Source organism: Chryseobacterium sp. C2(2020), assembly GCF_014218915.1.
GTDB lineage: Bacteria > Bacteroidota > Bacteroidia > Flavobacteriales > Weeksellaceae > Chryseobacterium > Chryseobacterium mucoviscidosis.
The window spans coordinates 1-44,820 of the sequence record NZ_JACLCT010000036.1 but is presented as its reverse complement, the minus strand read 5'-3'; the positions used below and the strand labels follow the sequence as shown (position 1 = coordinate 44,820).

General features: G+C 36.9%; 43 protein-coding genes. 10 read left to right on the top strand and 33 right to left on the bottom strand.

All coding sequences use genetic code 11. The features are described from left to right. Positions 1-107 precede the first annotated feature (107 nt). The 18 genes from H6W52_RS17235 to mraZ all read right to left on the bottom strand — a co-directional run bounded on the left by H6W52_RS17235 (position 108) and on the right by mraZ (position 19,319). Positions 108-518 (bottom strand): BrxA/BrxB family bacilliredoxin, encoded by a 411-nt coding sequence (locus H6W52_RS17235; RefSeq protein WP_076391160.1) that lies wholly within the window; start codon positions 516-518, stop codon positions 108-110. Positions 519-948: 430 nt separating this feature from the next. Further along, positions 949-1,395 carry a GatB/YqeY domain-containing protein gene (locus H6W52_RS17230; protein ID WP_076391162.1) on the bottom strand — a complete coding sequence of 149 codons (447 nt, stop codon included), beginning with the start codon at positions 1,393-1,395 and terminating at the stop codon, positions 949-951. A gap of 111 nt (positions 1,396-1,506) precedes the next feature. After that, a complete protein-coding gene (gene ftsZ, locus H6W52_RS17225) occupies positions 1,507-3,411 on the bottom strand; it encodes a cell division protein FtsZ (protein WP_116099086.1) in 1,905 nt (634 codons plus the stop codon). 107 nt (positions 3,412-3,518) lie between these two features. Then, a complete protein-coding gene (gene ftsA, locus H6W52_RS17220) occupies positions 3,519-4,910 on the bottom strand; it encodes a cell division protein FtsA (protein ID WP_087707063.1) in 1,392 nt (463 codons plus the stop codon). Positions 4,911-5,000: 90 nt separating this feature from the next. Continuing rightward, complete coding sequence (locus H6W52_RS17215) at positions 5,001-5,945, bottom strand: cell division protein FtsQ/DivIB (protein ID WP_116099087.1); 945 nt, start codon at positions 5,943-5,945, stop codon at positions 5,001-5,003. Between the two features lie 116 nt (positions 5,946-6,061). Beyond that, a complete protein-coding gene (locus H6W52_RS17210; RefSeq protein ID WP_116099088.1) occupies positions 6,062-6,439 on the bottom strand; it encodes a GxxExxY protein in 378 nt (125 codons plus the stop codon). A 122-nt stretch (positions 6,440-6,561) separates the two neighbouring features. After that, on the bottom strand, positions 6,562-7,920 hold the full coding sequence (gene murC, locus H6W52_RS17205) for a UDP-N-acetylmuramate--L-alanine ligase (protein ID WP_116099089.1): 1,359 nt from the start codon (positions 7,918-7,920) through the stop codon (positions 6,562-6,564). Between the two features lie 126 nt (positions 7,921-8,046). Then, complete coding sequence (locus H6W52_RS17200; protein WP_116099090.1) at positions 8,047-8,340, bottom strand: GIY-YIG nuclease family protein; 294 nt, start codon at positions 8,338-8,340, stop codon at positions 8,047-8,049. A 101-nt stretch (positions 8,341-8,441) separates the two neighbouring features. Further along, positions 8,442-9,602, bottom strand: a complete 1,161-nt coding sequence (murG, locus tag H6W52_RS17195; RefSeq protein WP_116099091.1) for an undecaprenyldiphospho-muramoylpentapeptide beta-N-acetylglucosaminyltransferase — start codon at positions 9,600-9,602, stop codon at positions 8,442-8,444. Positions 9,603-9,636: 34 nt separating this feature from the next. Next, entirely contained in the window at positions 9,637-10,875 is a 1,239-nt protein-coding gene (locus H6W52_RS17190; RefSeq protein ID WP_076391176.1) for an FtsW/RodA/SpoVE family cell cycle protein, read from the bottom strand. Positions 10,876-10,897: 22 nt separating this feature from the next. Then, the gene (gene murD / locus H6W52_RS17185; RefSeq protein WP_116099092.1) at positions 10,898-12,235 is read right to left on the bottom strand and encodes a UDP-N-acetylmuramoyl-L-alanine--D-glutamate ligase; all 1,338 of its coding nucleotides are present in this window, start codon (positions 12,233-12,235) and stop codon (positions 10,898-10,900) included. Positions 12,236-12,321: 86 nt separating this feature from the next. Beyond that, entirely contained in the window at positions 12,322-13,563 is a 1,242-nt protein-coding gene (gene mraY, locus H6W52_RS17180; protein ID WP_116099093.1) for a phospho-N-acetylmuramoyl-pentapeptide-transferase, read from the bottom strand. 17 nt (positions 13,564-13,580) lie between these two features. Then, entirely contained in the window at positions 13,581-13,946 is a 366-nt protein-coding gene (locus tag H6W52_RS17175) for a hypothetical protein (protein WP_116099094.1), read from the bottom strand. A gap of 20 nt (positions 13,947-13,966) precedes the next feature. Further along, complete coding sequence (locus H6W52_RS17170) at positions 13,967-15,427, bottom strand: UDP-N-acetylmuramoyl-L-alanyl-D-glutamate--2,6-diaminopimelate ligase (RefSeq protein WP_116099095.1); 1,461 nt, start codon at positions 15,425-15,427, stop codon at positions 13,967-13,969. Positions 15,428-15,499: 72 nt separating this feature from the next. Next, positions 15,500-17,491, bottom strand: a complete 1,992-nt coding sequence (locus tag H6W52_RS17165) for a penicillin-binding transpeptidase domain-containing protein (RefSeq protein WP_116099096.1) — start codon at positions 17,489-17,491, stop codon at positions 15,500-15,502. Continuing rightward, the gene (locus H6W52_RS17160) at positions 17,475-17,843 is read right to left on the bottom strand and encodes an FtsL-like putative cell division protein (protein ID WP_116099116.1); all 369 of its coding nucleotides are present in this window, start codon (positions 17,841-17,843) and stop codon (positions 17,475-17,477) included. Before H6W52_RS17160 ends, H6W52_RS17165 begins: the two co-directional genes overlap by 17 nt. Positions 17,844-17,930: 87 nt before the next feature. Beyond that, a complete protein-coding gene (gene rsmH, locus H6W52_RS17155) occupies positions 17,931-18,824 on the bottom strand; it encodes a 16S rRNA (cytosine(1402)-N(4))-methyltransferase RsmH (protein ID WP_116099097.1) in 894 nt (297 codons plus the stop codon). Positions 18,825-18,860: 36 nt separating this feature from the next. After that, the gene (gene mraZ / locus H6W52_RS17150; RefSeq protein ID WP_116099098.1) at positions 18,861-19,319 is read right to left on the bottom strand and encodes a division/cell wall cluster transcriptional repressor MraZ; all 459 of its coding nucleotides are present in this window, start codon (positions 19,317-19,319) and stop codon (positions 18,861-18,863) included. Between the two features lie 272 nt (positions 19,320-19,591). Between mraZ and H6W52_RS17145 the strand changes: the two genes are divergently transcribed. The 3 genes from H6W52_RS17145 (at position 19,592) to H6W52_RS17135 (ending at position 21,486) form a co-directional block, all read left to right on the top strand. Beyond that, on the top strand, positions 19,592-20,353 hold the full coding sequence (locus tag H6W52_RS17145) for an alpha/beta fold hydrolase (protein ID WP_087706973.1): 762 nt from the start codon (positions 19,592-19,594) through the stop codon (positions 20,351-20,353). A gap of 67 nt (positions 20,354-20,420) precedes the next feature. Continuing rightward, positions 20,421-21,044, top strand: coding sequence for a ribosome biogenesis GTP-binding protein YihA/YsxC (gene yihA, locus H6W52_RS17140; protein WP_116099099.1), 624 nt, complete (start codon positions 20,421-20,423; stop codon positions 21,042-21,044). Continuing rightward, complete coding sequence (locus H6W52_RS17135) at positions 21,037-21,486, top strand: GNAT family N-acetyltransferase (protein ID WP_116099100.1); 450 nt, start codon at positions 21,037-21,039, stop codon at positions 21,484-21,486. Before yihA ends, H6W52_RS17135 begins: the two co-directional genes overlap by 8 nt. A gap of 142 nt (positions 21,487-21,628) precedes the next feature. Here the strand turns inward: H6W52_RS17135 and H6W52_RS17130 are convergent, their stop codons facing one another. The 6 genes from H6W52_RS17130 to H6W52_RS17105 all read right to left on the bottom strand — a co-directional run bounded on the left by H6W52_RS17130 (position 21,629) and on the right by H6W52_RS17105 (position 25,561). Next, entirely contained in the window at positions 21,629-22,153 is a 525-nt protein-coding gene (locus tag H6W52_RS17130) for an SH3 domain-containing protein (RefSeq protein ID WP_116099101.1), read from the bottom strand. 4 nt (positions 22,154-22,157) lie between these two features. After that, complete coding sequence (locus H6W52_RS17125) at positions 22,158-22,496, bottom strand: YegP family protein (protein WP_116099102.1); 339 nt, start codon at positions 22,494-22,496, stop codon at positions 22,158-22,160. A gap of 27 nt (positions 22,497-22,523) precedes the next feature. Continuing rightward, complete coding sequence (locus tag H6W52_RS17120) at positions 22,524-22,835, bottom strand: hypothetical protein (RefSeq protein WP_116099103.1); 312 nt, start codon at positions 22,833-22,835, stop codon at positions 22,524-22,526. Between the two features lie 144 nt (positions 22,836-22,979). After that, complete coding sequence (locus H6W52_RS17115) at positions 22,980-23,639, bottom strand: response regulator (protein ID WP_116099104.1); 660 nt, start codon at positions 23,637-23,639, stop codon at positions 22,980-22,982. Further along, complete coding sequence (locus H6W52_RS17110; protein ID WP_185144426.1) at positions 23,632-25,290, bottom strand: tetratricopeptide repeat-containing sensor histidine kinase; 1,659 nt, start codon at positions 25,288-25,290, stop codon at positions 23,632-23,634. Before H6W52_RS17110 ends, H6W52_RS17115 begins: the two co-directional genes overlap by 8 nt. Positions 25,291-25,351: 61 nt before the next feature. Beyond that, complete coding sequence (locus H6W52_RS17105; RefSeq protein ID WP_123891997.1) at positions 25,352-25,561, bottom strand: hypothetical protein; 210 nt, start codon at positions 25,559-25,561, stop codon at positions 25,352-25,354. A gap of 428 nt (positions 25,562-25,989) precedes the next feature. Here H6W52_RS17105 and H6W52_RS17100 point away from each other — a divergent pair, with 428 nt between their 5' ends. Continuing rightward, positions 25,990-26,781 carry a hypothetical protein gene (locus H6W52_RS17100; protein ID WP_123891998.1) on the top strand — a complete coding sequence of 264 codons (792 nt, stop codon included), beginning with the start codon at positions 25,990-25,992 and terminating at the stop codon, positions 26,779-26,781. A 151-nt stretch (positions 26,782-26,932) separates the two neighbouring features. On the opposite strand, the gene msrA is transcribed toward H6W52_RS17100, so the two are convergent. The 7 genes from msrA to H6W52_RS17065 form a co-directional block, all read right to left on the bottom strand. Beyond that, complete coding sequence (gene msrA / locus H6W52_RS17095; protein ID WP_087706943.1) at positions 26,933-27,487, bottom strand: peptide-methionine (S)-S-oxide reductase MsrA; 555 nt, start codon at positions 27,485-27,487, stop codon at positions 26,933-26,935. Positions 27,488-28,137: 650 nt separating this feature from the next. After that, positions 28,138-29,106 carry an ROK family protein gene (locus H6W52_RS17090; protein WP_087706940.1) on the bottom strand — a complete coding sequence of 323 codons (969 nt, stop codon included), beginning with the start codon at positions 29,104-29,106 and terminating at the stop codon, positions 28,138-28,140. Positions 29,107-29,190: 84 nt separating this feature from the next. Continuing rightward, positions 29,191-30,402 carry a PepSY-associated TM helix domain-containing protein gene (locus H6W52_RS17085; RefSeq protein WP_116099108.1) on the bottom strand — a complete coding sequence of 404 codons (1,212 nt, stop codon included), beginning with the start codon at positions 30,400-30,402 and terminating at the stop codon, positions 29,191-29,193. A 64-nt stretch (positions 30,403-30,466) separates the two neighbouring features. Then, positions 30,467-32,602, bottom strand: coding sequence for a TonB-dependent siderophore receptor (locus H6W52_RS17080; protein ID WP_116099109.1), 2,136 nt, complete (start codon positions 32,600-32,602; stop codon positions 30,467-30,469). A 149-nt stretch (positions 32,603-32,751) separates the two neighbouring features. Next, positions 32,752-35,826 (bottom strand): preprotein translocase subunit SecA, encoded by a 3,075-nt coding sequence (secA, locus tag H6W52_RS17075; RefSeq protein WP_116099110.1) that lies wholly within the window; start codon positions 35,824-35,826, stop codon positions 32,752-32,754. A 125-nt stretch (positions 35,827-35,951) separates the two neighbouring features. Then, entirely contained in the window at positions 35,952-36,173 is a 222-nt protein-coding gene (locus H6W52_RS17070; protein WP_027382805.1) for a DUF2795 domain-containing protein, read from the bottom strand. Between the two features lie 141 nt (positions 36,174-36,314). Continuing rightward, entirely contained in the window at positions 36,315-37,337 is a 1,023-nt protein-coding gene (locus tag H6W52_RS17065; RefSeq protein WP_116099111.1) for a GDP-mannose 4,6-dehydratase, read from the bottom strand. Between the two features lie 75 nt (positions 37,338-37,412). Here H6W52_RS17065 and H6W52_RS17060 point away from each other — a divergent pair, with 75 nt between their 5' ends. From H6W52_RS17060 to H6W52_RS17050, 3 genes are read left to right on the top strand one after another with little or no spacing between them, the layout of a single operon-like run. Further along, entirely contained in the window at positions 37,413-38,471 is a 1,059-nt protein-coding gene (locus H6W52_RS17060) for a DUF389 domain-containing protein (RefSeq protein ID WP_116099112.1), read from the top strand. A 37-nt stretch (positions 38,472-38,508) separates the two neighbouring features. Next, a complete protein-coding gene (locus H6W52_RS17055) occupies positions 38,509-39,306 on the top strand; it encodes a DUF2797 domain-containing protein (RefSeq protein WP_087706927.1) in 798 nt (265 codons plus the stop codon). 32 nt (positions 39,307-39,338) lie between these two features. Further along, positions 39,339-42,002 carry a hypothetical protein gene (locus H6W52_RS17050; RefSeq protein ID WP_116099113.1) on the top strand — a complete coding sequence of 888 codons (2,664 nt, stop codon included), beginning with the start codon at positions 39,339-39,341 and terminating at the stop codon, positions 42,000-42,002. A 26-nt stretch (positions 42,003-42,028) separates the two neighbouring features. On the opposite strand, the gene H6W52_RS17045 is transcribed toward H6W52_RS17050, so the two are convergent. Beyond that, positions 42,029-42,379, bottom strand: coding sequence for a hypothetical protein (locus tag H6W52_RS17045; RefSeq protein WP_116099114.1), 351 nt, complete (start codon positions 42,377-42,379; stop codon positions 42,029-42,031). Between the two features lie 171 nt (positions 42,380-42,550). Here H6W52_RS17045 and H6W52_RS17040 point away from each other — a divergent pair, with 171 nt between their 5' ends. Both H6W52_RS17040 and H6W52_RS17035 read left to right on the top strand, forming a co-directional pair. Further along, complete coding sequence (locus H6W52_RS17040) at positions 42,551-42,745, top strand: hypothetical protein (protein WP_076391248.1); 195 nt, start codon at positions 42,551-42,553, stop codon at positions 42,743-42,745. 124 nt (positions 42,746-42,869) lie between these two features. Beyond that, complete coding sequence (locus H6W52_RS17035) at positions 42,870-43,916, top strand: PA0069 family radical SAM protein (RefSeq protein WP_116099115.1); 1,047 nt, start codon at positions 42,870-42,872, stop codon at positions 43,914-43,916. A 59-nt stretch (positions 43,917-43,975) separates the two neighbouring features. Here H6W52_RS17035 and H6W52_RS17030 read toward each other — a convergent pair whose 3' ends face one another. After that, positions 43,976-44,143 (bottom strand): bacteriocin-like protein, encoded by a 168-nt coding sequence (locus H6W52_RS17030; RefSeq protein ID WP_165762945.1) that lies wholly within the window; start codon positions 44,141-44,143, stop codon positions 43,976-43,978. Between the two features lie 223 nt (positions 44,144-44,366). On the opposite strand from H6W52_RS17030, the gene H6W52_RS17025 reads away from it, so the two are divergent. Then, the gene (locus H6W52_RS17025; protein WP_076391252.1) at positions 44,367-44,636 is read left to right on the top strand and encodes a bacteriocin-like protein; all 270 of its coding nucleotides are present in this window, start codon (positions 44,367-44,369) and stop codon (positions 44,634-44,636) included. Positions 44,637-44,820 lie beyond the last annotated feature (184 nt).

Genomic DNA, 44,820 nt, shown 5'->3' with positions numbered 1-44,820 from the left:
AGGAGCGTAAAACTATACGTTTTACACTCCTTTTTTATTGGTTAATAAAAATTTAGTTTTTCAGTGACCTCCAAATTGTAACGGTTTATATCAGAAATGCTCGTTTACTAGCAATACTCGTCGTAAGCAGCCTGAAGGTTTGCAGCAATTGCTCCTGCAGGATTTCCTTCAATGTGGTGTCTTTCCAGCATATGAACCAGTTCTCCGTCTTTAAACAATGCTACGCAAGGCGAGCTCGGAGGGAACGGTGCTAAATGTTTTCTCGCTTCAACAACAGCTTCTGTATCGAAACCTGCGAAAACAGTAGTTAAATGATCAGGCTTTTTGTCTCCTGTTAAAGAATACACAACTCCCGGTCTTGCAGCTCCTGCAGCACATCCGCATACAGAGTTAATCACCAAAAGGGTAGTTCCTGATTGTTTTAATGCTTCTTCTACCTGAGCCGGAGTTGTCAAGTCTTCGAAACCTTTATCTGTAAGTTCAGCCTTCATCGGCATTACTAAATCTTGTGGATACATATTTTTGTTTTTTGTAAAGTACAAATTTAAGCAATTCTTTACGTTTCATCAATATATAAAAACTATCGGTTGTTTTAGAAAACAAAATGAATTAAATGTTAATAGTTTAATAATAATTGTAAAATTTTAAATTAAATATGTTAATTATCAAAAATAATTACTAAATTTGAAATGATTCTGAAAACAGTTGACCATGAAAAAATATTTACACTGATCCCTCTCACTTAAATTTCTTTCAGTTTTTGCTTTTATCTAAGCAGAAATTGATGTCACTCAGAAAAGAATAAATGAAGCCCGGAACTGAAAACTTCCGGGCTTCTTTAATCAAATCGATATGCAAAGGTTGAATATCCTTATAAAATAGCTGATGTTTTGGTTGTTAGTTGATGGATAGAAGTACAAATCAACTAAAATTACTCACGATCAACAATTATGAAAGCAGCTTTTTCGCCATCTCGGAAATGCTTTTTCCGTCCGATTTTCCGGCTAAAGATTTTGAAGCAATTCCCATTACCTTTCCTAAATCTTTCATAGATTCAGCGCCTGTTTCTGCGATAATGTTTTTCATTTCTGCTTCCAGTTCTTCTGCTGAAAGCTGTTTTGGCAAAAACTGCTCAATCACTTTCATCTGAGCTTCCTCCACTTCGGCAAGATCATTTCTTCCCTGCGCAGTAAACTGTTCGGCAGAATCTTTACGCTGTTTTACCATTCTCTGAAGAATAGCAATTTCCTGTTCTGCACTAACTTCTGCTCCTCTTGCTTCCGTTTTAAGCAGTAATATCTGAGATTTTACAGCACGAAGAGAATCCAACGCCACTTTGTCTTTGGCTCTCATTGCTGTTTTTATAGCTTCGTTTATTGTATTTTCTAAACTCATGGTTTTTAATTTGATAATTTGAAAAATGAGACAATTTGAAAATGTAATTATTTTAGAATTGAGAATGTATAATTTTCAAATTATCAAATTGCCACATTTTCAAATTAAATTTTAGTCTACATCTTTATTTAAAAATCTGTTTTCTCTGATCTGCATATTTCCGTTGTTATCAGACAAGTAAGTATTGATGTTCTGGTCGGATGCATTGGTACCTTCAATTGAAATATTCTTTCTTTTGAATGCAGGAACAGATTCAAACTCGCTGGAGCTGTCGAAACTCTGGTAACGGGAGTTAAACTCCTTCAGTTTGTTTCTTCTTTCCATTACTCTTTCCTGATCCACGGTTTTATTCACGAACGTGAATTCTTCTTCTGCCGGTTTCGGGACTTCGGTTTCTGTCTTATTTTCAACAACAGGTTCTTCTTTCAGATGCTGAAAGAAATGTTCCACTTTCTGAAACGGCTCTTCCGTAAGCTGATTCACTTCATTGGAAGTTGCTAATTCTGCTTTTGGCTGTCCGAAATCAGATTTAGGCTCATTCTTTACGGGCTCATTCACGAAGAAGCTGAATTCAACAGGTTTTTCCTCAGAAAATGTGTTATTGAAAGCAGTATTAGACTGTGTTTCTTCTTTTTTATGATCAAAATCAAATTTAAAAGATTCTATTTCCAGATCATTCGGATCTTCTGCTTCTTCGTCTAATGTGAACAAGCTGAAAGATTCTTCCTCATTGTCTTCGTTTCTCCAGTCCTGAGTGTTATTAACCGTATCTTCCTCTTTATCAAAGAATTTTATTTCAGTTTTAGTCTCTTCGTTGCCAATAGTCATTTTTTTTTCAGTAGACGTAACCCCGAACTGTGGATGGTCGTGGTCTTCGTCGTCCAATCTGAAAAGGTTTTTACCTCCGAAATCATAATCCTGCTCCGCATGAGAATGTCTTTCCTCTCTTGTTTTAAAAGGAGATTCTTTTGGGGTATCAAAGCTGTCGTTCAGGCTAATTTTAATTTTCTCTGTTGGTCCTGCAAATTTTTTGTTATCGTTAGAAAAACCTGTCGCAATCACAAGAACGCTTACAGAATCTCCCAGTTCTTCGTCTGCTCCAACCCCGAAAATAATATCCGCCGTGTTTCCTGCTTCTTTCTGGATATGATCCATGATCACTCCGATCTCGTCCATGGTCACTTCTTCCACGCCACTTCGAATCAATAACAGGACGTTTTTCGCACCTGTAATTTTGTTGTCATTCAATAGTGGAGAATCAAGCGCTTTTTTAACCGCTTCTTCGGCTTTATTTTCACCGGAAGCAATTCCTGTAGACATCAATGCCGTTCCTGAATTCTGAAGCACAGATTTAGCATCTCTAAAGTCAATGTTTACATCAAAGTAACCCGTAATAACTTCCGCCATTCCTTTTGCCGCGTTTGTTAAAACTTCATCGGCTTTCGAGAATCCCTGCTTGAATCCAAGGTTTCCGAATTGCTGTCTTAATTTATCATTGTTGATGACAATTAATGAGTCAACGTTATTTCTTAATTTATCCAGACCGTTTTCAGCCTGTTCCAGTCTTCTTTTCCCTTCAAAACTGAAAGGGACGGTAACGATTCCTACCGTTAAGATTCCCATATCTTTGGCTACTTTAGCAATAACGGGAGCAGCTCCGGTTCCTGTACCGCCACCCATTCCGGCAGTGATGAAAACCATTTTGGTATTCTGTCCCATTGCAGCTTTAATATCTTCGATGCTTTCGATCGCAGATTTTTCTCCCACTTCAGGATCGGCTCCTGCGCCAAGACCTTCCGTAATGGTAGTTCCCAACTGTACTTTGTTGGCAACCGGGTTATTATCTAAAGTCTGGGCATCTGTATTGCAAATCACGAAATCCACTCCGTGAATACCTTTTTCGTACATATGTTTCAGCGCATTATTTCCACCGCCTCCAACACCGATTACTTTTATGATTGATGAATTTCCTTTTGGCAAATCAAATGAAAATCCTTGTGTACCTATGTTTTCCATAATTAGTTTCTTTTAATAATTATAATTGATAAGCGATAAATGAATAATGATTTTGTTTTAATTAAAAATAAATCATCAATTATCACTGATCTTTTATCATTTATATTTTATTCTACTTCTTCAAAGAATTTTTTTACTTTTTCCATCAGCGACTGCCCGAAAGTGAGTTTCGCCGCCTTTTTATTCTCATGCTGTTCTTCTCTAGGCTGTTGTTCCTGTATCGGCGCAACTTCCTGCGGAGCGGGTTGTGAAGTTTCAATCGCAGCTTGTGCAGCAGCATTTTCCGGCTGCTCTTTTTCCAAAACAGGAGTGTCTTCCACCGTATTCAGCTTTTTATCCCTGATTTTTAAACTTTCCATTAATAAACCAATGGAAGTCGCAAATTCGGGACCTTTAAGATACTGATTTTTATCATTCGCCACATACTCATTTGCAAATCCGATTCTGCTGTCGAATCCTGTTGTATAATTGGCAAGCTGACGAAGGTGTTTCAGGTTGGATCCACCACCTGTTAATACGATTCCTGCAATCAGTTTTTTCTTTTGTTCAAAAGCTCCGTAAGCCTTTAATTCTGTATTTACCATCTCCAGAATTTCCTCTACTCGAGCATTGATGATCTGTGCTAAAGTTTTCAGGGAAATTTCTTTATCCGGTCTTCCGTGAAGCCCGGGAATGGTAACGTACGTGCTGTCTTTTTCAAGCTCAGGAACCGCAGAACCGAACTTTACTTTCAGTTGTTCTGCATGTTTCTCGATGATGGAACAGCCTTCCTTGATGTCTTCCGTAATAATTCCTCCTCCGTAAGGGATAACACAGGTGTGACGGATGATATTATCTTTAAAGATGGCAATATCTGTAGTGCCGCCTCCGATATCTACAATGGCAACTCCTGCCTCTTTTTCTTCTTTTGTAAGAACCGCTTCAGAGGATGCCAAAGGTTCAAGGGTAAGAGCTTCCATTTCAAGCCCTGCTTCTCTCACGCATCTCGCGATATTGCGAATGCTTCCCATCTGTCCTACAACTACATGGAAGTTAGCCTCTAAACGCTTACCGTGCATCCCGACCGGTTCCTGAATTTCACCTTCGGAATCTACTTTGTATTCCTGCGGCAAAACGTGAATGATTTCTTCTCCAGGAAGCATGACCAGTTTTTTTACCTGATCTTTTAATGCTTCAATGTCGTCGTCTGTGATGAATTTATCCGGATGTTCACGCATAATATAATCGGAGTGCTGCAGAGAACGGATGTGTTTCCCTGCGATTCCTACCGTTACTTTACGGATAGGAACTCCTGCGCTGGACTGTGCTTCAGACACAGCAGCTTTGATTGAATTAATGGTCTGCGAAATATTATTCACAATACCTTTGTGAACACCAAGACTTTTCGCCTTTCCTACACCGAGAACTTCTATTTTCCCGTGTGCATTCCTCCTTCCGACAATCGCAACAATCTTTGTTGTCCCGATGTCCAGACCTACTGAATACTCTTGATTTTCCATTTTTATACCGATTTGATTTTTTCGTTTTTCAGTTCCTGTTTTAATAAGGATCATAGGTTTTCGCCTATGGATATTGATGTTTTTTTATTTTTATTCTATCTTAACTTTTGCTTTAGTTTTCGGTTTTGACGCCGTAGGTTTCTCAGTTTTTTTTGCTTGGGTTACCTTCGGTTTTGAAGGATTCCCCGTTTTCTTAATTTCTTTTTTAACTTCGGCTTTAGGCTTTGGTTCCACACTTTTGGCAACGGCAACCGGAGCTTTTGCCAGTTCTATATTGGCTGCTTTTAAAATACTGTCGTTTTCTTTGTAATTAGGATTTAAGGTGGTTACAATCTGGTTCTGATATTTAATAGAAACCATGCTGTATTTTTCCGGATCCTGATACACAAGATATTTTTCTACAAAGGCTTTAAATCCTTTTACTTTAAAATCGATATTATCTAAATCCCCGATCTCGACTTTGTAATTTCCTTCACTGGTAAGAAGATTATAGTCGCCGTTTCGGTCTTTGGATATTCCGATAAAATATTTTTTGCTGAAATCGTCCTTGTCGATCTTTTCAACTAACTCGGCAAGCTTTTCATATTCTTCTTTTTTTACATTTCCTGTCACCAACATACAAGGATGAGAATAAGTTTTAGAGATCGGAAATTCTATACCTTTTTCATCTACATAAAAATCTCTGCCTTCTTTATTTAATCTGAAAACGGGAACCCTCTGTTTGATATCTAAATTCAGTTTTCCGTTCAGGTTTAAATAAACATTTGCGCTGTCTACCGCCGGAAGATTGTTGATCTTTTTTTCCAGCACGGGAATATTAAGATCCCCGACTTTTCCAGAAGGGTTTTCTTTTTTTACAATTTCCCGAATATCTTTTTCATCAATGAAGTAAACCGGTGTTTTTTCATTCATTTTCACAGAAATTTTATTGTCCGTAATCTTCTGTCCGCTGAATTTCTTCAAAGAGAAACTCAACAGAAATCCAAGGATGATTACTGTGATGGCAATTTTTAATATTCTGTATTTATTTTTCATTTTTGTTTTTTAGCTTTTTTAACACTACGGGCGCAAGGTTTTTCTTTAAATTCTTGCTTTTTATTTTCATGTTCGCAAAGGCGTTTCACTCAGCAAATGATAGCTGAAAATATTTTTTATAATTTGTTTACTGCTCTTTTTACTCCATCTTTAAATAAGGTAGAATGAAAATTTAAAATCATCCCTAATTTCATTTCTGTAATTCTTAAATAATTAAGAATTTGGAAAAAATGATATTTATTAATTTCCGGAACTGCTTTTATTTCTATAATTACTTTATTTTCAATTAATAAGTCAACTCTGAATGCTTTCTCAATAATTAAACCTTCATAATTGACACTAATATCTTTTTGACTTTCAATGTTCAATCCGCTATCTTTTAACTTGTGAATTAAACATTGCTCATAAACATTTTCATAAAGTCCGATTCCCAGTTTTCGGTGCACTTTCATCCCTGCATCAAAAACAATGTTTGAAATTTCATTTTCTGTCATTGTGTGTTTTTATTTACTCTGAAATGATATTTTCAGCTATCATTTGCTGAGTGAAACGCCTTTGCGAACAAATTTCCGTGTTTTCAAAAAATTCTTTGTGTCCGTTGCGTTATATTTAATAATTAAATTTTCTCTATCCACTCACAAACAGGATCATACAGTGTGTCTATATTTCCTGCCCCTACTGTAAGAAGGATGTCAAAATCTTTTTCTTTTATTTTACTGAAAGCTTCGCCTAATGTTATAACTTCTTTTTTATCTAAATTAACTTTTTCCAGCAACCAATCGGAAGTAATTCCTTCAAAATTTTCCTGAAGTTCTCTTGCAGGATAAATATCAAGCAAAATCAGTTCATCAGATTTGCTTAGACTTTCTGCGAATCCGTCTGCAAAATCTCTTGTTCTGCTGAAAAGATGGGGCTGGAAAACCACCAGTAACTTCTTTTCAGGGTAAAACGTGCGGATTGAACCCATTACGGCATTAATTTCTGTCGGATGATGGGCATAATCATCGATGTAGATTTTACCGTTTTCGTAAATATGTTTTGTATATCTTCTTTTAATTCCTTTGAAATTGGCAATTGCTTTCTTTAAAGTTTTGAAATCGACTCCTAAACTGTTTAAAATTGCCAAAGCAACCGTAGCATTTTCTACGTTGTGAATTCCCGGAATTTCCCATACAAAATCTTTTACCGTGTCGTTGGGCGTATGGAAATCAAAATAAATTTTATCATGCTCCATTCTCAGGTTATCTGAGTAATAATCAGCCACTTCGTTTACAGCATAGGTTTGATGAGGTCTTCCGATTTCAATTCCTTTTCTTACAAAAAGCTGTTGGTCTTCGGGAACCAGAGCCGCAAATTGTCTGAACCCTTCTTCAATGGTATTTTTATCTCCATAAATATCCAGATGATCCGCATCGGTGGAAGTAATAACTGCCCAATCCGGAGAAAGGTTTAAGAAGCTTCTGTCGTATTCATCTGCTTCCACAACGGAATATTGCGAGCCGTTGTAGAGGAAATTTGACTTAAAATTCTCAGAAATTCCTCCCAGAAAACATGAAAAAGGCAAATCTGCTTCTTTGCATAAGTGTGAAACCAGAGTGGAAGTGGTTGTCTTTCCGTGAGTTCCGGCAACAGCAATGCAATCTGTGTTTTCTGTGATTAACCCTAAAACTTTTGCACGTTTTAATACTTCAAACTGATTGTTATTAAAATAATCTAAAATGTCCAGTTTCTTAATCGCCGGAGTGTAAATAACTAATGTATGTTCTTTCTGAAGCGAAGAGATTTTTTCATCAATAACATCTTCAAAAACAATATCAATTCCCTCGCTCATTAAAGTCTGAGTAAGTTTGGTGTTGGTTTTATCGTAGCCTGAAACTTTCTTGCCCGAAGCATGGAAATAACGCGCCAAAGCACTCATCCCGATTCCTCCGATTCCAACGAAGTAAAAATTTTGATATGTTTCTAAATTGTTCATTTATTTATTTTAATCTTTAATGGCTCGATATACTCAAAGCTACATCGCTAATCCTATTTTATACTATTAGACTTCAACTATTCGTTAATTTTTTAACGGTGTCAGGCTGAGCCTGTCGAAGCCTATTTAATCTTTCATTCTATTTTTTGATAATTCAGGCAACAATTCCCAATTATCATTTATTATTGCTTCCTTTTTCTTTCTACTACAACCTTTAATTTGTTTTTCAAATCCTATTGCCTGATTAACATCATTAAATTCATAATAGAAAACAAGTTCTACAGGTTTTCTTGTATATGTATAGCTTTCAGAATTTAATCCGTCATTATGTTCATTAATTCTTTTTTCCAAATCATTGGTAAAACCTGTATAATAAGAATTATCCGAACATTTTACAATGTATACATAATATATTTTCATTCATTTGTGTTGGTTTTTTTAGCCCTTCGACAAGCTCAGGGTGACATTTCTAATACTAACTGTCTATGTTTTGTCAGGTTGAGCTTGTCGAAATTTTCTATTTACTTCATCACTTTAAAAATCTCGTCTACAATCTCTTTTGCCGCATTTGGTTTGGCAAAATATTTCAGATTTTCAGACATTTCTTTTCTTACTTTTTCATTTTCGCATATTTCTGAAAGGGTATTCCAGAATTTTTCCTTCATCTCAGAGTCTTTTACCATTCGGGCTGCATTTTTTTCAACCAGATTCATCGCGTTTTTGGTTTGATGGTCTTCCGCCGCAAAAGGGAAGGGAACCAATAACACCGGCTTCTGCGCAACCGCCAACTCTGAAATGGCAATTGCTCCTGCTCTGGAAACAATGACATCTGCTGCAGAATAGGCTGTTTCCATATCTTTGATGAATTCCTTAATTTGTATTTGGTTGTTGGTTGATAGTTGCTGGTCGTTTGTCTTTCCATCAACTGTCAACTGACAACTATCAACAATTTCCTTATAATCCAATTTTCCGGTTTGCCAGATCAACTGGTATCCTTTTTCTTTAAGGTTTTCCAGATTGTCTTTCCATCCGTTATTTAATGTTCTTGAACCTAAAGATCCTCCGACAGATAAAATTGTCAGTTTATCTTTATCCAAGCCCATTTTTTCTTTTGCCTGAGTGGTTTCCTGCATTCCCGAAATGATATTCTCCCGAATCGGGTTCCCCAGAAATTTTATTTTTTCAGCCGGAAATCCTTCCACTTTAGGATAAGCGGTGAACACGGCTTTTGCTTTTTTACTTAAAATTTTATTCGTAACTCCTGCATGAGCATTCTGCTCCTGAATAAAAATAGGAATTCCGAGTTTGCTGGCTTCATACAAAGCCGGTCCGCTTGCAAAACCTCCTGTTCCCACTGCGAAATCCGGTGCAAAACTTTTAATAATCTTCTTCGATTTGGATAAACTTTTTAAAATTTTAAAAGGCAATCCTAGATTCGACAGAAGATTTCCTCTGTTGATTCCGGCAATATCAATTCCTTCGATTTTATAACCCGCCTGCGGAACTTTTTCCATTTCCATTTTTCCGTTGGCTCCTATGAACAAAAATTCAGCATCGGGAAATCTTTTTCTGATTTCATCCGCAATAGCAATAGCAGGAAAGATGTGTCCTCCTGTTCCTCCTCCCGATAATAAAACGCGGATGGATTTTGATTTTTGGCTATCTGCTGATTGACTATTCATTTCTGTTTAAATCTTTTTATATTCTTTTTTTATCTTAAGCAATGTCGTTAATCTCTGCTATGCTTTGTTTTTTGCCCATTCCTTCTTCATCGTAAATCTGAATTCTGGAGCTTATGTTTAAAATAATTCCCAACTGCAAATATGTTACCAACATTGAGGTTCCTCCGTAACTTATTAAAGGCAGCGGTTGCCCTGTAACAGGGATTAAATTGACGGCAACTGCAATATTTACAGATAGTTGTATAAAAATCATTACTCCGAGGCTGAGAACGAGCAAAGAGCCGAAAAAAGCAGGCATCTTGCTGGCTATCATGACGATACGGATAATCATAATTAAGTATAAACTTACCAGAAAAACAGCTCCGATCACTCCGTATTCTTCTACAATCACGGCGAAAATAAAGTCGGAGGCAGACTGCGGAAGCATTTGTTTTAAAGCACTTTTGCCGGGTCCCATTCCTGTAACTCCGCCGTGTACGATGGCTGCTTTTGCCATCATCACCTGATAATTTTTTGCTTTTACACTTTCGTCATCTACGTCTGCAGTTTTTGCTTTGCTGGATGTAAAGGTTTCAATACGGCTCATCCATGTGTGAACACGGTTTCCTCCGATTAAGTTGGTGTTTAAAGCCACCAGTAAAAACAGAACAATTGCAATGAATGATGCAGAGATAAATCCTGCAATGTATTTCCAGTGTAACTGTCCGATGACGAGCACAATCACTGAAACCATTAAAATCATCAACGCCGTTGAACCATTGTCTTTTGCTACCAAAACAAAAACCAGCAGAATCGGACCGAAGATGTACATGATGTTCTCAATCGGAAGCCGTTCCCGCGTTATTTTTTTGGTTAAATATCTGCACAGATAAATAATCAACATTAAAAAAGCAAAGGAAGACGGCTGGAATGAAATTGGTGTTCCGGGAATTTTCAGCCATCGTGAAGCACTGGCTCCGTCAATGGTTTGTCCCGTGAACATGGTGACAATCAGTAAAATAACCATTAAACCAAGCATGATGCTGCTGAGTTTTCCGATGTATTCGTATTTTACCATTCCGACTACTCTCATGATTCCCAAACCTAAGACTACGAAGAACATATGTTTGATAACGTGACCGGTTGTGGTCCCGTTGTTGACGATATATTCCAGATTTGAACTTGCAGAATAAACCGGGAAAATAGAGAAAATGGAGATCACAAGAATGACCATCCAAAGTACTTTATCGCCCTTCAGGAATTCAAATCTGTTTTCTGTGTCTTGTTCGTTCATATATAATGCTGTTGGCTTTTGGCTAATTGCCATTGGCTTTTAATACCTGCTCTTTAAACTGATGACCCCTGTCTTCATAGTTTTTGAATAAATCAAAACTTGCACAGCACGGAGACAGTAAAACCGTATCTCCTTTTTCAGCGAGAGATTTTGAGATCTCCACTGCTTTTTCCATGCTCGACGTGTCGTAAATAAATTCTTTTTTGTCTTTAAAGAAGTTGATAATCTTTTCATTATCAATTCCTAAGCAGACGATTGCTTTTACTTTTCTTTTGACTAATTCTTCAATTTCAGTATAGTCATTACCTTTATCTAAACCTCCAACGATCCAAACGGTAGGAGTTTTCATGCTTTCTAAAGCGTAATAGGTTGCATTAACATTGGTCGCCTTGCTGTCGTTGATGTATTTTACACCCTCAATTTCAGTTACAAGCTCCAGTCTGTGTTCAACCGCCTGAAAAGTCATTAATGAATTTCTTATGCTTTCATTATTGATTTCCAATATTTTACCGGCAATTGAAGCGGCTAAGCTGTTGGCAACATTGTGAGTTCCCAGAAGAGATAATTCATCAAGTTTCATTGAAAAAGTATCCTTCAGTTTTACCTCAATGGTTTCGTCGTTAATGAAACCTCCTTCTTCCAGTTTTTCCTTGGTGGAGAAAGGAATCATTTTCGCCTTAATTTCTAATTTTTCAAGAATATTTTTGCTCATTTCATCATCTTTATTGTAGATGAAAAAGTTGTCATTTTCCTGATTTTCCGTTATTCTGAATTTAGCCAGAGCATATTCTTCATAGTTATAATTGTACTGATCCAGATGATCCTGTGACAAATTCAACAATAAAGAAATATACGGTCTGAAATTCTGAATATCGTCCAACTGGAAAGAGCTTACTTCCAGAACATAATATTCATGGTTTTCATCGGCAACCTGCTTTGCGAAGCTGTACCCGATATTTCCGCCTAAACCTACGTTTAATCCGTCGTTTTTCAGGATGTAGTAGATGAGAGACGTTGTTGTTGTTTTTCCGTTGCTTCCTGTGATGGCGATGATTTTCGCATCTGTAAATTCCGAAGCAAATTCAATTTCAGAAGAAAGCCTTATTCCTTTCTCATTAATTTTCTGAATCATTTCTGCCTTTTTCGGAATTCCCGGACTTTTTACAATCCAGTCGGCGTTTAAAATTCTTTCTTCATCGTGGCTTCCTTCTTCGAATTCAATTCCATTCTCGTTCAGAAACTGTCTGTAGTTATCCTTGATGGCACCTTTATCGGAAAGAAAAACTTCCATTCCTTTCTTTTTTGCCAGATAGGCAGCTCCGCAACCACTTTCTCCTCCTCCTAAAACAACTATTTTCATATTTATTCTTTTGTAAAATGTAAAATGTAAAACGTACAATGTATCTGGTGTCTTTTTACATCAATACTTTTTACTTTTTACAAAATTTATCTCATTTTTAATGTGATCAGACATACAATTGCCAACATTACTCCGATGATGATCATTCTGTTCACTATTTTACTCTCATGAAAGCCTCCCTTCTGATAATGGTGATGTAAAGGGGACATTCTGAATAGTCTATTGTTTTGGGCATATTCGAGCCCGAATTTTCTTTTTCTGTATTTAAAAACGACAACCTGAAGCATCACGGAAATATTTTCGATCAGGAAAATTCCGCAAAGTACAGGAATCATGAGTTCTTTTCTTAAAATAATCGCTAAAACGGCAATAACTCCGCCTAACATCAGACTTCCGGTGTCGCCCATGAAAACCTGAGCCGGATAGGTGTTGTACCAGAAGAATCCGATTACGGCTCCTACCATTGCGACCACGAATATGGTGGTTTCTCCCATGTTGGGAAGGAACATAATATTCAGATAATCAGCAAAAATGATGTTCCCTGAAAGATAGGCAAACAAGCCGAGCGTTAGTAAAATAACGGTACTGGTTCCTGCGGCAAGACCATCAATTCCGTCGGTAATATTGGCTCCGTTTGAAACGGCTGTTACGATGAAAATTACAATTGGGATAAAAACAATCCAAGCCCATTCGTGGGCATCTTTATCGTTCATCCAAAACAGAATTCCACTGTAATCGAACTCGTTGTTTTTAGCAAACGGAACGGTGGAAACGGTTATTTTCTCGGTAGGCATAAAGTTTTGCTCTACATTATTTCTGTTTACCACTTTTGCATCTGCATATTTTCTTTTTACGGTAATATCGGGATGAAAATACATGGTAACTCCAACAATCAAGCCCAATCCGACCTGTCCAACAATTTTGAATTTACCGCTTAAACCGTCTTTATTCTTTTTGATCTTTTTTAAATAATCATCAAGAAAACCTATTGCACCCATCCATATTACGGAAACAATCAGAAGAACAATATAAACGTTTGTAATTCTGGTAAATAGCAATACAGGAATTAACGTTGCCAAGATAATGATAAGACCTCCCATCGTAGGAGTTCCTTCTTTTTGTTTCTGCCCGTCCAGACCAAGATCGCGCACCAGTTCTCCCATCTGTTTTGCTCTCAGATAGTTGATGATTCTTTTTCCATACACCAAAGCAATGGTTAAAGAAAACAGAACCGCCATTCCTGCACGGAAGGAGATGTATTTCAACAGTCCCAATCCGGGAACGTGGATTCCCATGTTGGTTAAATATTCGTATAGATAGTATAGCATTTCTTTTATTTCAGTTCTTAAAGATTATACATTTTTGTAAAAACGTTATTTCTGTGTTTGCATAACGAATCAATATTTTTCTCAGGACTTTCAATTATTAGTCTAATCCCTCCAAAAGGTTCATTATATAACTTTAAAATTTCTTTTTTATATTTTTTATCTTTATTCTCAAGATATTTTTCACAAAGGCAAATTGCTACATCAACTTTTGCATTTGATTCTGATACCTCTAAATAACCAAGCTTTGGCTTGTTGAGTTCATAAGTTTGTTCACAATCTAAAATCTTAATTTTCTTTTTAGAATAATTATTTAAAAGAAAAACTATTAACAATCCTAATCCCAAAACTGCGGAAATTATTAATATGATTTTAGAGGTTTTCATTTATTTAAATTAAATATCTTTTATTTTGACATTAATTTCCACAGCTCATTAATGGTTTCTTTGTCGTCAAAATGATGTTTCACGCCGTTTATCTCCTGATAGGTTTCGTGTCCTTTTCCGGCTACGAGAACGATATCTTTCGGTTCTGCAAATTTTATCGCCATTTTGATGGCTTCTTTTCTGTCCGGAATTGAAGTGTACTTGCTGAAGTTTTGAGGTTCAACACCGGCTTCGATTTCTTTGATGATTGCTGCCGGATCTTCTGTTCTCGGGTTGTCTGAAGTGATGATTGCCAATGTTGATTTTTTCGTAGCAATATTTCCCATTTCAGGTCTTTTTGAATGATCTCTGTCGCCTCCGCATCCGAAAACGGTGATCAGTCGTTCGTTTTTTGTTCTGATATCATTAATGCTGTCCAGAATGTTTTCCAATGCATCCGGAGTGTGTGCATAATCTACGATAAAGAAAATTCCGCCATCGGATTTGAAGGTTTCAAATCTTCCGGACACTCTTTTTAGTTTGCTGATTGCCTGTAAAATTTCGTCTGATTCAAAGCCCAGCTCGGAAGCAATTCCGAAAACCAATAAGAGGTTGTAGACATTGAATTTTCCGGTGAGTGTTGTCCAGAATTCTTTTCCGTTGAAATTCAGCAGCATTCCGTTGAAATCAACTTCCAGTAATTTTCCGTGAAAATCTGCCATTGTCTTCAAAGCATAAGATCTTTTTGTGGCTTTTGTGTTTTGAAGCATCACATTCCCGTTCTTATCATCCACATTGGTGATGGCAACCGCAGAATCTTCCAGTTGATCGAAAAATCTTTTTTTTGTTTTCAGATATTCGTCAAACGTTTTATGATAATCTAAATGATCGTGTGTAAGATTGGTAAATCCGGCAATTTTAAAGTGAAGTCCCTCGATTCTGTTCTGGGCAATTCCGTGGGAGCTTACTTCCATAAAAGCGAATTCACACCCTTCTTCAACCGCCTGAGCTAAAATTTTATTGATGGTAATAACATCAGGAGTGGTATGTGTTGCCGGAATGATCTTTTCCCCGATTCTTATTTCAACGGTAGAAAGAAGGGCAGAATCATATCCTAAATTTTTAAAAATATCAAAAAGCAGAGTGGAAACAGAGGTTTTTCCGTTAGTTCCCGTTACTCCGATTAATTTTAGTTTTTCTGAAGGATTACCGTAGAAATTGGACGCTAAATGACCTAAAATTTTAGATGAATCTTTTACTTTAATATAAGTAGCATTTTCACTAAGGTTTTCAGGAAATTCTTCGCAAACAATTGCTGTTGCTCCTTTTTCCACTGAAGATGCAATAAATGAATGTCCATCCACAACTGTCCCTCTCATTGCAATATACAAGGAGTTTTCCGTAACCTTTCTGCTGTCGAATACCAATTCTGAAACTTCACGGCTGTCGTCACCATGAATTTCTAATACCGGAATTCTTTTTAATAAATCATTTAACTGCATTTCTCTTTATTTGTTCCATAAGTTTCACTTACGGTTATTCATAATTGAACCCTTCGGGTTCTTTTCTTTTTTTTAATTCTGCAGAGACAGATAAATTCTCTGGTTTCTGCTTATGGTTGTGCCTTCTGTCGGGAACTGCTCTTTAATTCTTCCCACGCCCTTAAAATCTACACGGTAGCCTAAGTTTTCAAGCTGTGGAATTACATTTTTACCGATCAATCCAACTACATTTGGCATCTGTTTATTACTTACTGCGACTTTTACGTTAGGTTCCACCATTTTGTTCAGGTTTACCTTTTTGTCGACAAGCATTTCTCTTTCAATATTCTGCGGGGTTTTCAGGAATGTTTTTCCTGCAATTTCTTTAAACACCGGTGCGGCAACGGTAGCTCCATAAAATCCTTTCGATGTATTCGGTTCGCTGATCATTACGTAACAGGTATATTTCGGATTATCAGCAGGATAGAAGCCTGCGAATGACGAGCGGTATTTCATAGGACCTGGAAGCCAGTATTCAAACCTTGCGGTTCCTGTTTTTCCTGCCATTTTTAAATTGGGTGTGAAAATACTTTTTGCTGTTCCTTTTTCAACGGCTTTTGTTAAGGCATTGGTCATCATTTTAATGGCTTTTTCGGATGCCATTTTGTTAACCATTACTTCCGGTTTTGCCGTGTACATTACTTTTCCGTCCTTCATAATTTTATCAATAAATAAAGGCTTCAGCATTTTACCGTTGTTTGCGACTCCGTTATAGAAAGTGGCTAACTGCAACAGGTTTATGTTTGTAGAATATCCGTAGGCAATGGATGCGAGCGTTGCGGCATTCCATCTTTTGCTTTCGGGAGTTAAAATTTTTGGTTTTGTGATTCCCGGAAGTTCAATATCCATTTTATCGAATAATTTCCATCTTCTTAAGTGATCTAAGAAAATCTGAGGCTTTTCAGCATAATATTTCGTAATTAATTTTGCAGAGCCTACGTTGCTGGATTTAGCCAACACATCACTGATATCATACGTTCCGCCGCCGTGACCGTCTGAAATTCTCTGTTTTGCGTACACCCAGATTCCGTTTCCTACATTTACGGTTGTGTTTTCATCGATGAAACCATCATCCATTGCAGCCAAAAGTGAAATGGTTTTAAAGGTAGAACCCGGTTCAATATTGTCTTTCAGGGCATAATTGTAAGAATCTACATAATCGCCATCGTCAGTTCTTCTTAAATTTACCATGGCGCGGACTTTTCCGGTTTCCACTTCCATTACAATCACGGTTCCGTGTTTTGCTTCGAAGTTCACGAGCTGCTTCTGTAAAGCCGAGTGTGCAATATCCTGAATTCTAAGGTCTAATGTGGTATAAACATCTTCTCCGTCAACAGGTTCCTGAACTTTCCAATAATCAATTGGCTTCCATTGGGATGAATTGATTCTCTGCTCCAGTCTTTTTCCGTCTGTTCCTCTTAAATATTTAGAGAAAGCGCCTTCAAGACCTGCTGTGTGAACGCCGTCGTCCATTCCGATGGTTCCGGCTCCGATTTCTGAAGTAGCCAGTTCTCTTTTATAGTTTCGGTCTACGATAAAACCTCCTTTGTTTTTGCCTCTTTTGAATATCGGAAATTTGCGGATTCTGTCGTATTGATCAAAATCAAGCCCTTTAACTAAAGTGTAGTATTGGTTTTTCTTTTTTCTCTGCTCGTCAAATTTCTTTCTGAATTCTGCTCTTGGCTTTCCGAACATTTTGCTTAAAGAATCCGTTAAAGCACCAATGTTGTTGGTGTAAATGGTGTCTTTCATCGTTTTGAAATCCAGATAGATGTCATAACGCATGACGGTTGTTGCCAGAATAGAGCCGTCTGACGCAAAAAGATTTCCTCTTGCTGCTTTCAGGGTGGCTTCACGATAGTTTTTGTTGATGTAATCGTCTTTAATTTCCTGAACGTTCGTATTCTGAAGAATAACGATGCGCGCCAGGAACATTACAAACACGCACAAAGCCAGCACTGCAAAGAGGTAGCCCCATCGTAACGTTTTCTTACGTTTGTTGTCGTATTCATTTTGCTTTTGCATCTGTACTGTCCAGTTTTATTAGCAATTTATGAGGATGGTTTTCGAGGGTCATTAAAGAATCCTTTGCAACCTCTTTCCCCAGTTCCGATTCCATTTTTACTTTTATCAGCTTACTTTGTGCGTAAGCGTTTCGCGATTTATATTCTTCTGTTTCTTCTTTGAGTGCGTTGACAATTTTAATTTTTTTATTGACGAGGTGATTGCTGTAAATCATTGCCATCATCAATACAAACAACAGCAGAAAATACTTGTAATGTATTTTAATCTCATCACGATTCAGGAAATTTCCTTTTATAATGTCTATAAAAGTTAATCTCTTCTGAGGACGATTTGTTGTTGTTCTTTTTGCCATTTGTTTTTTGTTGTCGGTTGTTGGTTGCTGGTTGTTGGTTTTTAAAATTAAAATTAAAACTAACAACTATTAACTATCAACTAAAAACTATACTTTTATTCCTGTTCTCATTTTAGCACTTCTGGCTCTTGAGTTTTCTTCTATTTCCTTATCATCGGGAATGATGGCTTTGCTCTTTACCAGCTCGAATGCTTTTTTATAATTTCCGTAAATGTCTCTTTCGGGTTCTCCCTCGAACATTCCGTTTTTCAAAAATCTTTTTACCAGTCTGTCTTCCAGAGAATGGTAAGAGATGACCACCAGTCTTCCTTCGGGTTTTAAAACATTGTATGCCTGTACGAGCATTTCTTTTAAAACTTCCAGTTCCTGGTTTACTTCAATGCGTATTGCCTGAAACAACTGGGCATAAAATTTATTTACTTTATGCGGCGGAAGATAACTGAAGAGTTTTTTCAGATCTTCTGTTGTATCGATGCTTTTTGTTTTTCTGTGATGAACGATGTCTCTTGCCAGTTTTCTTGCTTCTCTCAGTTCGCCATAATAATAAAAAATGTCGGCAAGCTGCTCTTCATCGTAATCGTTAATCACTCTTTTGGCATCAAGACCCTGCATGACGTTCATTCTCATATCCAGCGGAGCGTTGCTTCGTGTAGAGAATCCTCTTTCGGCTTCATCAAACTGATGCGAAGAAACACCCAGATCCGCCAGAATTCCGTCAACCTGAGAAACTCCGTAAATTAATAAAGAGTTTTCCAGAAACCTGAAGTTCTGATTGATGAGTGTAAATCTCGTATCATCAATTGTATTTTTAAGAGCATCTAAGTCCTGATCGAAACTGAACAGTTTTCCTTTATCCGAAAGTCTGCCCAATATCTCTCTTGAATGGCCGCCGCCACCAAAAGTACAGTCCACATATATTCCGTCTGGATTCGTCACCAAATCATCAACACTCTGCTTCAGCAAAACGGGGTTATGATACATGTTTTAGTTGTGTTTTTTTACGTTTTTATAACGCAGTTATTCTTCTTCGAACGTGCCCATTACATCTTCGGCAAGATTCGCAAAATCGTCTTCACTGATGGAGATTACCTTTTCGTAATCGTCCTTATCCCAGACTTCAAACAGTTCTCCTGCACTGGTAATTACAATCTCTTTCTGAAGATTAGCAAAAACAGTGAGGTCTTTAGAAATCTGTAACCTTCCGGCGTTATCCAGCTCCACAATTTTTACACCTGCCGTAAACATTCTAATGAAATCAGCATTCTTTTTAATGAATCTGTTCAGTTTATTAATTTTGCCCATCACTTTATTCCATGCGTTCATGGGATAAACTTCCAGACAGGGTTGGAACACAGATCTTTTGACTACAAACGCCTTGTCGTCGAAGTTTTCCATCTGTTTGATTAAAGATGAAGGAACTTTTAAGCGGCCTTTGTCGTCAATTTTACACTCATATGTTCCAATGAAACTGTTCATTTGGGACAAATTTATATAATAATTTCTAAAATCTCCCACTTTTTCCCACTTTTTACCTTAATGTTAATAAGTTTTATTAAAGATTTAATTTCGATAGTGTAAAGGGTTGATATGTTGGACGTTGATAAACCTCTTATTTACGCCATAATAAATAGATTTTTAAAAAAAACTTTAAAAAAGAGTTTGATATATTATTTTTATTTTAAATTAGGGTAATCAAAATATTTTTGAGGTTTAATTTGTATTTTTGCAAGGCTTTATTAAGGCATTTTATGATATTTAGTACAAAAAAAGAAAAGAAATATACTTTCGTAGAAGCGGGGGAAGGACATCCATTGGTGCTGTTGCACGGTTTAATGGGTGGTTTGAGTAATTTCGATAAGATGGTAGATTTTTTTTCAGACAGAGGATTCAAAGTATACGTTCCTCAGTTGCCGATCTACGATTTGCCGGTACTCAATACTAATCTTACGACATTAGCAAAATATATTGCTAAATTTATAGAAACCCATATTGAAGGTCCTGTAACGATTGTAGGAAATTCTATGGGAGGTCATGTAGGGCTTATTCTTACACTGGCAAGACCGGATCTTATTAAAAATCTTGTGCTTACAGGAAGTTCAGGATTATATGAGAGAACTTTCGGAGACAGTTTTCCGAGAAAAAATGACCGTTCCTATATAAGAAAGAAGACCGAGGAGGTTTTCTATGATCCTTCCGTAGCGACCGAAGATCTGGTAGACGAGGTTTTTGCCGTGGTAAATGATCGAATGAAGGGTATAAAAACCGTAATGTTGGCAAGAAGTGCCATTAAACACAATATGCTGAACGATCTGCCTAAGATTAAAACACCTACGTGTCTGATCTGGGGTAAACAGGATAATGTAACGCCTCCTGAAGTTGCGGAAGATATGCATAAGTTTATTCCGAATTCAGATCTGTTCTGGATCGATCACTGCGGTCATGCAGCGATGATGGAAAAACCCGATGAATTCAATGAAATTCTTTATAACTGGGTAAAAGATAAAGTTTAAAATAAAATATAAAACGACCATTAAGAGCTTTTCTTAATGGTTTGTTTTTCTAAAAATATTCAATAAAATGGTTATTAAAACAGCAACATTTGTAAAGAGCAGCGGAAAATGGCAGGATTGTCCGGAACCGAATCTTCCTGAGTATGCTTTCATCGGAAGATCGAATGTAGGAAAGTCTTCGCTCATCAATGCAATGATGAATCATAAAGATCTGGCTAAAACGTCCCAGACTCCGGGAAAGACACAGCTTATCAACCATTTCTTAGTGAACGAAAACTGGTATCTTACGGATTTGCCGGGTTACGGATATGCGAAAGTTTCGAAATCGATCAGAAAGGATTTTGAAAAACTGATCACCAATTATATTCTGAACCGAAGAAATCTGGTTAATCTTTTTGTTCTGGTAGATTCCAGACACAAACCGCAGAATATCGATTTGGAATTCATCCAGTGGTGCGGTGAAAGCGGCGTTCCGTTTTCTATCGTGTTTACAAAAGCAGATAAGCTGAAGCCAAATGTTGTGATTAAGAATGTGGAGGATTATAAAGTAGAGCTTCATAAAACATGGGAAGATCTGCCGGAATTATATGTAACCTCAGCAGAAAAGAAGGAGGGTGGTGATGAAATTTTAAGTTTCATCCAGAAAACCAATGAGTTTTTGATCAATAATAATGTAAGCTTTGATGAGTAATATTGTCTGGAAAATAAAAACTTTCGACGAATTTACTGTTCCTGAACTGTATGCGGTTTTAAAAGCCAGAATTGATGTTTTTGTAGTGGAGCAGAACTGTCCTTATCCGGATTTAGACGGTTATGATCAGAAAGCAATTCACATCTGGGCAGAAGAAGACGGAGAAGTTTTGGCGAACTGCAGGATTTTCGACAAAGGAATAAAATATGACGAACCTTCAATAGGACGGGTTTTAACCACGGAAAAGGCAAGAGGAAAAAGCTTAGGCAGGCAATTGATCCAATATGCGGTTGAAACGATCGAAAACCGTTTCCACACTTCTGAAATCAGGATTTCTGCGCAGGATTACCTGCTGAAATTTTATGAAGATTTCGGATTCGAAGATACGGGAAAAAAATATCTGGAAGACGACATTCCGCACACGGAAATGCTCAGGAAATAAAGAAAAGCGAGGAATTGATTCTTCGCTTTTTTTTTGTTGGATTATTCGTCAAGACGCAAAGTTTAATAAAATTCAGCTTTTTTAAGGCGCAAGAAAATCAAACATTTTTATTTTTAATAATTCGATTCATTTAAGATTGATATTACTTCACATCCTTATAAAAAACATACCCTTTCTTGCCGGAAGATTTTACCTTTATTTTGTACCATGAACCTTCTTTGGAAAGTGGAATCAGCTTTTCGTTTTTGTAAACTCTTGCTACAACGGAAGATTTCAGAGATGGCTTTTCGTAAATATTGGTGGTTGCAATTCCGGTAATGTATCGGTTGGAACTAAGGTCTACGTTTACCTCATCAATAATAATTTTTTGAGGCTTATTGGATTTTGTTTTTGAAGAAGTATAATAATCGGAAGCAGTGTGTTTCTTGGTTTTTCTTTTCCTGGTTGAACTTCTGCCGGAAGAATAACTTTCTGAAGATCCGCCGCCGCAAACGCCACAGGTTCCGCCGCTGCTGCAATGTCCGCACCGCGAACAGTTGGAACAGGCGGTACAATTGGCAGAACCTGTACATCTTCCTTCGTGTCCTATACTGTCGTTTGCTTTAAAGCACGAGTTTAAAAGAAAAGAACCAAAGGCGAATATGATGAAGGGTATTAGTTTTTTCATGATTTTATTTCTTTAAAGTTTCATCTGTAATTTCTGCTTTCGGAGCATTCTGTTTTACGGAAGCAATGCCGTTTTCCATTCCGGATTTTGTGCTGTAATACTGGCTTTTCCCAATGATTTCTCCGTTTCTTGCTTTCGGAACGAAGTAATCTTTCTTGTTCACCGCCTCTCTTCTGTCGTATCTGGAATCGTCCTGAGAATTAATTTTTACAGATTCAATTCCTTTTATACAGGATGCTTTCTGAACGTAGCCTTCGCTTGTTAAAATAATTTCACCGTTTCCGGCTTTCAGATTAAACTGATACTCTTTGTTGACTCTTTGTGTGATGACGAATTTTCCCATGGTTTTTGGTTTTTAAGATTTCTACATTTAGTTACAGCCGGAACAGTAAGATCTGTCTACGTATTCTTTGCTGTTTCCGGAGTAATAATAACATCCTCCTCTCGATCCAACGAATAATTGCTTTCCGTTATACGTACATCCTTTGCTTTGAGAATAAGTTCTGGAGCTTCTGGTTTTGCTTCTCTTTGTTTTTCTGCTTTTGTTGGCTTTAGATTTCTTTGTTTTTTTAGAGAAAAATTCGGTAGTTGCTTTTGAGTTGCTATGGTCTGCTGATGCGGATATGGTTGTCGGCAACAATAATCCTAAACCTAATACTCCTGTTAATAGTAGTTTTTTCATGATGATAATTTTAATTGTTTTACATTTCAAAAATATGAGCATTAATTTTCGATCCGTTACGGAAAACCGTAAACGCAGAATATTTAATAAAAAAACCTTCCAGAGTTTCTGAAAGGCTATTAGTTTTTCGATGAAGTGTAGCATCTAGATGATGCCGATGTCTTTGCACATCACAACAAGTTCGATGTTGTTTTTGGCTCCCAGTTCGTAGCGGAGATCATTCAGTCTTTTTTCGATGGCACTTTTGCTGTCGGGCGTAATTTTATTTTCTTTAAAATGTTTTTCAATGTCGCCCTGTTTCCATCCTTTGGCAAGAAGCTCGATAAGCGTAACATCATATTCTGTGAATTCGAAAGACGTATTTCTTATGGAATTTAAAATCTCCTGCGGAATAACGGTTTCTCCGGAAAAAACTTTTTTAATGGTGCTTCTGAGATCTTTTCCGTCATTTCTTCCCTTGCTTACAAAACCATTGATGTTGTGTGTTTTGAAAAGATCATCAATAATCTTCGGTTTCTTCTCAATGGAAAACGCTATTACTTTCAGGTTGGGCTGAATTTTTCTGACTTCTTCAATGAGCTGTTGACCGGAATTGACTTTCTGTTCAATGTGATCTTCATCAAAGGACAGATCTGTAATCAGCAGATCATAGGAATCAGCAGTTGCAGCGGCTTTTATTTTTTGCAGGGCATCATCACAATAATTTACAAAATCAAAATGCGGAATCTGTAATTCGGTAAGGGCATTTACCACTCCTAAATTTCTGACTTCATGGTCTTCGGCTATCAGTACTTTTTTAAACATATTTCGATTGTATTGGTATGGTTATCTCAATAATTAATCCACCTGTTGGATTTTTTTCAAAAGTAATATCTCCTCCAATGCTTTCAATACGGTTTTCCGTATTATGGATTCCTGTGCCTTTTTGTTGCTCCAGATCATCGATTCCTACGCCGTTATCGGTATATCTGATGGTTAAATTTTTATCATTTTTTTCAAATTTAACAGATGCACGCTGAGCTTTGCTGTGTTTTTTCATGTTCACAAGAATTTCCCTTATGATGTAGTACAGCTCGAGCTGTGTGTTGTAAGGAATGTTTTCCCAAATGCTTTCTTTATAACTTACCGGCAGAACTTTTACTTCTTCAGAAGAGTAGGAGGTAATCATGTTAATAAAGCGTTGTGCAAAATCCTTTTCAGCAATATTTTCGTGAGAAATATCTCTGGATTCTTCGTACATCTTTTCGATATTATTAAGAATCTTGGTCTTATCCATTTCAGGGTTGTTCTGAACATCAATCATCATATGGTACAATCCATTCGCAACCACATCATGCACTTTTTTCGACATTTTAATCTGCGTATTTTTGACTTCGAGTTCTTTTTCCTGTTCAAGACCTTTTTTCCTTTTTTTATAATAGAAAAATCCTACAATTAAAAGAATGCTTAGACTACCAATTCCAACATTTCTTATTATCCTTTCAATTCTATTATCAGCAGTAAGTTTTTGGTTGATAGCGTTCTTTTGTTCTACATCATATCTTACCATTGCAAATTGGCTTTTATGCTTATTTCTTGTGGTTTGTAAATTATCATTGATGGAATCAAACTTGTTAAAATTTGAAAGATATTTTTCAGGCTGCAGTGTTATAATTCTTTTCAGTGCTGTTATCTGATCATCTGGACTATTATTTTGTATTGCTTCTTTGAGCATTTTTTGTGCATACTCTAAAGACAACTTTTTGTCTTTATCATAATAGTATGTTGATAAAGTTTCGAAACTTGAATTTAATCCCTCTCCATCATTATTTTTTTGTCTTATTTCTAAAGCTTTATAAAATTCAGGTAAAGGATTGTAATTGTTATCACCAAAATATTTAGCTTTTGCAAAATTGTTTAATGCTCTTGAATAATTATTTGTACTATCTGCATAAATTGCTTTCTTAAGATAAATCTGAGCTAATTTGTATTTTTCCTGATTTATTAGAGCTGCACCAATATTATTGTAGCAGATGTATTTTGCTTCGTTATTATTTGCGTTTATGATAGCTTTTTTATAGTAAACTATTGCACTATCATAATTTTTAAGACTATTAGAAGCATTAGCAATATTGTTGTAGTTGGAAGTAAATATTTTTTTTGAAATAATATCATTTCTTGATTTAAGAAATTTGTTTGTTTCTAATGATGTTTCAATTGATCCGTAAAAATCTCCTTTATTATACTGAATGAGTGCCATGTTTACTAAAGCTCTTGCTGCACCAAGAGAATCATTTTTCTCTAAAAAGTCATTTTTAGATAAGTTAAAATAATAAAAAGCTGAATCAGAGTTGTTTTTTTTGAAGATTAATGCTCTTTCAAAATATTTGTTTGTAGGAGGATTAATATTAACTTGTTTTTCTTTTTTACAAGAAAAAATAAGAAACAATGTGAATATTACTAAAAAATTTTTCATGGTTTTAGTTTTTACAAAGTAAAACAAAAGGACAGATTTATGCAATCTGTCCGATATTAAATTATGGATTTGTAAAAGGAGGAGGTATTTGTCCTGTGTTTCCACCAACTGGTCCACCGCTTCCCGGTCCATCCGGATCGACTCCGTCTCCCGGATCAGTTCCTGTTCCCGGATCTACCAATTGAGTGGTTGGCTGTCCGTTATTATTATTTCCATTGTTATTGCATGATGTATTGGCATTATTATTCCCGAACGCTAATGAGATTAGCATTAATATTAAGTTTAACATTTTTTAAAAATTTTATAAGAGTTTGGATAATTTTTCTTCCTCTCAGGAAATAAATCCCGAGCTGTACACTGTTAAAATTTTCGAAGCGCTTCTTAAATTTTTTTTGGGAAGTGAACCTTCAAAAACGGAAGAGAAACATCTGCTTCCCAACCCGGAGTTTTCTTCCGTTTTATCTGGTAATTTTTGAAATCAGGTTTTTTTTGTTTTTTTTTAATTATTTTTTTGTCCCTGATTTCTTTTACAAATATCTGATAGATTTGCTGAAATCTACGGACAGACGATGGACAGCACATAAATGCATAAATGTTTGATTTTTACGGATTACCGTAAATTTGCTGTCCAATTTTTGTCTAATTTGGACAGCAAATAATTAATACCTGAAAATTATGTATGAGAAGAAAAGATTTTTGTTGAAAACAGTGTTTGATACAGCGAGAAATGAACTTCCGAACAGCAGTAGCATAACTTCAATATCAGATTATTTAAGCTCTCTATTTGAAGAACGATATAATTTTTCTAGAGACGGAAAGTCATACAAAAGATATTATAAAAGTTTGGTTGAAAAAAATGAAGATTACAAGATTGATGATTTAGCATTACTCTATTTAAGTAAATATATTAGTTATGATAATTTTGAAGATTTTTGTAGTAGGGTACAACTAGATAATGATAATACAGAAACTTTTTCCCTGAGTTTTAAAGATTTGTCTGAAAAATTTCAACAAATTTTTATCACAGTAACACCTACAGTTTTTTTTTCAGATGTATTTAAGAAAAACGGCTTAGGCATTTTAGAAATGACATTTGTTTTATTAATGGTTACAGGAGGTGTTGTTTTTTCTAACAGCAAAACTTCCAAATCTTTAGGATTTATGTCGGGATGGGGTTCTCCTGCGACAGACAAACCGTATATGTATTGGGACAAAGACCGTTATATGGCAACGGACAGCAGTTCGCTGTATTCTCATGCTGAGGTTGTACCAATGCATAGCTACTCATTTATTAATATGAAAAAGATTATGCGACCGGATACACTTACTGTTGATAATGCAATGGGAAAAGTCTGGTACGATAAAAGCAATAATCATGTAGAATTTTTTACAAGTCTCGGGAAGCATCCTGAAAATGGAAAAGCCTTAAAAGATGTTACCGAACACATCCTTGAAACATATGCCGGAGAAAATGCGATAATGGAAGAATAGAATATCATTTGCAAATGTTAAAAAAAATCGGGCGGTTTCCTCTGGAAACCGCCCGATTTTTTTCGTTATTGGAGCTATCCGTAATCAGTCATATTAAAAAATCCTTTGAGCTAAAATAAAGCACGATGATTGATAACGGATAAACAATAAATTATTGTTCATTCAGCATTCCCAGTTCGCCGAAATGCTTTTTAAACTTCTGAATTTTCGGTCCTACCACAGCGCTGCAATATGGTTGAGTCGGATTTTCGTTATAATATCCTTGGTGATACTGTTCCGCTGCCCAGAATTTATCGAATTTCGTTACTTCCGTTACATAGGTTCCCTGCCATCTTCCGGATTCTTTGGATTTTTCAATTGCCGCTTCAGCTTTTGCCTTTTCCGCATCGTCTTTGTAATAAATAACAGAACGGTATTGTGTTCCGATATCATTTCCCTGTCTGTTAAGCTGCGTAGGGTCGTGAAGGAAAAAGAAAACATCCATTAACTGTTCGTAAGAAATAACAGCAGGATCGTACGTGATCTGTACCACTTCTGCATGTCCGGTTTCTCCTGTGCACACTTCTTCATACGTAGGATGGTCTTTGTGACCTCCCGAATATCCGGAAACCGCAGACTGTACTCCTTTCAGCATATTGAAACAGCTTTCCACACACCAAAAACATCCGCCTCCGAAAGTAATCTGTTCTAAATTGTTGTTATCCATAAATTAATTATTGTAATTTCTTGTTTTCTCCTGTGAACAATGGAGAAAAAACCTATCAAAAATAAGGAAAAGTTTTTCAATCGGGCGTTCAAAATTCAAATTGTCATAATAGATGAGACAAATTTTTTCAAACACAATTCTCAAAAATATTTTCATCAAATAAAATCTAAAAATCTGCGTTATCAGCACAATCTGCATGAAAATTTTAATAATAGTATTGAGGTAGAGTAGAGATCCTTCGACTGCTTCGCGCTCAGGGTGACAGTGCTGCAAATTTGTTGCTCATAGAGATTTGTATTAGCAAAGTTATGCCGAGATAAATTTTTTCAAACACAATTCTCAAAAATGGTTTCATCAAATAAAAATCCAAAATCTGCGTTATCAGCACCATCTGCGAGAGAATTTAATAAAGATATTGAGTTAGAATAAAGATCCTTCGACTGCTTCGCGCTCAGGATGACAGTGCCGCAAATTTGTTACTCATAGAGATTAGTATTAGCGATGTCATGCTGAGCCTGTCGAAGCATCTCTAAGATGTTATAAAAACAAAAAAGCACCCTTAAAAAAGGATGCCTGTATTATTTGAGAATCATTGCGATTTTGCGTTAAAAAATTTAATAGAAATCAACGCAGATAATCAAAATGTCCGGTTATTTTTCCCAAACCAAAGCACTTGCGCCTAAAATAGCAGCATCCGCTTCGTCAAGTTCACTGAAAACCAATTTTACCTTGTTTCTGAAAATAGGAAGCAGGTTTCTTTCCATGTGAAGTTTGGTAGGTTTTAAAATAAAATCTCCAGCTTTTATCACGCCGCCAAATAAAAGAATTGCTTCCGGAGAAGAGAACATTACAAAATTTGCCAAAGCTTCTCCCAGTTTCTGTCCGGTATATCGGAACACTTCAATAGAAATCGGATCGCCCTGTATAGCACATTCGTGAACGGTTTTAGAATTGATGGATTCTTCAGGATACTGATTCAGTAAAGATTCAGGGAATTCGGCTCTCATTTTTTTTGCGGTAATCGCAATTCCGGTTGCGGATGCATAGGCTTCAAGACAGCCTTCAGAACCTGTGCTCCAGTGTTTTCTTCCGCCCGGTTTTACGATGGTGTGTCCCAGTTCTCCGGCAAATCCGTCGTGTCCGTAGATCAGTTTTCCCCCTGCAACAATGCCGCTTCCAACGCCTGTTCCCAGAGTAATCATGATGAAATCTTTCATTCCTCTTGCTGCTCCGAAAAGCATTTCTCCGATGGCTGCAGCATTCGCGTCATTAGTAATGGTACACGGAAGCCCGAATTTTGCCGACATCAGTTCAGCAAAAGGGATGGTTCCTTTCCACGGAAGATTGGGAGCCTGTTCTATCGTTCCTGTATAGTAATTGGCATTGGGAGCACCAACCCCGATTCCATCAAAATTTTTCTCTTTTCCGTGGCTTTCGATCAGGGGATGAACCGCCTCGTATAAAGCGTCAATATATTCTTCTACAGTAGGATAGGCATCTGTGCGGATGTTTCCTTTTTCCAAAACTTCGCCTCTGTGGTTTACCACTCCAAATTTTGTGTTCGTTCCGCCAATATCAATTCCCAGCGCAACGTTTTTTGACAAATCTACTAATGACATTCTGTTCTAAAATTCTAAAAGGCTAAAATTATAAAAAAGATCTTATTATTAGACGATTAACCAAAGATTTATTTTAAAAAAATATTATGTTGTTTTCGGGGTTTTCTTTTTTCTTCTTCCCCACCAGATCATGAAGCCGGTGACTGGTAATGAAGCACATATCAAACTTACAATGAAAGCAATGATCTTTGTGGGAAGTCCTAAAATGGATCCGACGTGGATATCGTAATTAGCTCCGACTGTTTTTTCGCCGAAATTTTTGTCTTTCATATCATGCGTATGAAGCAGTTCTCCAGAGTTTTCATCAAAGATTAAACTGCTGCTTTTGTGGTAAGAATAGGAGAGGTGTTTTACGTAGACTTCGAAATTCGGATGCTCGTGATCGTCCATGTGTTCGTGTCCGAGATCGATGGAAAAGTTATACGAATCGGGATATTTTGCTTTTACGGTATTGCTTATTTTGTCTAAAGTTCCTTCGGTTCTCAACTCAATCGGTGCTTTTGTTTTGATGGATGAAAAGTCGGGATAAGCGGTTTTTCCTCCGGAAAAGATGAAATATATTGATGACTGAACGAATACAAAGGCGTAAAACAATCCGGTGATGGAGAAAATCAGCGCGAAAACGGAAGCATAAAAACCTAAAACATTGTGAAGATCATAGTTTTTTCTTTTCCAGTTTTGAACATTTTTCCATTTGAAAGAAAAACGCTGTTTTCTTGCGGCTTTATTTTTAGGCCACCACAGAATGATTCCAGAAATCAGCATGAATACAAAAATCAGCACAGGAATTCCCACAACATAGGTTCCCCAAGACTGTTTTAAAAGAAAACTCCAGTGGATCATTTTAACGATCTGGAAAAATCCGTTTTTCTCGTCGTAGGTTCCTAAAACTTTTCCGTTATAGGGATTTACATAAGCAACTTTGTAAATGGGAAATTCATCAAAATAATTCCAGCCTTTCGGATCGTGTTCGTACCAGTAGAAAAGATAGGACATCTTTTTATCAATCGGAATATTCACCCAATGCACTGGATATTTTTCTTTTACCTGCGCCACCACTGCTTTTTCCAGCGTTCTGATCGGAAGAATCTGTTTCTGATCGATATTCTGCTCGTTATGATAGATCACGTCTTTTCTCGTCGCATTTTCAATTTCATCCTTGAAAACGTACAATGCTCCCGTTATCGAAATAATGAAGATCAGAAATCCAATCCCAAGACCCAGCCACAAATGCAGTTTTCCCGTCCATTTTTTTAAAGCACTTGGTTTTTTTTTATGATGATGCTTTTTCCTCATTTTTATTAAACTTTTAATGAAAGGAAAGTCAGCCTTCGGAAAGGCTAACTTTTAAGATTGATAATTAAAATTTATATCCGACAGAAAGTCTGAAGTTTCTCGGAGCTTCTGCCTGATAATAGTAGTACGCTCCATATGGCGATCCCGAATAAAGATACCTGTTGAAAACATTGAAGACATTGAGTCCGACTCTGAATTTTGTGTTTTCCCACGAAAGTCCTGCATCGAATTTTACATAATCGTCCATATCTTTCTGCGTTCCGCTATTTGCCCAGTTCCAACTGCTTCGGTCTGCAAGATAGGTTCCTCCAAAAGATAACCCGAAACCTTCCAGAGTTCCCTGTGTAAAGGTGTAGTTCAGCCATCCGTTCATCGTGTGTTTCGCGTAACCCGGAATTCTCATTCCTACAGGATTGCTTACAGGATCATTGGATTCTGTAATTTTGTTTTCCGTGAAAGCGTAGTTAAAGATGGCATTAAATCCTCTTGTGATTTCACCTTTCAGATCAAATTCAATTCCCTGAACTCTTGTTTTGCCCAAATCAATAATAAAGTTTTCAAGAGCACTGTTTGCAGGATCTGCAACAGTAGAATTTCTTTTGATGATATTGTATAAAGACAATGTAGTGTTCCATTTTCCGCCGAACCAGTCTCTTTTTACCCCAACTTCCATATTATTTCCGGTAATAGGTTTAGGAATTCCTCCGGTTCTGAAAAATCCTGCCTGAGGAACGAAAGACTGATCGTATAAACCGTACACAGAAGTATTATCGTCAATCGAATAGCTTATTCCGATTCGCGGCGTAATTTTGTCTGCTTCTGCTTTGGTTCCGTAAGAATTTTCTTTCACATTGGTATAACGCGCAGCAAGGGTTAATCTCAAAGCATCATTAAAAAATCCTAATTCATCCTGAATATATAAACCGGTATAATTTTGTTCAATAGTTCCGTATGGAGTTGCTCTGCTTTCCAGCGAAGTACTTGTGTCAAAACTAGCGTATCCGTTGGAAGGCGGGCTGTATGTAGTGGAGTTGATATTAAAAGGTTTTGCGGCTGTGTCTAAATCATGTTTTTGATTCCAGTCTGCCATATATTTTTTAGAGCCGAGATCCAGCCCTGTTAAGATTTTATGAGAAACAGCTCCTGTTTTGAAATAACCGTTCAGAAATACCTGTCCGAATTTCATCACATTGCTTGCTTCCCAGAAATAAAGCGTTCTGATCATGTCTCCATTCGGTAAAAATTGAGAAGGCCAGATGTCGCTTCCTAAAGTATATTCATTCACATAAGTTAGCTGTGACGTTAGTTTCCAATTGCTGTTAAATTTATGCTGAATATTTACATTTACGGTATTATTATCCACATTGGTGGGTGCAATTCCGGGATCGGTCATGGTGTATTCAACCGGTTTTGTGGCATAGCCTTCATAGCTGAAAACATAAGCAGATCCTACTTCAGACATTTTTGCTTTCTGGTAAATATATTCTGCTGTTAAAGTCGTTTTATCGGTAAGATTTACCTTTAAGGAAGGATTAATGATGTATCTGTCATTAAATTCATAGTCTCTGAAACTGTTTTTATTCTGAGCCATTAAATTTAATCTGAAAGCCACTTTATCTGTAACTTTAGTATCTACATCAGCTTCTCCTCTGTACATATTGAAGCTTCCGAGAGTTACTCTTGCAGATCCGTTTAGAGACTGTCCTGTCGGTTTTTTGGTAACGATATTGTAAATTCCGCTCGGTTCTCCGTTAGACATCAAAAATCCGGATGGTCCTTTTACAAATTCAATGTGGTCTACATACGACATATCTTCGCTAAGCGGTCCCCAGTTTGAAGTTACATTTACCCCATTCATGAAAGCTGCGGCTCTGGAACCTCTCATATTTACTCTGGTGTACATATCTCCCCAGTGTTCCAATCGTTGAGCTCCGGCAACATTTCTAAGAACACCGTCTCCCAAAGTGGTAACCTGCTGATCTTCCAATGCTCTGTTTGTAATGATAGAAACATTCTGAGGAATCTTGATTAATTCTTCGTCCAGACGAATAGAAGAAGAACCTTCCTTTTCTACATATTTCTTGTAATATTTCCCCTTTACAATTACCTCTTCAATATCATTTCCTTTAATTGAATCTTTTTCCTGAGCAAACGTTAGCATGGAACCTAACAGCGAAGCACAGATCAGTACATTTTTCATGAAACCTTAAATTTTTATGCAAATATATTGTTTTTAATTATTCTAAATAAATAATAAAATTGATTTTTGTCATAAAAGGAACGAATAACAGCAACAAAAAACCGCTACAAACTGAATTGTAACGGTTTTTAAATTATTGTTAATAATTCTTATGCAGGGATTTCACCTTTGTATAAGAATGAGATAATCTCTTTGTTTAGCTTCTCGATCATTTCGCTGAATAAGTGGAAAGACTCCTGCTTATAAATTACCAACGGATCTTTCTGTTCGTAAACAGCTCCCTGTGAAGATCTTCTTAAATCGTCCATTTCACGAAGGTGAAGCTTCCAGTTTTCATCGATGATGGATAACGTGATGTTCTTTTCAAAATCATTGATTAAGCTGTCGCACTGCGTTTCATAAGCCTCTTTAAGATCGGTTACGATCGTCATTGTTTTATGACCGTCTGTGAAAGGAACCTGAATCATTCTGAACATTGAACCCTGATTCTGATAAACATTCTCGATAATCGGGAACGATTTTTCTTTTAGTAAGTTCAGCTTCATCTGATAATCTTCCTGAGCAGCTTTGAATAAAATGTTCGTTAAATCCTGAACCGTTTTATTCTTGAAATCGTTCTCAGAAACCGGAGATTCCATCGTAAATGTTTTGATGATCTCGTATTCGAAATCTTTATAGCTTCCTGTCGCTTTTCCTTTTGCTGCGATAGAATTTGCCACGTCAAAGATCATATTGGTGATGTCGTACTTCAGGTGATCTCCGAACAAAGCATTCTTTCTTCTCTTGTAGATAACGTCACGCTGTTTGTTCATTACATCATCGTACTCAAGAAGTCTCTTTCTTGTTCCGAAGTTGTTTTCCTCTACTTTTTTCTGTGCTCTTTCGATAGATTTTGAGATCATGGAATGCTGAATCACTTCACCTTCCTTATGACCCATTCTGTCCATCATTTTAGCAATTCTTTCAGAACCGAATAAACGCATTAAGTTATCTTCCAGAGAAACATAGAACTGAGAACTTCCCGGATCTCCCTGTCTTCCTGCTCTACCTCTCAACTGTCTGTCAACACGTCTTGAATCGTGTCTTTCTGTCCCGATGATTGCCAGACCTCCTGCTTCTTTTACCTCTTTAGATAATTTAATATCCGTACCACGACCTGCCATGTTGGTTGCAATGGTTACAACACCCGGCTGTCCTGCTCCGGCAACGATTTCTGCTTCCTTCTTGTGAAGTTTTGCATTCAGAACCTGATGCGGAATTTTTCTTAACTGAAGGGCTTTTGATAATAACTGTGAAATTTCAACAGAAGTTGTACCTACCAGAACAGGTCTTCCTGCAGCAGTTAATTTTTCAATTTCCTCAATTACGGCATTGTATTTTTCCCGGTTAGTTTTGAAAACTAAATCCTGTCTGTCGTGTCTTAAAATCGGACGGTTGGTAGGAATTACCACCACATCTAATTTATAAATTTCCCAAAGCTCACCTGCTTCCGTTTCTGCAGTACCCGTCATCCCCGCAAGTTTGTTGTACATACGGAAATAATTCTGAAGGGTAATAGTTGCAAACGTCTGGGTTGCAGCTTCGATTTTTACATTTTCTTTCGCTTCAATCGCCTGGTGAAGACCGTCTGAATAACGTCTTCCTTCCATGATACGACCAGTCTGTTCATCAACGATTTTTACCTCACCGTCAATTACTACATATTCATCATCTTTTTCAAATAATGTATACGCTTTCAACAGTTGGCTCATCGTGTGAACTCTTTCAGATTTTTCAGCAAAATCAGAGAAAAGTCTTTCTTTCGCTTCGAATTCTTCTTCTTTAGATAAATTCTTAGCTTCCAGTTCTGCGATTTCTGTTCCAATGTCCGGAAGAACGAAGAAGTTAGGATCAGAGTTTCCCTGAGACATGTATTCAACACCTTTGTCTGTAAGATCAACCTGATTGTTTTTTTCTTCAATAACGAAGTAAAGATCTTTATCTACGATCGGCATATCGCGGTTGTTGTCCTGCATATACTGCGCTTCTACTTTCTGAAGCAATGCACGGTTTCCGCTTTCCGATAAGAATTTAATTAATTGTCTGCTCTTAGGAAGACCTCTGTAAGCTTGTAGGAGTTTGAAACCTCCTTCTTTTGTATTTCCTGCAGCGATTAATTTTTTTGCTTCGTTAAAGATAGTAGAAACTGTTTTTTTCTGAACTTCAACGATTCTGTCGATAGAAGGTTTAAGAACATCAAATTCCTGTCTGTCTCCCTGTGGAACCGGACCTGAAATAATCAACGGTGTTCTGGCATCATCTACCAATACAGAATCCACCTCATCCACGATGGCAAAATTCAGTTCTCTCTGCACCAGTTCTGAAGGTGAAGTTACCATGTTATCTCTCAGATAATCGAAACCAAATTCATTATTGGTTCCGTAGGTAATATCTGAATTGTATGCTTTTCTTCTTCCGTCCGAGTTCGGTTGGTGATTATCGATACAGTCGATTGACATTCCATGGAATTGGTACAATGGTCCCATCCACGCCGAGTCTCTTTTAGCAAGATAGTCGTTCACCGTTACTACGTGAACACCTCTTCCCGGAAGTGCATTTAAGAAAATTGGAAGCGTACCTACCAAAGTTTTACCTTCTCCGGTCGCCATTTCGGCAATTTTACCGCTGTGTAGGATAATACCCCCGATAAACTGAACATCGTAATGTACCATGTCCCAGTTTACAGGCGTTCCTGCAGCGTCCCATGAGTTTTTCCATACAGCCTGATCTCCCTGAATTTCCACGAAATCTTTTCCTGCGGCAGCCAATTGTCTGTCCCAGTCTGAAGCCGTTACGCGGATTTCTCCGTTTTGCGCCCATCTTCTTGCTGTTTCCTTCACCAAAGCGAAAACTTCAGGAAGAATCTGGCTCAGAACTTTTTCTTCAATTTCGTATGATTCTTTTTTCAGAGACTCAATCTTCGAGAAAAGCGCTTCTTTTTCGTCTACGTTTTTCGAATTTTTGATCTGCTCCTGGATCTGTTCTATCTGTGCTGTGATTTTGCTGGTTGCAGATTTAATATTTTCTTTAAACTCAGCAGTTTTTTCTCTTAAACCATCATCAGACAATTGCTGAATAGCGGGTTCAACAGCTTTGATTTTTGTTACAACTTTTTTTACTTCTTTTAGGTCCTGCGCTTTTTTGTCTCCCAAAAACCCTTTTAGAACTTTGTTTAAAAAACTCATAAATTTTTTGCTTTATGCTTAAAAGGATATCCTTTAAGCGTTTTAAATAACACTTATTGTGTAAAAATAATATATAAAAAAGGGCAAAAAAGCTCTAAGCAGTGCCTAAAGCTTAATGCTTTTCATTAATATTCGTCTTCGTTCCAAAGATAATCTTCGTCCGTAGGATAATCGCTCCAGATCTCGTCGATCGCGTCATAAATTTCTCCTTCATCTTCGATAGCCTGAAGATTTTCCACTACTTCCATTGGTGCACCAGTTCTGATTGCGTAGTCGATAAGCTCTGCTTTAGTCATTGGCCAAGGTGCGTCACTTAAGTATGAAGCTAATTCTAATGTCCAGTACATAATTTTTTAATTTTTTGCAAAAGTATAAAATTAGCTTATATTATATGCTTTTTTATACTTGATTTTCAATTCTTTTTGTTAAATTTTGTTCACCGTGCGCCTTTAGAAAGTGTTTAAAGTACTTTTTCCGGCTTACTGAGGTCATTTTCTCAAAAACCATTCCACAAATTTTTTTATGCCATTTTGGAAGTTTGTGTCAGGTTTGTAGCCAATTAATGTCTTTGCTTTGGCAATATCGGCATTGGTTTTCAGTACATCTCCAGGCTGCATTGGCAGATTTTTGCGGATGGCAGATTTTCCCAAAGTTTTTTCGATGGTGGAAAGCATTTCGTTTAAATTAATTACTTCGCTTTCGCCCAGATTAACAATTTCATAAACATCTGAATGATTTTCCAGATAGCGGATTGATTTTAAAATACCGTCAACAACATCATCAATATAAGTGTAATCTCTCGCTGTACTTCCATCTCCGTAGAAAGGGATTTCCTGATCTTCGGAAATTAATTTTGTGAATTTGTGGATGGCAAGATCAGGTCTCTGTCTCGGTCCGTAAACTGTGAAAAATCTGAGCTGGATCATATCTATTTTGTATAAATCATGATAAACGTGTCCTAAAATTTCACCACATTTTTTGGTTGCCGCATATGGAGAAATGGGATTGTCTACATTGTCGGTTTCAGAAAAAGGGATCTTTTCGTTATTTCCGTAAACGCTTGATGAGGAAGCACAGACAAATTTATTGATATTGAAATCTTTACAGAGTTCCCAGAGATTCATGGTTCCGCGGATGTTGACTTCTTCGTATTCTAAAGGTCTTTCAATAGAAGGACGGACTCCCGCAAGTGCAGCAAGGTGAATGACGGTGTCTATTTTATGGTTCTTAAATATTTCCTCCAACCCTTTTTTGTCGCGGATGTCCTGATAATAGAGCCTGTAATTTTCTGATTGTGAAAGAGAAATTAATTTTTTAATATCATTATCTTTTCCGGAGTATTCAAAATCCGAAAAATATTGAATAGCGTCTAAAGTATTTTGAATTTTTATCTGATAGCTGTAGAAATCATCAAAATTGTCAATGTTTATGACAGAATGTCCTTTTTTCAATAATTGCTCAGCAAGATGGGAACCTATGAAACCGCTTCCTCCGGTTATGAGATAATTCATTTGTTGGTTTTTAATTCAACAAATTTATTAAAATACTTGGATGCTCTTTTTATACTTTTGCTATAAATATCATAAATGATTAATTTTCAAAAATTATTCACCCTGCCAAAAGAAGAAGAGGAAGAATTTACTTTTCAGGAAATTGAAGAGGGAATCTACTTTCGCGGGCATAATCTCTGGCTTCTGGTGATCTCTATGGGAATTGCCTGCATCGGTTTAAATATCAACAGTTCGGCGGCAGTAATCGGAGCGATGCTGATTTCTCCTTTAATGGGACCTGTTGTAGGCATTGCATTCGGATTTTCTATCGGAAACAGGCATTTGATAAAGCTGGGCATTTTCAACTGGCTTCTGATGATTATCGTTGCCCTTTGTTCTTCCACTCTGTATTTCCTTGTTTCTCCTTTTCACTCGGAAACTTCACAACTGGAAAGTTTTAAAACAGCGACTATTTTCGACTGTTCTCTGGCTTTGTTGGGCGGTTTTGCCTGGTTTCTGGGAATTGTAAGAAAAGAAGCCATAAAAGTAATTGCCGGAGTTGCGGTTTCTACCGCCTGTATTCCGCCGCTTTGTACAGCAGGATTCGGGATTGCCAACGGAAACTGGGAATATTTCTGGGGCGGATTTTATTTTTACCTAATCAATTGTTTCTTTATTGCGGTAGGAACATGGATTCTGAGTCTTGTACTCGGTTATCAGAAGTACTACATGGAAAAAGGAAAGGCGGCGAACAGAAAGAACTCATTAATTATAAGTCTGGCTTCTGTTATTATTCTGCTTCCGAGTGTTTTGCTTACCAAAAAGAAATGGGATAAAGAAACACTGAAAGAACGGTCTGAAAATTACATCAGAAAGATCAGAGAAAATCATCCGGAACTCGCCATCATCAATTATGAGCCTTTTAAAGAAGGAGAAAGCAATTTTCTGAGAATTACGGTACTGAATGACAGTGTTTCCCTCAGTAAAAAAAGGCTGGATGAGCATAATGATCTGATAAAAGATATTCATTTAATCTGGCAATATTCGCCACATTCTGAAAATATGAACAATCCGGACGTAAAAAAACTTCAGAATCAGATTGATGCTTTGAAAGAAGAAATCAACCTGCTGAAATCTGAGAACAAAATCAAATAAATTTTAATTTTTTTTATATTTACTTAAACTTAATACAATGCAGTTTCAAGGGCAAATTTTAAAGATGACGAGCTTCCACGACGAGCCGATCCAATATTACCTTAATCTTTCCGGTGATCTTATCCACATGAACGAACTTTTCGGAAAAGAACTTACCATAAAACATACGGGGTACCAATGCGTAAACTGTGGCGAAAATAAACCGATTTACAGAATGGGCTTCTGCAAAAACTGCTTCTTTGAAAGTCCTTATGCAAGCGATACCATCATTCGTCCCGAACTTTCCACAGCGCATCTTGGAATTGCGGAACGGGATTTGGATATAGAAAAGGAAATTCAGTTACAGCCACATACCGTTTATCTTGCGTACACGGGAGAAGTAAAAGTAGGGGTTACGAGAAATACGCAGATTCCTACAAGATGGATCGATCAGGGCGCTACATTTGCGCTGCCGATTGCCAGAACAGAAAACCGATATGAAGCGGGAATGATAGAAGTTGCTCTGAAGCAGCATGTTGCCGATAAAACAAGCTGGAAGAAAATGCTTCAGGACGATTTTGAAGACGAGATAGATCTTGCCGATTTTCAGCAGAAAATTAAAGAATATTTTCCTGAAGATTTCCAGAAGTTCTACAGTGAAGGGGAAAATCTGTGGAGATTTGATTATCCGTTTGAAAAACCTGAAAAAGTAACATCTTTTACCCTTGATAAAAGACCTGAATATACAGGGAAATTAACTGGAATTAAAGGGCAGTACTTAGGTTTCGACGGAGGCGAGTTTATTAACGTAAGAGGACATGAAGGGTATGTAATTGAATTGACTGTTAAAAATTAATAGAATATTGAATTAAAACCAAATCACAAAAAATGAAAGGATGGGTAAAAAAATTATTTCTTGCTCTGGGAATTTTGCTGGTAATTGTTTTGCTGGCAAATCTTGGGCTTAATTTCTGGCTGAAAACAAGGCTTCCGAAGTACATTAAAAACAATACGGATTATAAAGTTTCCTACAAAAGTCTGGATGTTGATCTTCTGTCGGGGAATATTCTTTCGACAGGAATTACCGTCAATAGCAAAAACCCCCAGAATTTCAATGTTATCGGACTTCAGGGTACGATTGACACTTTGAAAATAAGCCGTTTCGGCATTTATGATGCCATTTTCAACAAGCAGATCAGCTCATCAGATTTACTGCTGTCTAAACCTAATCTGAATATTATTCTTGCGAAACCGGTTGATACAAAAACGGGAAAAAAAAGAAATCCGGTACGTTTTGACAACATCAGAATCAATGAAGGAAATATCAGCATTTTCAGATTTACGAAACAGAAATTTTTTTCGGTGCAGGATCTGAATCTGTATGTGGAAAATCTTCAGATGACGGAAGAATCTGTAGAAGATAAATTGCCAGTGGTTTTCGATCAGTACTCAATTAAAGGAAGTAATTTCTTCTTCCGTCCGGATAATATGTATGCATTGGAAATCAATAAAATAGAAACGAGAAACGGACGGATGTCGATTGATCAGTTTCAACTGACTCCACTCGTTACTTTTGAACAGTTTAAAAAATATTATCCTAAAAAGACGCAGCTTTTTCAGTTTAATATCGAAAAAATGGAATTCAAAGATATTGTTCTGAAAAAGAATAAAGTGTCTTTGGCAAATGCTGTTTTTTATAATCCTGATTTTAAGATTTACACCACCGATGCAGCTCCGGTAAAGCCTAAAAAACCGCTTAATTTTGATATTGATCTGGAAGATATTAAGCTAAACAATGCTACTGTTCAGGTGATGAAACCTAACGGAGAAAAACTTCTCTACGCACAAAAGGCAAACCTGAACATCAATACACTGAGATTTGACAAGGAAACAAGGGAAGAGCTGATTCCGGTAGGATATAAAGACTTTCAGTTTTCAGCGCAGGATATTTTGTACTCCGATCATCAGGATTTTAATGTAAAAAGTTTCACATTAAATCCGAAAAAAGGAGAAATCCGAAATATTTCCGTCGTTCCGAATGGTTCAGCAGCAGGAAAAACTTCCATGAATCTTGTCGCAAATTATATTGGTTTCAACATCAATAAATGGGAATCCGTTGATAAAAAACTGAATCTTGATGTAAAAGATGTTCTGGTAGATCAGGTGAAAGGAAGCATCAAAGCGGGAGAAATAAAAACAGCGAAAAAAACAACCAATCTCAGTGGGATTCAGTTTCCGATAATCATCAGAAAAGTAGTGCTGAAGAATTCTGATATTACGTATGAGAAAAACAACCAGCCGTTGAGTTTTGCCCGTCTCAATGCAACCATTAATGATATTCAGCTTTCCTCAAAACCGGACAACTCAGGAATTGTGGTTGATGTAAAAAACTATGCGCTGACTTCGGGGAATTTCGCTTACAAAACGCAGTTTTATCATATGACTTCCGGCGCTTTGAAGGTGGATAAAAACAATATCCGGCTCTCTCAGTTTGCGATGAAGCCTCTCGTTTCGAGAGCGCAGTTTATCAAAATGATTCCTGTGGAAAGAGATTTATACGATATTAAAGTAAATCAGATTACGGCAAACGGAACGTGGGATCTGTTTTCGGAGAATAAGTCGATTAACGCTTCTAATGTAACCATTGAGTCTGCCGATGCCAATATTTTCAGAAGTAAAATCCCGAAAGACGATCCCAAAGAAAAACCTTTATATTCCAGATTGCTACGCTCTATAAAAATCCCGATGGTTGTTAATAATCTGAATCTTAGAAACTCTGTTCTTGTGTATGAAGAAGATACGCCTGAAAGTGCAGGACCGGGAAAACTGACATTCAGCAACTTTAATATGAATGTTAGAAACCTCAACTCTGCCAAAATGAAAGGAAAACCGACAAGAGTAGACATCAAAATAGACTGTTCTTTTATGAAGCTTGCTCCGCTTTCGGTCAACTGGAATTTTGATGTTGCCGATCAGCGTGATGTGTTTGCTATTTCGGGAAGAACCACCAATCTTCCGGCGCAGGGAATCAACCCGTTCATCCGTCCTTATCTTCATGTTACGGCAACGGGAACTATTCAGGAAATGCTGTTTAATTTCAGAGGGAATCCGAAAGGACTGAACGGAAGTTTTAATCTGAAACATAAAGACCTTAAAATTGCGGTGTTAGATAAAAACAACCGTGAAAAGAAAGGGTTTTTAACTGCCGTTGCCAATCTTCTGGTAAAAACAGACTCGGGAAAACTTCCTGAGGATGTACAGGTGGAAGATGTGGAAAGAGATCCTACCAAATCCTTCTTCAACCTTTTCTGGAAAGGAATTGAACAGGGCTTGAAGAAAACTTTGATCGGAATTAATATAGACGGTGCTAAAAAGACCGTTAAAAATGTAAAGGAAGATGTAAAAGGCATGAAGCAGTCTGTAAAAGAACTCGGGCAGGAGATAAAAAACAAACCCGACCAGAATAAAGAAGAGCAGCCCAAAAAAGAAACTGAGAAGAAAGGTTTTCTGAAAGGCATATTTAAGAAAAAAGAAAAATCCGGGACTGAATAAGTTCCGGATTTTTATCATATTTAAATTTAGAAATTGTAATCGTCGCTTTCATCAATGGTGATGGCTCTTAAAAACTGATCGAATTCTTCGCCGGGATAATTGCTGTCTGCTCCGTAAGAATCGATGATCATTCCCATGTTTCCTGCCGTATCTTTTACCAGATAAAGCACTGCATTATCATCAGGATTGCTGTCTCCCTCGAAACGGTACGTTTTCAGAACCGTTAATTCTGAAGGCTTATACACCTTGTCTGAATTTTCAAACTTCATTTCGCACTGTTCATTCATTCTGAACTCACGGTGTACTCCTCTTTGTGCCAATTTTGCCATTACCTGACTTAAGGTTGTCATTTTATCAATATTGTCTGTATTTTCCATAATAATATTTTTGTTTTAAACTACAATAATTAAACCATTGATCGCTTTGTTGTGGTATTGGCAAAGATTATATTTTTAAATTTTTTCAATATCTGTTAACAAAATTTATCGTGACAGAAAATGTTTGGGTATACTTTTTGCAATAACGAGAATATATAAATCAGACAGAATATGAAAAAAGAAGTCGGAGTTTTACTGGCAGGAGGAGTTGGTCTTTTGGCAGTATTAAGTATCATAGGAATAAAAAAAATATTACACAGAAAAGATAAAAAATACAGTGATGCCTATTCGGATTATCACAGACATTTCGAAGACAAAAGCTACGATGATGAATATCACGGAGTAGAATTTTATGCACTGAAGTAGTTAAAAAATATATCTAAATCATGTTAAAATCCGGAGCTTTTAAAGCTTCGGATTTTTCTTGTGGATAACTTTAATGTTAAAATTGATTTTTTTATCATCATTCCACTCTAATTTTACATCATCAATGCAGAACGAAAATATCATAAAAGGTCAGGGCGCACAGCGAAATGTTATCAACCGTTTCGACCGATATACCTTTGAGCCTGAAGATGATGATTTCGAAATCGTAAAGACTTCTTTCACCGAAGTTTTCCCAAAAAGCATTGTCAATCAGGTGAAAAGTGATGATCTTCCGATGGAGTACTCCATGAATCCTTATCAGGGTTGTGAACACGGCTGCTCCTATTGCTTTGCAAGACCTACTCATGAATATTGGGGATACAGCGCAGGAATTGATTTTGAAAGGAAGATCATGGTGAAGAAAAATGCGCCGGAACTATTAGAAAAGTTTTTTCAGAAAAGAGGATATCGGCCGGCTCCCATTCTACTTTCAGGAAATACAGACTGTTATCAACCCGCAGAAAGGCAGTTTGAGATTACAAGAAAAATACTGCAGGTCTGTCTGGATTACAGACATCCGGTTCATGTTCTTACAAAAAACGCTTTGGTTCTTCGCGATATCGATATTCTGCAGCCTCTAGCCGAACAAAATCTTGTGTCCGTTTCTCTTAGCATTCCCACCATCAATGAGGAACTTCGAAGAAAGATGGAACCGAGAACCAGCGCTGCAAAAAACAAGTTGAAAGCCATAGAAATTCTGTCTGAACATAAAATTCCTGTCAATGTGATGGTCGCGCCGATTATTCCAGGATTAAACAGCGATGAACCTTTAACCATTTTAAAAGCAATCTCTGAAGCAGGAGCGCAAAGTTTCGGATACACTCTGGTAAGATTAAATGATTCTGTAGAGCCGGTTTTTGTGAACTGGATTGAAAATGCATTTCCTGACCGTGCTCAGAAAGTCTTAAATCTCATCCGTTCCATGCGGGGCGGAAAATTAGGTGAGAAAAAATTCTTCGACAGACAGAAAGGGGAGGGAAATATTGCAGAAATGATTCACAATACCTTTAAAATAGGACGGAAAAAGTTTTTCGATGGAAAAGAATTTCCGAAACTTTCCACAAAAGGATTTACGGGAGCAAAAGATCAGCAGTTGAGGTTGTTTGATTAAAGTTTCCCAAAAATAAAAACCGCTCCAAAAGGAACGGTTTTTTATAACTTTTTTGCAGTCTACATATCCGTTACAGGACATTCGAAATCTTTGCTGCATGCAGCGCATACAATGACGTCCCCGCAAACGTACATACAGAAATCCGGTTCATCCGGAAAAGACTTAATTCCTCCTGCTCCTTTAATTCCCTTTAATTGGCTTTTGCTTAGTTTTTTTAAATTTTTCATATTGTTTTAGTTAAAAATTTGATACTAATGTAAAGATAATCAAAATTTTAATAAATCAAACTATTGTGGGATATTTTGATTAATTTTTCAATGGAAATAAAATATGAATGAATTTTCATATATTGGTGAATAATATTTTTAGAATTTTATAGTTAAATACTTATCATAATAAAGCGGTTTCCGAAAAGCTGACAGAGTAGGAGTACATCAAAATCAAAAAACTATGAAAAATTTTAAAAAGCTTTCAAGAGAAGACAAAAAAAGAATTTCTGCAGGCTACGGTCCTGCGTATTGCATTGAGGGAGGAGGTCCCGGTTCAGGCGGCTGTGGAGCCAATGAAATATGCTCCGGCGGAAAATGTGTGCCGTACCAAGATCCGGGAGGAGATCCTGGAAATCCCGGCGGCGGCGGAGATGTCTATACCTGTATTTGTCCGTGGGGAACTTTTACGCAATCTACTCCATGTCCTGAATTCTACTGTATTACAGGATAATAAAGATTATAAAGTAAGAAAAGGGAAGGTGTTTATTACCTTCCTTTCTTATATTATGTAATCATTTCTTGCTGTCTGAAAGGCATAAAAAAATCGGGCAAATTACCGAGGTCACTGAAAAACCTTTCATTTTACGACAGCCTATTTATTTAGGATGAAAAATAAGAGCTTATTACAAGATTTA

Excerpts from the sequence above, each read along its gene's own strand:
- H6W52_RS17135 (WP_116099100.1), top strand. The coding sequence starts at position 21,037 with ATGAGTAATATTGTCTGGAAAATAAAAACTTTCGACGAATTTACTGTT.
- H6W52_RS17200 (WP_116099090.1), bottom strand. The coding sequence starts at position 8,340 with ATGAAAATATATTATGTATACATTGTAAAATGTTCGGATAATTCTTAT.
- H6W52_RS17125 (WP_116099102.1), bottom strand. The coding sequence starts at position 22,496 with ATGGGAAAATTCGTCATCACACAAAGAGTCAACAAAGAGTATCAGTTT.
- mraZ (WP_116099098.1), bottom strand. The coding sequence starts at position 19,319 with ATGAACAGTTTCATTGGAACATATGAGTGTAAAATTGACGACAAAGGC.
- H6W52_RS17025 (WP_076391252.1), top strand. The coding sequence starts at position 44,367 with ATGAAAAATTTTAAAAAGCTTTCAAGAGAAGACAAAAAAAGAATTTCT.
- H6W52_RS17105 (WP_123891997.1), bottom strand. The coding sequence starts at position 25,561 with ATGCTAATCTCATTAGCGTTCGGGAATAATAATGCCAATACATCATGC.
- H6W52_RS17030 (WP_165762945.1), bottom strand. The coding sequence starts at position 44,143 with ATGAAAAATTTAAAAAAACTAAGCAAAAGCCAATTAAAGGGAATTAAA.
- H6W52_RS17050 (WP_116099113.1), top strand. The coding sequence starts at position 39,339 with ATGAAAGGATGGGTAAAAAAATTATTTCTTGCTCTGGGAATTTTGCTG.
- H6W52_RS17085 (WP_116099108.1), bottom strand. The coding sequence starts at position 30,402 with ATGAGGAAAAAGCATCATCATAAAAAAAAACCAAGTGCTTTAAAAAAA.
- H6W52_RS17040 (WP_076391248.1), top strand. The coding sequence starts at position 42,551 with ATGAAAAAAGAAGTCGGAGTTTTACTGGCAGGAGGAGTTGGTCTTTTG.
- H6W52_RS17215 (WP_116099087.1), bottom strand. The coding sequence starts at position 5,945 with ATGAAAAATAAATACAGAATATTAAAAATTGCCATCACAGTAATCATC.
- H6W52_RS17080 (WP_116099109.1), bottom strand. The coding sequence starts at position 32,602 with ATGAAAAATGTACTGATCTGTGCTTCGCTGTTAGGTTCCATGCTAACG.
- ftsZ (WP_116099086.1), bottom strand. The coding sequence starts at position 3,411 with ATGGAAAACATAGGTACACAAGGATTTTCATTTGATTTGCCAAAAGGA.
- murD (WP_116099092.1), bottom strand. The coding sequence starts at position 12,235 with ATGAAAATAGTTGTTTTAGGAGGAGGAGAAAGTGGTTGCGGAGCTGCC.
- H6W52_RS17165 (WP_116099096.1), bottom strand. The coding sequence starts at position 17,491 with ATGCAAAAGCAAAATGAATACGACAACAAACGTAAGAAAACGTTACGA.
- H6W52_RS17120 (WP_116099103.1), bottom strand. The coding sequence starts at position 22,835 with ATGAAAAAACTACTATTAACAGGAGTATTAGGTTTAGGATTATTGTTG.
- H6W52_RS17235 (WP_076391160.1), bottom strand. The coding sequence starts at position 518 with ATGTATCCACAAGATTTAGTAATGCCGATGAAGGCTGAACTTACAGAT.
- H6W52_RS17070 (WP_027382805.1), bottom strand. The coding sequence starts at position 36,173 with ATGTACTGGACATTAGAATTAGCTTCATACTTAAGTGACGCACCTTGG.
- ftsA (WP_087707063.1), bottom strand. The coding sequence starts at position 4,910 with ATGGAAAATCAAGAGTATTCAGTAGGTCTGGACATCGGGACAACAAAG.
- H6W52_RS17170 (WP_116099095.1), bottom strand. The coding sequence starts at position 15,427 with ATGCAGTTAAATGATTTATTAAAAAGAATTCCGGTATTAGAAATTCAT.
- H6W52_RS17045 (WP_116099114.1), bottom strand. The coding sequence starts at position 42,379 with ATGGAAAATACAGACAATATTGATAAAATGACAACCTTAAGTCAGGTA.
- msrA (WP_087706943.1), bottom strand. The coding sequence starts at position 27,487 with ATGGATAACAACAATTTAGAACAGATTACTTTCGGAGGCGGATGTTTT.
- mraY (WP_116099093.1), bottom strand. The coding sequence starts at position 13,563 with ATGCTATACTATCTATACGAATATTTAACCAACATGGGAATCCACGTT.
- H6W52_RS17090 (WP_087706940.1), bottom strand. The coding sequence starts at position 29,106 with ATGTCATTAGTAGATTTGTCAAAAAACGTTGCGCTGGGAATTGATATT.
- H6W52_RS17035 (WP_116099115.1), top strand. The coding sequence starts at position 42,870 with ATGCAGAACGAAAATATCATAAAAGGTCAGGGCGCACAGCGAAATGTT.
- H6W52_RS17175 (WP_116099094.1), bottom strand. The coding sequence starts at position 13,946 with ATGAAAACCTCTAAAATCATATTAATAATTTCCGCAGTTTTGGGATTA.
- H6W52_RS17055 (WP_087706927.1), top strand. The coding sequence starts at position 38,509 with ATGCAGTTTCAAGGGCAAATTTTAAAGATGACGAGCTTCCACGACGAG.
- H6W52_RS17145 (WP_087706973.1), top strand. The coding sequence starts at position 19,592 with ATGATATTTAGTACAAAAAAAGAAAAGAAATATACTTTCGTAGAAGCG.
- H6W52_RS17230 (WP_076391162.1), bottom strand. The coding sequence starts at position 1,395 with ATGAGTTTAGAAAATACAATAAACGAAGCTATAAAAACAGCAATGAGA.
- murC (WP_116099089.1), bottom strand. The coding sequence starts at position 7,920 with ATGAACAATTTAGAAACATATCAAAATTTTTACTTCGTTGGAATCGGA.
- H6W52_RS17115 (WP_116099104.1), bottom strand. The coding sequence starts at position 23,639 with ATGTTTAAAAAAGTACTGATAGCCGAAGACCATGAAGTCAGAAATTTA.
- H6W52_RS17110 (WP_185144426.1), bottom strand. The coding sequence starts at position 25,290 with ATGAAAAATTTTTTAGTAATATTCACATTGTTTCTTATTTTTTCTTGT.
- H6W52_RS17160 (WP_116099116.1), bottom strand. The coding sequence starts at position 17,843 with ATGGCAAAAAGAACAACAACAAATCGTCCTCAGAAGAGATTAACTTTT.
- secA (WP_116099110.1), bottom strand. The coding sequence starts at position 35,826 with ATGAGTTTTTTAAACAAAGTTCTAAAAGGGTTTTTGGGAGACAAAAAA.
- H6W52_RS17130 (WP_116099101.1), bottom strand. The coding sequence starts at position 22,153 with ATGAAAAAACTAATACCCTTCATCATATTCGCCTTTGGTTCTTTTCTT.
- murG (WP_116099091.1), bottom strand. The coding sequence starts at position 9,602 with ATGAATAGTCAATCAGCAGATAGCCAAAAATCAAAATCCATCCGCGTT.
- H6W52_RS17210 (WP_116099088.1), bottom strand. The coding sequence starts at position 6,439 with ATGACAGAAAATGAAATTTCAAACATTGTTTTTGATGCAGGGATGAAA.
- H6W52_RS17190 (WP_076391176.1), bottom strand. The coding sequence starts at position 10,875 with ATGAACGAACAAGACACAGAAAACAGATTTGAATTCCTGAAGGGCGAT.
- yihA (WP_116099099.1), top strand. The coding sequence starts at position 20,421 with ATGGTTATTAAAACAGCAACATTTGTAAAGAGCAGCGGAAAATGGCAG.
- H6W52_RS17060 (WP_116099112.1), top strand. The coding sequence starts at position 37,413 with ATGATTAATTTTCAAAAATTATTCACCCTGCCAAAAGAAGAAGAGGAA.
- rsmH (WP_116099097.1), bottom strand. The coding sequence starts at position 18,824 with ATGTATCATAACCCCGTTTTGCTGAAGCAGAGTGTTGATGATTTGGTG.
- H6W52_RS17065 (WP_116099111.1), bottom strand. The coding sequence starts at position 37,337 with ATGAATTATCTCATAACCGGAGGAAGCGGTTTCATAGGTTCCCATCTT.